General features: G+C 71.7%; 39 protein-coding genes and 1 pseudogene. 7 read left to right on the top strand and 33 right to left on the bottom strand.

Annotated features, from left to right (window positions below):
- Positions 1-294 (top strand): annotated as a pseudogene (locus tag QM638_RS07060) (ribonuclease D); the annotation flags it as partial.
- Between the two features lie 62 nt (positions 295-356).
- Here the strand turns inward: QM638_RS07060 and QM638_RS07065 are convergent.
- The 4 genes from QM638_RS07065 to hrpA form a co-directional block, all read right to left on the bottom strand.
- Entirely contained in the window at positions 357-1,769 is a 1,413-nt protein-coding gene (locus QM638_RS07065; RefSeq protein ID WP_415141247.1) for an ABC transporter substrate-binding protein, read from the bottom strand.
- Between the two features lie 170 nt (positions 1,770-1,939).
- Complete coding sequence (locus tag QM638_RS07070) at positions 1,940-2,461, bottom strand: type II toxin-antitoxin system PemK/MazF family toxin (RefSeq protein WP_415141248.1); 522 nt, start codon at positions 2,459-2,461, stop codon at positions 1,940-1,942.
- Between the two features lie 78 nt (positions 2,462-2,539).
- Positions 2,540-3,139: a hypothetical protein gene (locus tag QM638_RS07075; RefSeq protein WP_415141249.1), complete on the bottom strand. Its 600-nt coding sequence runs from the start codon at positions 3,137-3,139 to the stop codon at positions 2,540-2,542.
- An 84-nt stretch (positions 3,140-3,223) separates the two neighbouring features.
- Complete coding sequence (hrpA, locus tag QM638_RS07080) at positions 3,224-7,276, bottom strand: ATP-dependent RNA helicase HrpA (RefSeq protein WP_415141250.1); 4,053 nt, start codon at positions 7,274-7,276, stop codon at positions 3,224-3,226.
- A 121-nt stretch (positions 7,277-7,397) separates the two neighbouring features.
- Between hrpA and QM638_RS07085 the strand changes: the two genes are divergently transcribed.
- Entirely contained in the window at positions 7,398-8,702 is a 1,305-nt protein-coding gene (locus QM638_RS07085) for a citrate synthase (RefSeq protein WP_415141251.1), read from the top strand.
- Positions 8,699-9,373 (top strand): HAD family hydrolase, encoded by a 675-nt coding sequence (locus QM638_RS07090; protein WP_415141252.1) that lies wholly within the window; start codon positions 8,699-8,701, stop codon positions 9,371-9,373. The genes QM638_RS07085 and QM638_RS07090 overlap by 4 nt, the downstream gene beginning before the upstream one ends.
- Before the next feature lie 53 nt (positions 9,374-9,426).
- Here the strand turns inward: QM638_RS07090 and QM638_RS07095 are convergent, their stop codons facing one another.
- The 3 genes from QM638_RS07095 to QM638_RS07105 all read right to left on the bottom strand — a co-directional run bounded on the left by QM638_RS07095 (position 9,427) and on the right by QM638_RS07105 (position 15,963).
- Positions 9,427-10,734, bottom strand: coding sequence for a M1 family metallopeptidase (locus tag QM638_RS07095; RefSeq protein ID WP_415141253.1), 1,308 nt, complete (start codon positions 10,732-10,734; stop codon positions 9,427-9,429).
- Positions 10,735-10,800: 66 nt separating this feature from the next.
- A complete protein-coding gene (locus QM638_RS07100) occupies positions 10,801-14,634 on the bottom strand; it encodes a Pls/PosA family non-ribosomal peptide synthetase (protein WP_415141254.1) in 3,834 nt (1,277 codons plus the stop codon).
- Positions 14,635-14,736: 102 nt separating this feature from the next.
- A complete protein-coding gene (locus QM638_RS07105) occupies positions 14,737-15,963 on the bottom strand; it encodes an MFS transporter (RefSeq protein ID WP_415141255.1) in 1,227 nt (408 codons plus the stop codon).
- A 245-nt stretch (positions 15,964-16,208) separates the two neighbouring features.
- Between QM638_RS07105 and QM638_RS07110 the strand changes: the two genes are divergently transcribed.
- Entirely contained in the window at positions 16,209-17,744 is a 1,536-nt protein-coding gene (locus QM638_RS07110) for a S1C family serine protease (RefSeq protein WP_415141256.1), read from the top strand.
- A 92-nt stretch (positions 17,745-17,836) separates the two neighbouring features.
- Here QM638_RS07110 and QM638_RS07115 read toward each other — a convergent pair whose 3' ends face one another.
- On the bottom strand, positions 17,837-19,537 hold the full coding sequence (locus tag QM638_RS07115; RefSeq protein WP_415141257.1) for an ABC-F family ATP-binding cassette domain-containing protein: 1,701 nt from the start codon (positions 19,535-19,537) through the stop codon (positions 17,837-17,839).
- Between the two features lie 160 nt (positions 19,538-19,697).
- On the opposite strand from QM638_RS07115, the gene QM638_RS07120 reads away from it, so the two are divergent.
- Positions 19,698-21,005: a cytochrome P450 gene (locus QM638_RS07120; protein WP_415141258.1), complete on the top strand. Its 1,308-nt coding sequence runs from the start codon at positions 19,698-19,700 to the stop codon at positions 21,003-21,005.
- A gap of 118 nt (positions 21,006-21,123) precedes the next feature.
- On the opposite strand, the gene QM638_RS07125 is transcribed toward QM638_RS07120, so the two are convergent.
- The 22 genes from QM638_RS07125 to QM638_RS07230 form a co-directional block, all read right to left on the bottom strand.
- Complete coding sequence (locus tag QM638_RS07125; protein ID WP_415141259.1) at positions 21,124-21,732, bottom strand: class I SAM-dependent methyltransferase; 609 nt, start codon at positions 21,730-21,732, stop codon at positions 21,124-21,126.
- Between the two features lie 16 nt (positions 21,733-21,748).
- Positions 21,749-22,588: a tRNA pseudouridine(38-40) synthase TruA gene (truA, locus tag QM638_RS07130; RefSeq protein ID WP_415141260.1), complete on the bottom strand. Its 840-nt coding sequence runs from the start codon at positions 22,586-22,588 to the stop codon at positions 21,749-21,751.
- Between the two features lie 37 nt (positions 22,589-22,625).
- Positions 22,626-23,330 (bottom strand): hypothetical protein, encoded by a 705-nt coding sequence (locus QM638_RS07135; RefSeq protein WP_415141261.1) that lies wholly within the window; start codon positions 23,328-23,330, stop codon positions 22,626-22,628.
- A 73-nt stretch (positions 23,331-23,403) separates the two neighbouring features.
- Positions 23,404-24,291 (bottom strand): PfkB family carbohydrate kinase, encoded by an 888-nt coding sequence (locus tag QM638_RS07140; protein WP_415141282.1) that lies wholly within the window; start codon positions 24,289-24,291, stop codon positions 23,404-23,406.
- 188 nt (positions 24,292-24,479) lie between these two features.
- Positions 24,480-25,076: a 50S ribosomal protein L17 gene (gene rplQ, locus QM638_RS07145; RefSeq protein WP_415141262.1), complete on the bottom strand. Its 597-nt coding sequence runs from the start codon at positions 25,074-25,076 to the stop codon at positions 24,480-24,482.
- 338 nt (positions 25,077-25,414) lie between these two features.
- On the bottom strand, positions 25,415-26,431 hold the full coding sequence (locus QM638_RS07150; RefSeq protein WP_415141263.1) for a DNA-directed RNA polymerase subunit alpha: 1,017 nt from the start codon (positions 26,429-26,431) through the stop codon (positions 25,415-25,417).
- Between the two features lie 137 nt (positions 26,432-26,568).
- Entirely contained in the window at positions 26,569-27,177 is a 609-nt protein-coding gene (gene rpsD / locus QM638_RS07155) for a 30S ribosomal protein S4 (protein WP_415141264.1), read from the bottom strand.
- 35 nt (positions 27,178-27,212) lie between these two features.
- A complete protein-coding gene (rpsK, locus tag QM638_RS07160) occupies positions 27,213-27,620 on the bottom strand; it encodes a 30S ribosomal protein S11 (protein ID WP_325573739.1) in 408 nt (135 codons plus the stop codon).
- A gap of 178 nt (positions 27,621-27,798) precedes the next feature.
- Positions 27,799-28,176 carry a 30S ribosomal protein S13 gene (rpsM, locus tag QM638_RS07165; protein WP_415141265.1) on the bottom strand — a complete coding sequence of 126 codons (378 nt, stop codon included), beginning with the start codon at positions 28,174-28,176 and terminating at the stop codon, positions 27,799-27,801.
- A 203-nt stretch (positions 28,177-28,379) separates the two neighbouring features.
- Positions 28,380-28,493: a 50S ribosomal protein L36 gene (gene rpmJ / locus QM638_RS07170; RefSeq protein ID WP_004008316.1), complete on the bottom strand. Its 114-nt coding sequence runs from the start codon at positions 28,491-28,493 to the stop codon at positions 28,380-28,382.
- Between the two features lie 46 nt (positions 28,494-28,539).
- Complete coding sequence (gene infA, locus QM638_RS07175; RefSeq protein ID WP_011757309.1) at positions 28,540-28,761, bottom strand: translation initiation factor IF-1; 222 nt, start codon at positions 28,759-28,761, stop codon at positions 28,540-28,542.
- Between the two features lie 272 nt (positions 28,762-29,033).
- Positions 29,034-29,516, bottom strand: a complete 483-nt coding sequence (locus QM638_RS07180) for a hypothetical protein (RefSeq protein WP_415141266.1) — start codon at positions 29,514-29,516, stop codon at positions 29,034-29,036.
- Between the two features lie 10 nt (positions 29,517-29,526).
- Positions 29,527-30,456, bottom strand: a complete 930-nt coding sequence (locus QM638_RS07185; RefSeq protein ID WP_415141267.1) for a hypothetical protein — start codon at positions 30,454-30,456, stop codon at positions 29,527-29,529.
- Positions 30,456-30,770, bottom strand: coding sequence for a hypothetical protein (locus QM638_RS07190; RefSeq protein ID WP_415141268.1), 315 nt, complete (start codon positions 30,768-30,770; stop codon positions 30,456-30,458). Before QM638_RS07190 ends, QM638_RS07185 begins: the two co-directional genes overlap by 1 nt.
- Positions 30,771-30,850: 80 nt before the next feature.
- Positions 30,851-32,095 carry an enterochelin esterase domain-containing protein gene (locus tag QM638_RS07195; protein ID WP_415141269.1) on the bottom strand — a complete coding sequence of 415 codons (1,245 nt, stop codon included), beginning with the start codon at positions 32,093-32,095 and terminating at the stop codon, positions 30,851-30,853.
- Positions 32,092-32,937: an ABC transporter ATP-binding protein gene (locus QM638_RS07200; protein WP_415141270.1), complete on the bottom strand. Its 846-nt coding sequence runs from the start codon at positions 32,935-32,937 to the stop codon at positions 32,092-32,094. Before QM638_RS07200 ends, QM638_RS07195 begins: the two co-directional genes overlap by 4 nt.
- Complete coding sequence (locus QM638_RS07205) at positions 32,934-34,085, bottom strand: FecCD family ABC transporter permease (RefSeq protein WP_415141271.1); 1,152 nt, start codon at positions 34,083-34,085, stop codon at positions 32,934-32,936. Before QM638_RS07205 ends, QM638_RS07200 begins: the two co-directional genes overlap by 4 nt.
- Positions 34,082-35,161 (bottom strand): FecCD family ABC transporter permease, encoded by a 1,080-nt coding sequence (locus tag QM638_RS07210; RefSeq protein ID WP_415141272.1) that lies wholly within the window; start codon positions 35,159-35,161, stop codon positions 34,082-34,084. Before QM638_RS07210 ends, QM638_RS07205 begins: the two co-directional genes overlap by 4 nt.
- A 17-nt stretch (positions 35,162-35,178) precedes the next feature.
- Positions 35,179-36,036, bottom strand: coding sequence for a hypothetical protein (locus QM638_RS07215; RefSeq protein WP_415141273.1), 858 nt, complete (start codon positions 36,034-36,036; stop codon positions 35,179-35,181).
- A complete protein-coding gene (locus tag QM638_RS07220) occupies positions 36,033-37,982 on the bottom strand; it encodes a hypothetical protein (RefSeq protein ID WP_415141274.1) in 1,950 nt (649 codons plus the stop codon). Before QM638_RS07220 ends, QM638_RS07215 begins: the two co-directional genes overlap by 4 nt.
- On the bottom strand, positions 37,979-38,965 hold the full coding sequence (locus QM638_RS07225) for an ABC transporter substrate-binding protein (protein WP_415141275.1): 987 nt from the start codon (positions 38,963-38,965) through the stop codon (positions 37,979-37,981). Before QM638_RS07225 ends, QM638_RS07220 begins: the two co-directional genes overlap by 4 nt.
- Positions 38,966-39,107: 142 nt before the next feature.
- Complete coding sequence (locus QM638_RS07230; RefSeq protein WP_415141276.1) at positions 39,108-39,773, bottom strand: FadR/GntR family transcriptional regulator; 666 nt, start codon at positions 39,771-39,773, stop codon at positions 39,108-39,110.
- Positions 39,774-40,165: 392 nt separating this feature from the next.
- Between QM638_RS07230 and QM638_RS07235 the strand changes: the two genes are divergently transcribed.
- On the top strand, positions 40,166-41,173 hold the full coding sequence (locus tag QM638_RS07235; RefSeq protein ID WP_415141277.1) for a hypothetical protein: 1,008 nt from the start codon (positions 40,166-40,168) through the stop codon (positions 41,171-41,173).
- A 167-nt stretch (positions 41,174-41,340) separates the two neighbouring features.
- Positions 41,341-43,959 (top strand): hypothetical protein, encoded by a 2,619-nt coding sequence (locus QM638_RS07240; protein ID WP_415141278.1) that lies wholly within the window; start codon positions 41,341-41,343, stop codon positions 43,957-43,959.
- Between the two features lie 84 nt (positions 43,960-44,043).
- On the opposite strand, the gene QM638_RS07245 is transcribed toward QM638_RS07240, so the two are convergent.
- From QM638_RS07245 to QM638_RS07255, 3 genes are all read right to left on the bottom strand, one after another.
- Complete coding sequence (locus QM638_RS07245; protein WP_415141279.1) at positions 44,044-45,099, bottom strand: LLM class flavin-dependent oxidoreductase; 1,056 nt, start codon at positions 45,097-45,099, stop codon at positions 44,044-44,046.
- Between the two features lie 101 nt (positions 45,100-45,200).
- Positions 45,201-45,797, bottom strand: coding sequence for a 4'-phosphopantetheinyl transferase family protein (locus tag QM638_RS07250; protein ID WP_415141280.1), 597 nt, complete (start codon positions 45,795-45,797; stop codon positions 45,201-45,203).
- A gap of 7 nt (positions 45,798-45,804) precedes the next feature.
- Positions 45,805-47,023 (bottom strand): thioesterase domain-containing protein (locus tag QM638_RS07255; protein ID WP_415141281.1); only part of this gene is annotated, 1,219 nt, incomplete at its 5' end.

A 47,023-nucleotide genomic window follows, 5' to 3' on the forward strand; every position in this document is an offset into this window, starting at 1 on the left:
CCGCCGGCGCCACGCGCCTGGGCCGATCGCGACCCGGTGGCGGCCGACCGGCTCGGCCGGGCCCGCGAGTCGCTGAGCGCCCTCGCCGAGGACCGGCGGCTGCCGGTGGAGAACCTGCTCACCCCCGACTACCTGCGCCGGCTGATGTGGACCCCGCCGCCCGCCCGCGACCCGGCGGAGCTGTTGGACGAGGTCAGCGCCCAGCTGTCGGCGTACGGCGCGCGGGGCTGGCAGATCGCGTTGACCGCACCGCTGCTGGTCGACGCGATCCTCGCCGCCGAACGCCGAGGGTAGCTCCTCCCGCCGGGCCGTCGAGGCCCGTTCAGCCCCCCCTCGCTCGGCAGCCTCGTCGAGCGTCAGCCCTCGTCGCCCGTCGGCGGGAACGCGACGGCGCTACGCCGGTCGATGCGCGTCGCCAGCCGCTGTACGACGGACGGCGTGTCGTCCGAGCCCGACTGCGAGGCCGCCGGGAAGCTCAGCGCGAAGAGCCGGTCCACCTGGGTGCCGACCTCGCCACGGAGGGTGGCCAGCTCGCTCTGGGTGGGCAGCGGCTGCATGGAGCCGATCGAGCTGGTGTACGCCTTGGCGTTCGCCGGGCGCGCGTACGGCTGCAGGAAGATGTCGCCCAGCGCGACCTGCTGGTTGACCGGGACGAAGTAGCCGCTGCGGCTCAGGTCCTCGACCGAGCCGGTCGAGATCAGATAGGCGAGCAGGTCGGCGGCCGCCTCCGGGTGGTCGGTGGACTGGCTCAGGCACAGGCCGGTGTAGTCGCCGGCGGTGCCCTGTCCGCCCGGCATGGTGCGCACGTCCCAGTGCAGCCCGGCGGTGGCGCGCAGGGTGGGCACCAGCGACCGGTCGCCGACCAGCACCGCCAGCTTGCCGCGCTCGAACATCCGCAGCGCCGCCGCCGAGTCGGTGGTCTCGTCGGTGATCGTGGTGCGGCTCTCGTCCAGCACCGGCAGCACCTGGTCGAGCGCCTCGACGCTGTCGCCCAGCGCCGTCCGGGTGGGTGCGGTGGTGCTGTCCACCAGGGTGCCGCCGGCGCCGGCGAGCCACGGCGCGAGCCCGCTCAGGCTCCGGTCCACGTAGACGCCCGCGACGTCGGCGTGGTGCTGGGCGACGTAGTCCATCACCGAGCTGAACTGGTCCACGCTCCAACCGGTGTCGTCCTCGTCGGAGACGTCCATCCCGGCGGCCTTCATCGCCTTGTCGCCGACCAGGTCGGTGTTGACGTAGGTGACCTGGGGCGAGGCGACGTAGGGCATGCACTGCAGCTCCCGGTCGCGGGAGAACTCCTCCAGCGCCGCCCGCGAGTAGCCGTCACCGAGGTCCACGTTGCGCGCCTCGAGATAGTCGTCGACCGGGCGCACCACGCCGGCGCTCTCCAGGGTGGTCAGCTCGGCGCTGGGGGCGAGGAACAGATCGGGGGCATCGCCGCCCGAGGCGAGGTCGGTCGTCATCGCCTCCTCGTCGGACCACCGCGTGATCTTGATGGTGACCGACGGCTGCACGTCGTCGTAGTCCCGCGCGACCTTGGCGTAGGCGCGGACCAGCGGCTTCGATCCGACCAGGCCGATCGTCAGGGTGACCGGCTTCGGCGCGACGGTCGGGCTGCTCTCGACCGAGGACGTCCCCGAGGCCGACGGCGAGCTCGACCCGGAGGTCGACGCCGAGGCACTCGAGGACGAGGAGTCCTCGCCGCCACAGGCGGTCAGCGCACAGCTGAGGGCGAGTGCCCCGGCGGTCCAGACGAGTCTCCTGAACCTCACCGGTACCTCCGCATCCCTCGTGCCGATTCCTTCACGCCGCGCATCCACGATGGGGCGTGGTCACTCTACCGACCGGATCGGCCGCCGACGGCACCCTGGCCGACTCGTGTCCCGCCGTCGGCGCCCGACCGGACGGAGGCAGGGACAGCCCGCGGGAACGGCGGGAACGGTCAGCCGAGGGCGTGATGCGCCCGGGCGGCGGCGACCACCCGGTCGAACACCGCGCGCGGCAGCGCCGCCCCCTCGCGCCGTACGGCGTCCGGGGCGAGCTCGATCAGCCGGTCCAGCCGCACCTCGCTCGGCCGGCCCCGCGGGTCCCATGGCCCCGTGCCCACGTCCATCCAGTAGCGGCCCCAGTGTGCCTCCTGGGCCGCGTCCCGGTCGTGGTCCTTGCTGGTCAGCATCAGCGTCTGCAGGACGCCGTCACCGCGCCGGGCCAGCACCAGCACCGGCCGGTCCTTGCCACGACCGTCGTTCTCCTCGAACGGCACCCAGGCCCAGCACACCTCGCCGGGGTCGGCGACCCCGTCGGCCCGGGGCGCGTAGTCGACCCGGACGTCCCCGCGTGCAGCGGCCCTCGACGAGCGCGATGACGAGCGTGCCGAGGTCCTCGGCCGGCGGGCCAGTGCCTGCACCAGCCTGCCCAGTCCGTCCATCGACGTCTGGAGCACGCCGGACCGGGAGCGCCTCACGGCGCGTGGCCGCTCGTAGCGGCTAATTGTGGGACCCGGGGCTGCCGCGGCCCGGCGTGCTCGTTCATCATAACGAGATCATCCCAGGGGTTGTTCCAGTTCGGCGTGGCCGGCTGCCTCGAGTTGCTCCGAGACCCGCAACAGCGCGTCGACACCGCTGCCGGTCTGCTCGGGGTGCAGGGCGGCCCGGCCGAACGCGACCACCCGGGCGAAGGCGGCCGCACGCAACAGCACGTCGGCGAAGTCGCTGGTCGCGATCCCGCGGAGCACCTCGTCGACCATCGCCTTGAGCTCGTCGGGGCCGGGCGGCTCGGCGACGCCGGCGACCACCCGGGCCACCGGGGTCCGGCTCCGGCCGGCGTCGAACTCGCGAGCGGCCCCGGCCGGGTCGGCGTACACCCAGCTGCGCAGCGCGAACAGTCGCCACAGACAGCCGGCCAGGCTGTCGGCCGGGGAGCTCGACCAGAGCTCCGCGATGGCCTCGATGCCCTCCTCGCCGTCGGCGAGCCGCAGGATCCTGCCGGCCACCTCGGGGTCGTCGCTGCGCCGCGCGCCCCGGACCAGGACCACGGCGGCCCGATCGGCCGCCTCCCTGGCGAGCAGCGGGTCGGGGGCGGAGTCGACCTGCTCGAAGAAGCTCGCGCCGGGAGTCAGCGGGGAGTGGAACTGCCTGGTCACCCGAACCAGGCTAGCCACTGCCCCCGCGTCGACGGCGGCGGCACGGCGTACGACGCCGGCCCGGTGATCCTCCCCACCAGCGCCTCACCGGGTGCCGCTGTGGCTCGGGTGACCGGTCGCCTCCAGCGCCTTGCGGATCCGGGTGTCGCTGACCGGCTGCGCACGTGGGCGATACCGACCGGCCAGGCTCTGGGCCCACAGCTGCACCCGGTACTCCTCCAGCATCCATCGCACCTCGCGCAGGCGCTCGGTCGGCGGGCAGCCCTCCGCAAGGGCGGCGAGCTGATGCAGATAGGCGCTCTCCAGCTCGGCGACGCGGTCCTGCTGGGCGCGGTCGGCCGGGATCGAGGTCGCCAGCTTCTCCCGCCGCGCGACGATGGCCTCGAGATAGAGCGGATAGCGGCGCAGCTGGGCGGTCCCGGCGTCCCGGACGAAGCCGCCGCGGACGCCGGCGCTCGGCGCCATCAGCCGGGCCAGCTGATCGCGCATGTCGCTCAGTGCGGGCAACTGGTAGAGGTCCACCCGCCCGGACAGCGCCCGGTCGGCCTCCCGATGGGCCCGCAGCGCCGCCAGGACGTCGGCGAGCGTGGCCCGGACGGTCGCCATCAGCTCGGCCCGGGTACCCACCGCGGCACGCAGGGCGCCGTACTCGGCCTCGGTACGGACGGCGGGGCGCGCGTCGACGACCTGCTGCACCACCGCGGCACGGCAGTCCTCGACCAGCTCGCGGGCCGAGGGGTACGGCGACCCGGCGAGCCCGAGCTTGTCGGTGTTGCTCATCTGGGCGACGACCTCGCCGCCCACCTCGGGCAACTCGAGCAGGAGGAGTCGGGCCACGCCCAGCCGATGCCGCGCGGCCGCCTCCTCGGGATTCCCGACGACCAGCACCCCGACGCTGCCACCCTCGTCGACCAGGCAGGGATGGACGCTGACCTCGTGCCCGGCACGGGTGGTGGTGACCGTCTCCGGCAGCGCGGCGAAGACCCACGCGGTCTCGCCGGTGCGGGTCAGACCGGCGTCGTCGGCGGCCTGCGCGATGGCACGATCGAACTGTGGTCGGAGCGGAGCCTTGAGCGCGTCCAGGTCCTTGCCCCGGGCATGCTCGGTGCCGTCCTCGGCGACCACCCGGTAGGTGGGGCGCAGGTGTTCGGGCACCTTCGAGGTGTCCCACGCCTCCCGCGGCACGTGGACGCCGGCGGTGGCCCGCGCCCATCGCTCCAGTGCGTCCAGCAGCGGCTCCTCGCCCGGCGGGGTCTCGGCCAGGAATCGTCGCGCCTGGTCCGGCGCCGGCACGAAGTGGACCCGCAGGCGCTTCGGCAGGCTGCGGATCAGGCTGGTGACCAGTTCCTCGCGCAGTCCGGGGACGTTCCAGGAGAAGTCGTCGGCGTCGACCTGGTTGAGGGTGGCGACCGGGACGTCGACGGTGACGCCGTCCTGCTCGGAGCCCGGCTCGAAGTGGTAGCTCAGGTCGAAGGCGAGCGGCCGGGCCGCGTCCTCGGGGCCGAAGCGCCACTGCTCGGGATAGTCGTTCGCGCTCACCTCCTCGGCCGCGGCGTTGGTCAGCATCGTCAGGTCGAAGGCGAGCAGGTCCGGGTGGCTGCGGCGCTCCTGCTTCCACCACCTGTCGAAGTGGGCGCCGCTGACCACGCCCGCCGGGATCCGCGCGTCGTAGAAGGCGAACAGCGCCTCCTCGTCGACCACGATGTCGCGCCGCCGCGCCCGGTGCTCGAGCTCCTCGGCCTGCTCGAGCAGGGCCGCGTTGTCGGTCAGGAAGCGATGGTGGCTGCGCCATTCGCCGGCCACCAGGGCATGCCGGATGAACAGCTCGCGGGCCAGCTCGGGATCGACCCGGCCGTAGGGGACGAGCCGGTCGGCGACCAGCGGGACGCCGTACAGGGTGACCCGCTCGTGCGCCATCACGGCCGCACGCTTGATCGACCAGTGCGGCTCGGAGTAGGTGTGCTTGGCCAGGTCGCCGGCGAGCCGCTCGGCCCACTCCGGCTTGATCGCGGCGTTCTGCCGCGCCCACAGCCGCGAGGTCTCGACCAGCTCGCCGGCCATCACGTAGGCGGGATTCTTCCGGTGCAGCGCACTGCCCGGGAAGATGGCGAACCTGGTGCCGCGGGCCCCCAGATACTCCCGTGGCCCACGCCTGCGCCCACGTTCGCTCCGCTTGTCCGGCCTCGTGTCCCGCTCCTCGAGCATGCCGATCTGGGAGAGCAGCCCGGAGAGCAGCGCCTGATGGATGCCGTCCCCGTCCGGGACGTCGGCGAGCCGGGCGGGCGCGACTCCCGTCTCCTTGCAGATCTGCCGGATCTGGGAGACCAGCTCCTGCCATTCCCGCACCCGCAGGTAGTTCAGGAACTCCCGGCGACACATCCGCCGGAAGGCGCTGGAGGAGAGCTCGCGCTGCTGGGTGCGCAGGTAGCTCCACAGGTTGAGCCAGGTGAGGAAGTCCGAGGACTCGTCCTTGAACCGGGCATGCAGCTGGTCGGCCCGCGCCTGCTCGGTCGGGTGATCGGCGCCGGGTCGCTCCCGGGGGTCCTGCAGGCTGAGCGCCGCGACCACCACGACCACCTCGCCGGCACAGCCCAGCCGGTCGGCCTCCAGGATCATCCGGGCCAGCCGCGGGTCGAGCGGGAAGCGGGCGATCCGCCGACCGAGCCTGGTCAGCCGCGGCTCCTGCCGGCCACCCGCGCCCAGCGCGCCGAGCTCGGTCAGCAGCTGTACGCCGGCCTGGACGTGCCGCCGGTCGGGCGGATCGACGAAGCCGAACCGGTCGATGTCGCCGAGACCCAGCGACGCCATCTGCAGGATGACGCTGGCCAGGTTGGTGCGCAGGATCTCCGGGTCGGTGAACTCGGCGCGGCCGGCGAAGTCCTCCGCGGAGTAGAGCCGGATGGCGATGCCGGCCTCGACCCGGCCACAGCGGCCCGAGCGCTGGTGGGCGCTGGCCTGGCTGATCGGCTCGATCGGCAGCCGCTGCACCTTGGTGCGCGCGGAGTAGCGACTGATCCGGGCCACGCCGGTGTCGACCACGTATCTGATCCCCGGCACGGTCAGCGAGGTCTCCGCGACGTTGGTGGCCAGCACGATCCGGCGGCCGGTGTGCGCGGAGAAGACGCGGTGCTGCTCGGCCGCGGAGAGCCGGGAGTAAAGCGGCAGCAGCTCCACCAGGTCGGCCCGTCGATCACCGCCCAGGCCCAGTGCGTCCCTCAACGCGTCGGCGGCGTCGCGGATCTCGCGCTCGCCGGGCAGGAAGACCAGGATGTCGCCGGGCCCCTCCGCGGAGAGCTCCCTGACCGCGTCGACGATCGCCTCGGTCTGGTCGCGCACCACCGGCTCGCCGTCGGAGTCGACCTCGGGCAGGTCCGCCTCGCCGGGCTCGTCGTCGCCGAACCGCATCAGTGGGCGATAGCGGATCTCCACCGGATAGGTGCGGCCGGAGACCTCGACGATGGGTGCGGGCGTGGTCTCGATACGCTCGCTGGCGCTCGCTACTCGACCGACGTCCGACCCGCCGGGGCTCGCCACTCGACCGACATCCGACCCGGTCGCGCCCACCACCCGACCGGTCGCGTCGAGCGTGAAGTGGGCGGCGAACCGCTCGGGGTCGATGGTGGCGCTGGTGATGATCAGCTTCAGGTCCGGGCGCCGCGGCAGCAGCTGCCTGAGGTAGCCGAGCAGGAAGTCGATGTTGAGGCTGCGCTCGTGCGCCTCGTCGATGATGATCGTGTCGTAGCGGTCCAGTCGCCGGTCGCGCTGCAGCTCGGCGAGCAGGATGCCGTCGGTCATCAGCTTGATCCGCGAGCTCCGCGAGGTCCGGTCGGTGAAGCGGACCTGGTAGCCGACCAGGTCGCCGAGGGCGGTGCCGAGCTCGTCGGCGATCCGCTCGGCCACCGACCGCGCCGCGATCCGCCGCGGCTGGGTGTGGCCGATCATCCGGCCGTCCGCGCCCCGGCCGAGCTCCAGACAGATCTTGGGCAGCTGGGTGGTCTTGCCCGAGCCGGTCTCGCCGGCGACGATCACCACCTGGTGATCGCGGATCGCGGCGGCGATCTCCTCGCGGCGCTGGGTGACCGGAAGCTGCGCCGGATAGGTGATGACCGGATCGGTCGGCGACTCGGTGGAAGGCATGGCACAGCCATTGTCGGTCATCTCTGGTTCCGCTCTCGGTCCCCCTCCGAGGCGTGCCGATGGCCACTGGTCAAGACACCGGGTTTCGGCTGCAAAGCAGAGGAGGTTACCGTTTCCCACCGTGACTGAATCTCTTACCGTGCGTGACAACCGCACCGGGACGGAGTACGAGATCCCGATCGTCGACGGCACCATCAAGGCCGCCGAGCTCGGGCAGATCAAGGCTTCCGACCCCGTATCAGGGGAGGAGGGCGCAGGTCTGGCCGTCTACGACCCCGGCTTCGTCAACACCGCCTCGTGTCGGTCCTCGGTGACCTACATCGATGGCGACAAGGGCATCCTGGAGTACCGCGGGTACCCGATCGAGCAGTTGGCGGAGTCGTCGACCTTCCTCGAGGTGGCCTACCTGCTGGTCCACGGCGAGCTGCCGACCAAGGAGCAGTACGACGCCTGGGTGCACGAGGTCACCTTCCACACCTACGTGCACGAGAACATCAAGGAGTTCATGCAGGGGTTCCGGTACGACGCGCACCCGATGGGCATGCTGATGGCCTCCGTCGGTGCGATGTCGACCTTCTACCCCGACGCCCGCGACATCCACGACGCCGACAACCGGCATCTGCAGGTGGTCCGGATGATCGCGAAGATGCCGACCCTGGGCGCCTGGTCCTTCCGGCACGCCCAGGGCAAGCCGTACATCTACCCGGACAACGAGCTGTCCTACACCGCGAACTTCCTGTCCATGCTCTTCAAGATGAGCGAGCCGACGTACGCCGCCGACGAGCGGCTGGTCAAGGCGCTGGACACCCTGTTCATCCTGCACGCCGACCACGAGCAGAACGCCTCGGCGAACGCGGTCCGCTCGGTCGGCTCGACCCAGGTCGACCCGTACTCCGCCGTCGCGGCCGGTGTCGGCGCGCTGTTCGGCCCGTTGCACGGTGGCGCCAACGAGGCCGTGCTGCGGATGCTCAAGCGGATCGGCTCGATCGAGAACGTGCCCGCCTTCATCGAGGGCGTCAAGGCCGGCAACGAGCGGCTGATGGGCTTCGGTCACCGGGTCTACAAGAACTACGACCCCCGGGCGAAGATCATCAAGCGCACCTGCGACGAGGTCTTCGAGGTCACCGGGGTCAACCCGCTGCTCAAGATCGCCCAGGAGCTGGAGCGGATCGCGCTGGAGGACGAGTATTTCGTCAAGCGCCGCCTCTACCCGAACGTGGACTTCTACTCCGGGCTGATCTACGAGGCGCTGCAGTTCCCACCGGAGTTCTTCACCGTCCTGTTCGCCATCGGTCGCACCCCCGGCTGGCTGGCCCAGTGGCTGGAGCTGACCACCGACAAGGAGCAGAAGATCGCCCGCCCCAAGCAGATCTACACCGGCGCTCGCGGGCTGGACTTCGTCCCGTCGGCACAGCGCTGGGCGTGAGCGTGCCCGAGGCCTCCGCGACGCCCCGACTCGGGCCCGGGGCGTCACCCGTCCCCGCCGACGTCAGCGCCGTGGTGTGGGACTTCGGCAACGTCCTGCTCGAGTGGGACCCGGTGCCGCCGGTGGCCGCGGTCTTCGGCGAGCAGGAGGCCGCCCGGTTCTTCGCCGAGTTCGACTTCGGCGCCTGGAACGAGGCCTGCGACGCCGGCCGGAGCTGGCCGGACGCACTCGCCGAGCTCGAGCGCGAGCAGCCCGAGTGGCTGCCGTACGGACGGGCCTACGTGGAGAACTTCCCGCTGTCGCTGCGCGGCGAGATCCCCGGCTCGCACGCCCTCGTCCGAGAGCTGGCGGCCGCCGGCTTCCCCCAGTTCGGGCTGACCAACTGGTCCCATGAGCTCTATCCACACGCGCCGGCCACCTTCGAGGTGATCGGGCTGCTGGACGACGTCATCGTCTCCGGCACCGAGGGTCTGGCCAAGCCCGATCCCGCCATCTACCGGCTGCTCCCCGAACGCACCGGGTTCGACCTGGACCGGCTCGCCTTCGTCGACGATCGCGCCGACAACGTCGCCGCCGCGGCGGCGCTCGGCGTCCACGCCATCCGGTTCACCGACGCGGACGACGTACGGCGCCGGCTCCGCGACCTCGGCGTCCCGCTGGCGCAGGGCTGAGCGGCGCGACACCCCGGCAGGTCGACGGTCGTCGCGCACCTCGGGCGGCGGCCTCAGGCCGGTGGCAGCTCCGGCAGCGTCTTCTCCCGCAACCACGCGTCGAAGAGCGCCGACCGCTCGCCGCACACCTGCGCGGTCAGCTCCTCGAAGTCGGCGGTGGTCGCCGAGCCGCCGCGGTGGCGCTCCACCCAGGTCCGCAGCAGGGTGAAGAACGAGCGGTCGCCGACGGTGAGCCGGAGCGCGTGCAGGGTGAGCGCGCCGCGCTTGTAGACCCGGTCGTCGAACATCAGCTCCGGTCCGGGATCGGCGAGCACCAGGTCCCGGCGCTGCCGGGCCAGCTTGGCATGGTGCCGGCGCGCCTGGGCGTCGGCCGAGTCGCCGCCGGCGGCCTGCGACCAGAGCCACTCGGCGTAGCAGGCGAAGCCCTCGTGCAGCCAGATGTCCTGCAGCCGGCGCATGGTGACCGCGTTGCCGAACCACTGATGGGCCAGCTCGTGGGCGACCAGTCGCACCTGCTCCCAGCGGCCGGTGAGGAAGTTGCGGCCGAAGGTGGACAGCGACTGCGACTCCAGCGGGATCTCCAGGTCGTCGTCGGTCACCACCACCGTGTACGCCGGCAGCGGGTAGGGACCGAAGACCTCACTGAAGTAGGCGATCATCTCCCCCTGCCGCCCGAACGAGCGCCGGTAGTCGGCCAGTGCCCCGGCCGGGATCGCCGCGGTCACCGGGACCGGCGCCTCACCGGTGACGTCCACCAGGTCGTAGCGCCCGATCTGCACGGTGGCCAGGTACGGCGGCATCGGCTCGGTCTGCCGGTAGTGCCAGGTCTCCCCGGAGCCTCGCCTGGTGCGTCGTACCAGGGTGCCGTTGGCGACCACCGTGTAGTTCGTGGCGGCGGTCACCGCGATGTCGTAGGAGGCCTTGTCGTCGACCCGGTCGTTGCACGGATACCAGGTCGGCGCGCCGTGCGGCTGGCCGGCCACGATCACGCCGTCGGTGAGCTCCTCCCAGCCGGCGTCGCCGTGATGCCGGTCGATCAGCGGGCGCGGCTTGCCGGCGTACCTCACCACGATGGTGAACTGCTGCCCGGCGCGGAGCCGTTGCTTCGGGGTCAGGATCAGCCGATGCTCGCGATGCGCCCACTTCGGCGTCCTGCCGTCGAGGGTGACCTTCTTGACCGCCAGCCAGGCCAGGTCGAGCACCACCCGAGCGCTGTCGACGAGCGCCACGGCGGTGATCGTCGCGGTGCCGTCCAGCCGGTTGCCGGCCAGGTCGTAGTCGAGCTCGAGCTCATAGTGTCGCGCGCTCCATCCGGGATCGCCGTGGCCGGGAAGATACGGGTCAGCGGTGGGCAGCGACATGATGCCCGACCCTAACCCGTGGTTGTGTCGCGCCCGTTTCCACCTCGGGCGCCCCCGGCGCCACCCCTACCCCCACGGCCCGATCGGGTTCCCGATCCAGGCGGTCTTGTCCGGCACCGACTCACCGCGCATCACCAGCGAGACCGGTCCGACCAGCGCGTGCCGGCCGAGCGTGGCCGCCGGCAGGATGACCGAGTTCGGCCCCAGGGTGGCACCGCGCTTGAGTGTCACCACGTCCAGCGCCAGCATCCGGTCGTGGAACAGGTGGGTCTGCACCACGGTGCCGGCGTTCACGCACGCCCCCTCCCCGAGCCGCACCAGGTCGGTCTCGGGCAGCCAGTGGGTGTCGATCCACACCCCCTTGCCGATCGAGGCCCCCATCGCACGGAACCACCAGTTGAGCACCGGCGTACCCGAGACGGCGTGGGCGAACCAGGGCGCCGCCAACAGCTCGACGAAGTTGTCGGCCAGCTCGTTGCGCCACACGAAGCCGCTCCACAGCGGATGGGTGCCCGGCCGCATCCGGCCCAGCAACAGCCATTTGGCGGCCACCGTCAGCAGCGCCGCCAGCAGCCCGGCGACCGCGAGCACCGGGCCGGTGGCGACCAGCGCCACCACCCAGTCGGTCGCGTTCCAGATCGCCACCATCGCCAGCACCGCGGCCGCCGGCACCAGGTAGGAGAGGGTCAGCGGCACGATCCGGGCCAGCTCCAGCAGCCCGCGGAGCAGCCGCAACCGCACCGGCGGGGTGTAGGTCCGCCCGGAGTCGGTCTCGGCGACGGTGCGGCGCAGGGGGGCCGGCGGCGAGCCCAGCCAGGACTCCCCCGAGGACGCCTTCTTCCGGCGCGGTGCCGCGGAGAGTACGGCGACCAGCGACGCCTTCGGCACCTTCCGTCCCGGCGCGGCCATCCCGGAGTTGCCGACGAAGGCCCTCTTCCCGATCTTGACCCGCTCCACCCGGACCCAGCCGCCGCCGAGCTCGTAGCCACCGATCAGGGTGTCGTCGGCCAGGAACGCCTGGCTCCCGACCTGGGTCAGCCGCGGGATCATCAGCGCGGTGGAGGCCTCGACGTCGTGCCCGATCCGTGCCCCGAGCGCCCGCAGCCACAGCGGCGTCAGCATCGAGGAGTACAGCGGGAAGAGCCACGTCCTGGCGTCGTCGAGCACCCGCATGGTGGCCCAGATCGCGACCCCCGCTGCCGAACGCACCGGGTGCACCCCGGCGGTGACGGCCAGACCTGCCGCCCGCACCACCAGCCACACCAGCAGCGTCAGGGCGGCGAATCCGACCACCACCCCCAGCGGGCTCAGGGCCAGGTATCCCCAGCCGTCCGAGACCGTCTCGGGCGCGCCCAGGACGGCCGCCTCGGCGGCCACGCCGACGCCGATCGCCACCGCGGGCAGCAGCCCCAGCACGACCGCGACGGCACCGTAGGCGAGCAGCCAGAGCCGCGAGCGCGCCACCCGCGCCCGCCACGGGCCGCGGGCGTGTCTGCCCACCCGGGTCGCCGGCGACCCGGACCAGTGCTCACCCGCCGGGACCTCGCCGAAGACCGCCGACCCCGGCGCCACCTCGGCGTCGGCGCCGACCTCGGCGCCGGGCATCAGCATCGACCTGGCGCCGACCCGGGCGCGTGCGCCCACCCTCACCTGGCCGACGTGCAGCACGTCGCCGTCGATCCACGAGCCGGTCAGGTCGACCTCCGGCTCGATCGAGGCGCCCTTGCCCAATCGGAGGAACCCGGTGACCGGCGGCAGCGAGTGCAGGTCGACGTCGGTGCCGATCTTCGCACCGAGCAACCGGGCATACCAGGTCATCAGCGGCGCCCCGGCCAGCGCCCGGGCACCCAGCTGCTCGGCGGCCCGGGTGGCGAACCAGAGCCGCAGGTGCACCTTGCCGCCACGCGGGTACTCCCCCGGCGCGATCCCGTGCAGCACCGCCCGCGCGAGGCCGGCAGAGAGCAGCATCCGGCCGGGCGGCGTGCCGAAGACGATCAGCGCCGCCAGCACCGCCCACCAGGCCGGCTGCGGCAGCGCTCCGGCGTCGAGCACCGCCAGGCCGAGCGCGATCCAGGCCAGCCACCGCGGGGCGGCCAGGCAGCGCAGCGCCAGGGTGAGCAGCACCTGCCCGGTCTGGGTCTTGTACGGCACCGCCGGCACCTCACGGTCGAGGGTCGCGGCCGAGGAGCCCATCGAGTCGAGGTAGCCCGCCAGTGCGGCGACGGTGGGCTGCTCGTAGATGTCACCCATCGCCACCTCGGGGTGGCGGGCCCGCAGCCGGGAGACCATCTGGGCGGCCGTCAGCGACCCCCCGCCGAGGTCGAAGAAGTCGTCACGGCCCCCGCTCACCTCGGCACCGAGGACGTCGCGCCACAGCTCGGCCACCCACGACTCGGTCTCGGTCAACCCCTCGGCCTGGCGACCGGCGGTCGGCAGCGGCCACGGCAGCGCGTCCCGGTCGACCTTGCCGGAGGTCCTGGTCGGCAGGGTGTCGACCACCGCCAGCCGCGGCACCAGCGCCGCCGGCAGCTCCTCGCGCAGCCGGGCCAGGGCGACGGTCTGGTCGAAGGAGTCGTCGACGCTGACGTAGCCGACCAGCAGGGCGTTGCCGGCGTTGGTCTTGCGTACGGCGGCCGCGGCGCCCTGGACGCCGTCGAGCTGCAGCAGCGCGCTGTCGATCTCACCCAGCTCGATCCGGCGCCCGCCGAGCTTGACCTGATCGTCCGCGCGACCGCCGAAGAGCAGTCCGGCCGGGTCGTTGACCACCAGGTCGCCCGACCGGTAGGCGCGCTCCCAGCCCAGGGTGGGTATCGGCGCATACTTCTCGGCGTCCTTGGCCGGGTCGAGGTAGCGGGCCAGGCCGACCCCGCCGATGATCAGCTCGCCGGTCTCGCCGACCCCGACCGGCGTACCGGTGGCCTGCTCGACGACGGCGAGGTCCCAGCCGTCCAGCGGCAACCCGATCCGGACCGGTCCGTCACCGCCGAGCAGCGCGGCGCAGGCGACCACCGTCGCCTCGGTGGGGCCGTAGGTGTTCCACACCTCCCGGCCGGGCGCCTGCAGCCGGGCGGCCAGCTCGGGCGGGCAGGCCTCTCCGCCCATGATCAGCAGCCGGACGCCGGCCAGCGCCTCCTCCGGCCACAGCGAGACCAGCGTCGGGACCGTGGAGACCACGCTGATCCGGTTGGCCACCAGCCAGGGCCCGACATCGACCCCGCTGCGCACCAGCGCCCGCGGCGCCGGCACCAGCGCGGCGCCGTACCGCCAGGCCAGCCAGATCTCCTCACAGCTGGCGTCGAAGGCGACCGAGAGGCCGGCCATCACCCGGTCCCCCACCCCGATCGACTCGGCCTGGCAGAAGAGGCGCGACTCGGCGTCGACGAAGGCGGCCGCGTTGCGATGGGTGACGGCGACGCCCTTCGGCCTGCCGGTCGATCCGGAGGTGAAGATGACCCAGGCGTCGTCGTCCGGCGTCGGCTCCTCGGGCTCACGCGCCGGTCCCGCGCGCAGCACGGTGAGCTCGAGGTCGTCGCCGAGCACGGCGGCGACCTCGGCCTCGCCGAAGACCAGCCTGGCCCGCTCGTCTGGATCGTCGGCGTCGACCGGGACGTAGGCGGCCCCGGCGAGCAGCACGCCGAGGATGGCGGTGTACAGCTCGGTGGTGCCCGACCGGATGCGTACGCCGACCTTGTCGCCGCGGCCCACGCCGGCCGCGTTGAGCTCGGCCGCGACCGCCTCGGCGGCCTCGGCCAGCTCGGCGTAGGTAAGCATCCCGTTGCCGGCGTCCACGGCCGGGTCGTCGGCCGCCTGGGCGATGGTCGCGGTCACGATGTCGACGAGGGTCCGCGGCGCGGGCGCGAACGGGCCGCGCAGCAGCGGATCGGTGGGGGCGGCACTCACACGAGGAGCATTCCGGATCCAGATGAACGGAAGTTGTCGCGCACGCCGGCCGGACTCGCCCGCCGGACCTCCGGCCCTCGCCGGGCCACCGGCGGCCGGTGGTCAGCCGGTGGTCTGCAACCGTCGCACGTCGCCGGAGATCAGCGACAGGACCGCCGCACCGCTGATCACCGCGGCGACCACCACCAGCCAGCCGTGGAACCCGACCAGCGCGGCGACCGGCCCGGTGAGGGCCAGGCCGATCGGCCGGGTGAGGAAGGAGCCGGCGATGTCGATCGAGTAGACCCGGGCGAGCCTGTCCTGCGGCACGTTGAGGTTGATCGAGGTCTCCCAGAAGACCGTATAGATCTGCAGCCCGAACCCGTGCAGCAGCGCTCCGGCCAGCAGGACCGTCACCCGGTCGGTCAACGCCATCGCGAGCGGGAAGCATCCGGTGAGGGTGAGCAGGCACACCCCGACGAAGAGGCCGTGTCGTGGCCGCCACCGCAGACAGACCACGCTGCCCAGCACGAATCCACCCATCAGGAAGCCCAGCGCCAGTCCCCACACCGACCGACCGATCCCGTCGCCGACCACGATCGGCCCCAGCACGCTCTGTGCGCCGCCGTAGAAGAGGTGGTAGAGGGCGGCCATCAGGATCTGGCTCCACAGCCAGGTGTGGCGCAGCACCTCGCGCAGCCCCTCGCCGAAGTCGGTCAGCAGCGACTCCTGTCGGCCGGCCGGCACGTGCGGCACGTCCAGCCGGGTGAAGCAGACCGCGGCCACCGCGTAGGTGACCGCGTCGGTGGCGATCGCCCAGCCCGAGCCGATCACGACGACCAGGATGCCGGCGGTGGCGTACCCCACCGCGGCGGCACCGGTCTGCAGGAACGCGCGTACGGCGACCGCTCGGGCCAGTTCGTCCTCCGGCACCACCAACCGGACGATCGCCCGGGAGGAGGGTTGGCCGAGCGCACCGACGACCCCGCTCAGCGAGGAGAGGACGGCGATCAGCGGGATGGTGGCGACGCCGGTGACGACCAAGGCGGCGAGCGTGCCGACCACCACCGCGCTGACCGCCGAGGCGCCCTCGAGCATCAGCGTGCGCGAGACCCGGTCGCCGAGCACGCCACCGGCCAGGGTGGTGACGACCTGGCACAGGGCGTAGGCCGCCTCGACCAGACCCAGGTCGGTGGCGGAGCCGCCGAGATCGAGCACCGCGAACGCGATCGCCACCGGCGTCAACGACCCACCGAAGACGTTGACCGTGCTGCCGGCCAGCAGCCAGCGCAGGGCGCGGTGGCGCAGCACCGGCTTGCCGGGCTCGCCGGCTCCCGAGACGACCGTCACCGCCGCAACCTACCTCGGCATCCCGTCGAACCGGCGGAGTGAGGATCCTGGGAGCCCACCCGGCCGGCGCCGCCCCTCCGGTCCGCGGACCTCGCCGAGGCGGCACTCTCGCGCCGGCGACCTACGATGGTGAACGGTGGTCCGAGCCTCCGCACGAACGTCCGCGAACCTCGCCCGGCTGAGTTTTCGTCGCCACCCAGGGGTGTCTCAGCCCACGCACAGAGAGACTTACCAAGGTAGGAGCCATGGACGACTTCCCTCGTGACGGCGACGAACGCCGCCCCGATGAGACCACCTCCCAGACGGGCTCGGACGACACGTTGCCCGGCGAACAGACCGCACCGCTGTGGTCGCCGGGAGGTACGTCGGGCGGCAGTGGGTCGACGTACCCCGGTCCGTCCAGCCCACCGCCGACCGGCCAACCGGTCTCCTCCCAGCCGCCCCCCTACCAGCCCGCCCACTACCAATCGGCCCCCGGCCAGTCGGCTCCGGGACAGCCCCCGGCCGGCCCGCCGCCGGTCACCACGCCGCTGACGACCCAGGAGCCCGCCTCGGGCGGAGAGCCCGGTGCCTTCCCGCCGTTCTCGGCGTTCTCCCAGGGTGGCGGCACCGCGGGACCCTCCGGTCCCGTCGGCCAGGGCGGCTCGCCGCGGCCCAAGCGCCGCCGGCTCGGACTGGCCGCCGGCGTGATCGCCGCGGCGCTGGTGGTCGGTGGCGGCGCCGGGCTCGGCTCCGCAGCGCTCTACGTGAGCAACCACGACTCCAGCACCGACAGCGCCGGCTCGGGCGAGTCGTCCTCGTCGATCGTCAACGAGGACGCGCCCACCGGCAGCGTGGAGAAGGTCGCCGCCGACGTGCTCCCCTCGGTGGTGAAGATCGAGGTCTCCGGATCCACCGAGGCCGGCTCCGGGTCCGGGATCATCCTGAGCTCCGACGGCGAGATCCTGACCAACAACCACGTGGTCGAGGTGGCCGGCGATGACGGCACGATCAAGATCGACTTCAACGACGGATCCTCGGCCAGTGCCAAGGTCCTCGGCACCGACCCGCTGACCGACACCGCGCTGGTCAAGGCCGAGAACGTCTCGGGGCTGACCCCGGCCACGATCGGCAAGTCCAGCAAGCTGGTCGTCGGCCAGGAGGTGGTGGCGATCGGGTCGCCGTTCGGCCTGGACTCGACGGTGACCTCCGGCATCGTCAGCGCGCTCAACCGGCCGGTGAACGTGGGCCAGGACTCCGACGGCAACGCGACCGTCTACCCGGCCATCCAGACCGACGCCGCGATCAACCCGGGCAACAGCGGTGGCGCCCTGGTGGATCTCAACGGCAACGTGGTCGGCATCAACGCCTCGATCCAGTCCACCAGCTCCTCCAGCGACGACAGCAGCGAGTCCGGCTCGATCGGTCTCGGCTTCGCCATCCCGATGGACGAGGTCGTGCCGATCATCAAGCAGATGGAGGCCGGCGAGACGCCCACTCACGCCCGACTCGGCGTCAGCGTGCAGGACGCCAGCCAGGCCAGCGCGGAGAGCGACGGAATCTTCGACGGCGACGGCGCCAAGGTGAAGAGCGTGACCGACGGGTCGCCGGCGGCCACGGCCGGCATCGAGGTCGGCGACGTGATCACCAAGGTCGACAGCCAGCTGATCACCAGCTCCGACTCCCTGGTGGCCACCATTCGCAGCTACCGTCCGGACGACAAGGCCAAGGTGACCTGGACACACGACGGCAAGACCAAGTCGGCCACCATCACCCTGGAGTCCGACGGCGGGTCCGACTGACCCACCGAGCGCTCCTCAGCAGTGCGGAGGAGAACCAGCCAGGCCCCGCAGCCACGTCCACCGGCTGCGGGGCCTGACCATTCCCGCCGGCCTCATCGGGCCCGCGTCACCCTGGTCTCCTCCCAGACCGGCTCGGGCGACTCGTAGACGACGCCGTCGGCACCGTAGACCAGGAACCGGTCGAAGCCACGGGCGAACCAGCGGTCGTGCGTCACCGCGAGCACCGTTCCCTCGAACGTCTCGAGTCCCGCCTCCAGCGCCTCTGCCGAGGCGACGTCGAGGTTGTCGGTCGGCTCGTCGAGCAGCAGCAGCGTCGCCCCGGAGAGCTCCAACAACAGGATCTGGAACCGCGCCTGCTGACCACCGGAGAGCTGCTCGAAGCGCTGCTCCGCGCAGTGCGCGAGCTCGTACCGGTCGAGCACTCGCGAGGCCTCCTCACGCCCCATCCCGGCTCGGCCCCGGCCGTCCGGCTGCCGGTCGCCGCGGTGCAGGATCTCCACCAGGGTGCGGCCGGCCAGCTCCGGGTGCGCGTGCGTCTGGACGAACCAGCCGGGTCGCACCCGCGCACCCAACCGCGCCAGCCCGGTGTGCGCCACCGGCTCGACGACCTGATCCCCGACCGATTCGTGCTCCACGTCCGGACGGGTGCCACCCGCCGCGAGCAGCCGCAGGAAGTGCGACTTGCCGGAGCCGTTGGAGCCGAGCACCGCCACCCGCTCGCCGTACCAGATCTCCAGGTCGAAGGGGTGCATCAACCCGGTCAGGCCGACCTGCTCGCAGACCACCGCGCGCTTGCCGGTCCGGCCACCGCTGAGCCGCATCGTGACCTGCTGCTCGCGGGGTTGTTCGGTCGGTGGTCCGGCCTGTTCGAACCTGCGCAACCTGGTCACCGCCGCCTGGTAGCGCGACGCCATGTCGGCGTTGTAGGCGGCCTTCTGCTTGTAGCGCAGCATCAGGGCACGCAGCTTGGCGTGCTCCTCGTCCCAGCGCCTGCGCTGCTCCTCGAGGCGGGCGAACCGGTCCCGGCGCGCCTGGTGATAGCTGGCGAACCCACCGGGATGCGTCCACACCAGGTTGCCGTCGGCGCCGAGCTCGACGGTGACCACCCGGGTCGCGGTGCGGTCGAGCAGCTCCCGGTCGTGGCTGACGTAGAGGATCGTCTTGGCCGAGTCGTTGATCCGCTGCTCCAGCCAGATCTTGCCGGGCACGTCGAGGTAGTTGTCCGGCTCGTCGAGGAGGAGCACCTGGTCGGGGCCGCGCAACAGATACTCCAGCACCAGCCTCTTCTGCTCGCCGCCCGACAGCGTGTCCAGCGCACGGTACCGGGCCCGGTCGAAGCCGATCCCCAGCGCGGCCACGGTGCAGACGTCCCAGACCACCTCCACCTCGTAGCCGCCGGCGTCGGCGTACTCCGCGAGCGCCTCGGCATAGCGCAGCTGGGTGGGCTCGTCGTCGGTCTCCATCAGCGCCAGCTCGCCGGCGTGTACGGCGGCCGCGGCGGCGCGCACCCGGGGCGGCGCGACGCTGAGCAGCAGGTCCCCCACCGCGGCGTCCGCGGCCAGCCCGGCGCCGACGTGCTGGCGCATCACACCCAGGCCACCGGTGCGGGTGACCACCCCGCCGTGCGGGACGAGCTCACCGGTGACCAGTCGCAGCAGGGTGGTCTTGCCGGCACCGTTGGCACCGACCAGAGCCACCTTCGCGCCCTCGCCGGCCCGGAAGGAGACGTCGCGCAACAGCACCCGCCCATCGGGCAGCTCGAACCGGACGCCGGCGACCTCCACATGACCCACGAGGGGTCATCCTCCCAGGCCGAGGCGGCCCGATCACCCGGATTTCTCGCGGCCGGTGGGCGACCGCGATGGTCCCGATCGGTCCCGGTGCGGGTACTCAGGGTCCGACACGGGGCGTCCCCGATGGTGGGATCCAAGATCCACGAGTCAGACTAGAGACATGCCGATCACCTGGGTCAAGGAACGGGTCCGCAAGCTGGCCCTGCGCTGGGCGATGCGCGGGAAGTCCACACCGGTGCCCGACATCACCACCCTGCGCAAGATCCCCGAGCACCTCACCTACCCGCTGCGCCGCGATGGCATGGACCCGGTCCCCGAGCTCGCCCAGGCCCGGGCCGAGGAGCCGGTCACGGTGCTCGGCAGCGTGCTCGGCCTCGACATCTTCCTGGTCACCGGGCACGCGGAGGCCAAGCAGGTGCTGGCCGACCGCACCTCCTACAGCAACGACATGCGCCACCTGCTCGGCAGCCGACCGCGCTCCGACGCCGAGGGCATCGGCGGCCTGGGCATGACCGATCCGCCGGACCACACCCGGCTGCGCGGTCTGCTGACCCCGGAGTTCACCATGCGGCGGCTCGCCCGGCTCGAGGAGAGCATCGACCGGATCGTGACCGACGCGCTGGACGACATGGAGGCCAACGGCCCCGTCGTCGACGTGGTGCAGCGCTTCGGCTTCGAGATCCCGTTCCGGGTGATCTGCGAGCTCCTCGGCATGCCGGAGGAGGTGCGCGAGGAGTTCCACAAGCTCGGCACCGCGCGCTTCGACCTCGCCGAGGAGGGGGCAGCCGGCGCGTTCGGCGCCGCCGCCGACTCGCGCACGTTCCTGATCAACGCGGTCAAGGAGCAGCGCGCGAACCCCGGCGACGGGCTGATCGGCGAGATCATCCGGAACAAGGGCGACGAGTACGACGACGTCGAGCTGGGCGGCCTGGCCGACGGGGTGTTCCTGGGCGGCTACGAGACCTCGGCCTCGATGCTCTCGATGGGCACCTACGTCCTGACCCAGCAGCCGGCGGCGTACGAGATCCTGCGGACCGGGGACAAGGCGGCGGTCGACCAGGTGGTCGAGGAGCTGCTGCGCTACCTGTGCCCGGTGCAGATCGCCTTCCCGCGCTTCGCCAAGGAGGACCACGAGCTCTTCGGCCACCAGGTGAGCAAGGGCTCGGTGGTCATCGTCAGCCTCTCCGGCGCCAACCGCGACCCGGCGGCGGTGCCGCATCCCGAGCAGTTCGACCTGCGCAACGCCGACACCTCGCACTTCGCCTTCGGCCACGGACTGCATCGCTGTGTCGGCGCCGAGCTGGCCCGGATGGAGCTGCGCGCTGCCCTGACCGGGCTGGCCAGGCGGTTCCCGGAGCTCAGCCTGGCCACCGACGACCTAGGCGAGCTCGGCTTCCGGGACCTGTCCATCGTGTACAGCATCGACCGGCTGCCGGTGCGGCTGACCCGGGATCCGGTGCCGGCCTGAGTGCCCGGGGGGCAGTTTCACCGGTTCACCGGTGGTTCTGCCACTTCCTGCGTGTTGCAACCCACGAGAAGTTCCAGTTTCGCCGGTGAACCGGTGAAACTGCCAGCGGCCAGAGGACTCACCGCCGGGTCTCCAGCACCCGGAAGCCCTTCGCGCTGGCGAGTCGGGTGGTGGGGAAGCCCTGGTCGCCGAGCCAGCGCTGCAGTGAGTCGGCGCCCAGGTTCTTGCCCACCACCAGCACCGCGCGCCCGTCCGGCGCCAGCCGGGGCAGCCAGGTGAGCAGCAGGTCGTGCAGGGCCCGCTTGCCGATCCTGATCGGCGGATTGCTCCAGATCTCGTCGTACGACGCCCCGGCCGGTGCCCGGTCCGGGGTGCAGGCGTGGTAGCGATCGGCGACGCCCAGGGCGGCGGCGTTCTGCTGCGCGAGCAGGATCGCCCGCTCGTTGACGTCGACGGCGGTCACGACGGCGTCCGGGACCGCGTGTGCGATGGCGAGCCCGATCACGCCGTAGCCACAGCCGAGGTCCAGGATCGGGCCGGGCCGGGGCGGCGAGGTCTCCCGGAACAGCACTCCGGTGCCGACGTCGAGGCGACCCTGGGCGAAGACCCCGCTGCCGCTGGTCAGCGACAGCCGCATCCCCCACACCTCGGCCTCGACCGGGACCCGCTTGAACGGCACCGACGGGTCCGCGGAGAAGTAGTGCTCCTCCCGATTCGTCTGATTCATCGGAACCCCCGGTGACTCATCGGACCTCCCCGGGGTCCCGCTTGGCCCGGGTCACCAGCAGTCTCGCAGCCAGCTCCGCGGTGGGCGGATAGCCGACCTCCTCGAGGGTCAACCCCACCGCCGGGGCCACCGGCACCGCCGGCGACCGTGTCGCCGCGTCGAGCCGTTCACCCGCCCAGGACACGTCCTGCCGCCCCTCCCCGATCGTCATCAGGCACCCCATCAGGGCCCGGACCATGCTGTGACAGAACGCGTCGGCCACCACGTGGGCGACCGCGATCCCGGACGGCTCGCGCTCCCAGTGCAGCCGGGTGATGGTCCGGATCGTGGTCGCACCCTCACGCGGCTTGCAGAAGCTGGCGAAGTCGTGCAGCCCGAGCAGATCGGTCGCGGCGGCGTTCATCGCGGCGAGGTCGAGCGGCCGCGATCGGATCAGCACGTGCTGGCGCACCAGCGGGTCGGCGTATTCGGGACGATCGGCCACCCGGTAGGCGTAGCGCCGCCACAGCGCGGAGAAGCGGGCGTCGAACTCCGCGGGCACTTCGCTGGCGCGCCGTACCCTCAGATCGGCCGGCAGGATCCCGTTCAGTCGCCTGACCAGCGTGACCAGCGGCGGCTCCGGCGAACGCCCGGCCGAGGCGTCCAGGGCGGCGCGATCGAGGTCGAGATGGGCCACCTGCCCGCGGGCGTGGACACCGGTGTCGGTCCGGCCGGCCACCACCACCCGCGCCTCCGGCAGCCGCAGCACGGTGGCCAACGCCGCCTCGAACTCGCCCTGGACGGTGCGCAGGCCGGGCTGGCGCGCCCAGCCGTGGAAGTCACCGCCGTCGTAGGCCAGGTCGATCCGGATGCGCACCCGCAGACCCTAGCCTGGATCCGCGTCACCGCCGGGCTCAGGCCGTGGACACCGGGGAGGGGATCTTGGCCGAGCGGTATCCGCCACCGTCTCTCGTACGGCGCCACCGGCGCCAGTGCTTGGCCGAGAGGCGGAACGGCAGATGCTCCTGGACGTGCGCGGCCGCCCCCGGCAGCCGGTCGTCGCCGGGGAACGCCAGCCAGAGCGACAGGGAGGACGCGGTCGTGCCGATCGTCGCCCGCACCCCCGAGGCGCCGAGCATCCGCCCGTAGCCGTCCACGCAGAACCGGCCGAACGCGTCCGGAGTGATGTCCTCGTCCGGCGCGCCCGTCGCCGGATCGATCAGGCGTACGTCGGCGGTCACGACGAGCGAGGCGAGCGGGTTCCCGTGCTTCGTCACCGCCCCGGGACCGGCCGCGGCGAGGATCGCGAGGACGTCCGTGACGGCGTCGGCGTCGTCAGCGCGGACGCCCCACTCGGTGTGCGTGCTCGCGCGGGTGCGCGCGCCGCCGAGGCGCTCCGTCGCGGCCGACGCCACTCGCTCGGCGGCCGCGGCCGGGCCACCGGACCACACCTGGAACGCGAGGACGGGGCCTGCCGTCGGGCGGGTGCATGCGTCGAGGAACTCCCGCACCCGGCCCCACGCCGCGTCGGGCCGCTTGGTGCGAAGCGAGTGGGCGCCTCCGGCGGAGGCGGGCAGGCCGTCGTACGTCACGACCTCGGCGGCAGGGGCTTGCGTCACAGGAGCCATCCTCTCAGGATCCGGCGATCCGGTCGCGGCCTGGCGCCTCAGCCCCGCACCTCAGCCCCGCACCTCAGCCCCGCACCGCCGCCTCGAGCTCGGCGGCGTACGGCGGATCGGCACCCTCGCGGGAGACGGCGATCGCCGCCGCGGCGCCGGCACGCTCGAGCACGGCCTCGATCCGCGCCGTCGCGAGCGCGTCGAGGGCGCCCATCCCGTCGTCGAGCAACGCGTCGACCAGCGCCGCACCGAAGGTGTCACCGGCGCCGATGGTGTCCACCACCGCGACCGGACGCGCCGACACGTGCACGCTGCGGGCGCCGTACCAGCTGGCGCCCTCGGCACCCCGGGTGACGACCACGGCAGCGGGTCCCAGCGCCCGCACCCTCGCCGCCGCCTCCGCGGTGCCCAGCCCGGGATAGAGCACCTCCAGGTCCTCGTCGGAGGCCTTGACCAGCGTCGCATGCCGAGCGGTCCGCTCCACCGCCTCGCGCAGAACGGCGCCGACGCCGGTGACCGCCCCGCGAACGTTGACGTCGTAGCTGATCGGCACGGCACTCGAGGCCAGCAGCGCCTCGACCGCCCGCGCCCCCGGCGCCAGCACCGGCCCCCAGGAGCAGACGTGGACGGCGCGCACCCGCGCAAGGGCGTCGGCCGACAGCTCCGGCAGATCCCAGGACACGTCGAACCGATAGCTCGCCGCTCCGCCGACGCCGATGGTCGCGGTGGCGGTCGGGGTACGGTCCAGCACGCGCGGATCGGCCGCGAGCACCACCCCGGAGGCCGCCAGATGTGCATCGAGCAACGCCCCATGGGCATCGGCGCCGTACCCGGTCCAGAACTCCACCGCTCGCCCGAGCCGCGCCAACGCCACCGCCGCGTTGGCGGCACTTCCTCCGGGCAGATCGGTGACCGCGTCACCGGTGCGTACGACGTCGATCAGTGCCTCGCCGACCACCATCACATCCACCCGGGATGTCTACCAGAACCGACGCTCCGGTGCGTGTCCGCCCCGACCGGTCGACAGATGGATCGGGGCGACCCGAGATGTCGGTCGTCTGGTGCAACCGTCGCCCGAAGGCGCATCTCGGGCCGCCCCCAGGCGACTCGACAACCCGAGGCGCTCTCGCGCCGGGGTCGGTGAGTGGGTCACTCCGGCTTGGAGTCACCCTCCTCGGCGGTCTCCTCAGCCTCGGTCTCCTCGACAGCCTCGGTCTCCTCGGCCTGAGGCTCGTCGACGACGTCCTCGGCCACCTCGACCTCAGCCGCCTCGACCTCGGCAGGCTCGGCGACCTCGGCGACCTCGGCGACCTCGGCGACCGGCGCGGCAGCCGCCGGCGTCGACGCCGCGGACCGGGTCTTCGGCTCATATGCCTCGGTGACCAGCTCGATCACGGCCATCGGGGCGTTGTCGCCCTTGCGGGGACCGACCTTGGTGATCCGGGTGTAGCCCCCGGGGCGCTCGGCGAACTGTTCGGCGATCTCGGTGAAGAGCTCGTGCACGACCCCCTTGTCCCGGATGGTCTTGAGCACCTCACGACGGTTGTGCAGGCTCTCCACGGTGCCGAGCGGAGCCTTCTTCGCCTTGGTGATCAGCTTCTCCGCCAGCGGGCGGAGCTGCCGGGCCTTGGCCTCGGTGGTGGTGATCCGACCGTGCTCGAACAACGAGGTCGCGAGGTTGGCGAGGATCAGCTTCTGGTGGGCCGGGCTTCCGCCGAGGCGGGGGCCCTTCTTCGGAGTGGGCATCTGCCGCTTCCTTTCTCTCCGGCCGTGTCAGGTACCGGGGTAGACCCAGCGTCTGCTGGGATTTCTCGTACGTCGGTCACTCACGGTCGCCGCCTCACCGACCCGCGACCCCGCCAATCACGCAGGACCACAGACCACCTCGACGGCGAGCGCGGCAGCGTGGCGCCGCAGGCGACACGCTCGCGCCGTTCAATCCAGCGCCGCAGCGTGGCGCCCAAGGCGACACGCTCGCGCCATCCAACTCAGCGCGGCAGCGTGGCGCCGCAGGCGACACGCTCGCGCCGTTCAACTCAGCGCGGCAGCGTGGCACCCAGGGCGACACGCTCGCGCCATCTAACTCAGTACTGCTCGTCCTCCACGAAGGCGTCGTCGTCATCGTCGCCGTAGGCGGCGAGGGCGGCCGACGGGTCGAAGCCCGGCGCGCTGTCCTTGAGCGAGAGGCCCATCTCGTGCAGCTTGGCCTTGACCTCGTCGATGGACTTGGCACCGAAGTTGCGGATGTCGAGCAGGTCCTGCTCCGAGCGGCTGATGAGCTCACCCACGGTGTGGATGCCCTCGCGCTTGAGGCAGTTGTAGGACCGCACGGTGAGCTGCAGGTCCTCGACCGGCAGGGCGAGGTCGGCGGCGAGCTGCTCATCGACCGGCGACGGGCCGATGTCGATGCCCTCGGCGTCGACGTTGAGCTCACGAGCCAGACCGAACAGCTCGACCAGGGTCTTGCCCGCCGAGGCGAGCGCGTCCCGAGGCCGGATCGACGGCTTGGTCTCGACATCGATGATCAGCTTGTCGAAGTCCGTGCGCTGCTCGACACGGGTGGCCTCGACCTTGTAGCTGACCTTGAGCACCGGCGAGTAGATCGAGTCGACCGGGATGCGGCCGATCTCGTTGTCGGCGCCCTTGTTCTGCACCGCGGAGACGTAGCCACGGCCACGCTCCACGACCAGCTCGAGCTCGAGCTTGCCCTTGTCGGAGAGGGTCGCGATCTTCAGGTCGGGGTTGTGCACCTCGACGCCCGCCGGCGGGGCGATGTCGGCGGCGGTGACGTCACCGGCACCGGACTTGCGCAGGTACATGGTCACCGGCTCGTCGTGCTCGGAGGAGACGACGAGGCTCTTGAGGTTGAGGATGATCTCGGTGACATCCTCCTTGACCCCTTCGATGGTGGAGAACTCGTGCAGCACGCCGTCGAACTTCAGGCTGGTGACCGAGGCACCGGGGATCGACGACAGCAGGGTACGGCGCAGCGAGTTGCCCAGCGTGTAGCCGAAGCCCGGCTCCAGCGGCTCGATGACGAAGCGGGAGCGGAACTCGTCGACTGTCTCTTCCGACAGGGTGGGGCGTTGTGCGATGAGCACTGATCTTGTCCTTTCCGGGCCCGACCGCTATATGAGGGACCCGAACGTCGCAGGGTGTGACGGAAGTGGGTAGCGATTCACTTGTCTGCGATCGGGTTGGCTACCAGTCCGATAGCCGACACGCTCGCGCCATTCAACTAGAGCTTCGAGTAGTACTCGACGATGAGCTGCTCCTGGACCGGGATGTCGATCTGGGCCCGGACCGGGAGCTGGTGGACGAGGATCCGCATCCGGTTCGGAACGGCCTCGAGCCACGCCGGGACGATGCGCTCGCCGTGGGTCTCACGAGCCACGATGAACGGGGTCAGCTCCAGCGACTTCTCCCGCACGTCGATGACGTCGTGCGCGGTGACCTGGTAGGAGGGCACGTTGACCTTCTTGCCGTTGACCAGGAAGTGGCCGTGGACGACGAGCTGGCGGGCGTGCCGGCGGGTGCGGGCGAAGCCCGCGCGGTAGACGACGTTGTCCAGCCGCGTCTCGAGCAGCTGGAGCAGGTTGTCGCCGGTCTTGCCGGGGCGGCGGTGCGCCTCGGCGTAGTAGGAGGCGAACTGCTTCTCCATCACGCCGTAGGTGAAGCGGGCCTTCTGCTTCTCCCGCAGCTGGAGCAGGTACTCGCTCTCCTTGACGCGACCGCGGCCGTGCTGGCCGGGAGGGTAGGGGCGCTTCTCGAATGCGGCGTCGCCGCCGACCAGGTCGACACCGAGACGGCGCGACTTGCGGGTCATGGGGCCGGTGTAACGGGCCATTACTCTTCAGTCTCCTTACTTGTCTCGGGTCGGGATCAAACGCGACGGCGCTTGGGCGGGCGGCAACCGTTGTGCGGCGTGGGGGTCACGTCCTGGATGGTGCCGACCTCGAGGCCGATCGCACCGAGCGAACGGATCGCGGTCTCGCGACCCGAGCCCGGACCCTTGACGAAGACGTCGATCTTCTTCATGCCGTGGTCCATCGCCCGACGGCCGGCTGCCTCGGCCGCCATCTGGGCGGCGAACGGGGTGGACTTGCGCGAGCCCTTGAAGCCGACGGTGCCGGCCGAGGCCCACGAGATCACCGCACCGGTCGGGTCGGTGATGGTCACGATGGTGTTGTTGAACGTGCTCTTGATGTGAGCCTCGCCCTGGGCGACGTTCTTCTTCTCCTTGCGGCGGACCTTGGTCTTCGCCGCAGCCTGACGGCTCTTCGGAGGCATGCATTAACTCCTGTGTTGGCTGGTCTGGATGAGATCGGGGAGCCGGATCGGTGGTCGACTAGCCGCTCATGAGGTACGAGCGAGCGGCTACTCGAGACCTACTCGGCCTCTGGGCGCTTCGCGCCGTGGCCTGCGCTCGCTCGAGACGAGGACGAGCGAACTCGCCTCGTCGCCTGGCTCACTTGGCCTTCTTCTTGCCGGCGACGGTCCGCTTCGGGCCCTTGCGGGTCCGGGCGTTGGTCTTGGTGCGCTGGCCGCGGACCGGGAGGCCCATGCGGTGACGGCGACCCTGGTAGCTGCCGATCTCGATCTTGCGGCGGATGTCGGCCTGGACTTCGCGGCGGAGGTCACCCTCGGTGCGAATGCCTTGGCTCTCGATCGCGTCGCGGAGCTTGACCAGCTCGTCCTCGGTGAGCGCGTGGACGCGCGTGTCCGGGCTGATGCCGGTCGCGGCCAGGAGCTGGGCCGAGGTGGTACGGCCGATGCCGTAGATGTAGGTGAGAGCGATCTCCACACGCTTGTCGCGCGGGAGGTCGACACCTTCGAGGCGTGCCATGGTGTTCCTTCTGGGTTCTCACAGAGGTGTCGGTCGAGACGCATCCCCGGGTGGCTGCCCAGGGCTCCGGCCTCTGCTCCGGAGGTGGTTCAGACGTCGTACGACGCCCTAGCGACTCGATGAGAGGTATTCAGTTGTGGGTCTCGATACGCCCTCGCCGGACGGCTCGGGCCACTCGACCGACCTGAGGTCAGTGGTGCGACCTAACCCTGGCGCTGCTTGTGGCGCGGGTTCTCGCAGATGACCATGACGCGGCCGTGGCGACGAATCACCTTGCACTTGTCACAGATCGGCTTGACGCTGGGGTTGACCTTCATGTCAGCCCTCCTCTATCGGCTAGGTGACGAGAGCCCGCGAGCGGGCTCACTTGTACCGGTAGACGATCCGACCGCGGGTCAGATCGTAGGGAGACAGCTCCACCACCACGCGGTCCTCGGGGAGGATCCGGATGTAGTGCTGGCGCATCTTGCCGCTGATGTGGGCGAGAACCTTGTGTCCGTTGCTCAGTTCGACGCGGAACATCGCATTGGGGAGGGCCTCCACCACGGTGCCCTCGATCTCGATCACGCCTTCTTTCTTCGGCATGTCCTCCACAATCTGTTGGTCGTCTCGTTCACTCGGGTGGCCCGGGAACCTCCGCCGCGCGGACGCGACGGTGGACCTCGCGAAGCCGCCCGTCCGTCTCACCCGGGCGACCACGAGGGTCCCACCAGGCAGCCGCGAGACATGACGGAGCAGACCCACGTTGGGCCGACACACCAGTGTAGGTCGGCGCGGAGACCTTTCCCTAATCGACGGCGGGCCCGCATCCGGGCGGAGCCGGCGCAGATCCAACTCGGATCCGGCTCGGATCCGGCTCAGCGGGTGTCGCGGTGACGACGGCGCAGCTCGGCGTCGAGGTCGCGATCCAGCCGGGCGCTCTCCTCGCCGTGCGCGTCGAGGTCGTCGAGAGCCGCCTGCAGCCGAGCGGTCTGGTGGGCCAGGACGTCCCGGACGACGTAGGTTCCGTCCGGCTCACGCCGCGGGTCCAGCCAGAAGTCGTGCCAGCTCAGCGTGCCCTCGGCGACCCGGCGCGCCAGGGAGCGGTAGCTCAGTGGCGCCCCCGGGGCACCGGTGACCGCCTCGAGCGCGGCCACGACGCCGGGCTCCAGCGGCTCGTGCTCCTCCTCGGCCCGCCACCGCGCCAGCAGATCGCGTACGTCGTCCAGGGCGCGCCGCAGGTCCCGGTCGGCGTCCTCGTGCTGCAGTCGGCGCAGCAGCGCCCCGAAGGACTCCTGCCCGCCGGTGCCACCGGCGCCGCCGGCGTCGAAGCGGTCGAAGCGGTCGAAGCGGTCGGTCATCGACGGACTCTCAGTGCTGGGCGGCGGTGGTGGCGCCGACCCGGCCGACCGTCTCTTGACCGTCGGCCTCCGGATCGCCGTAGACGACCTCGATGTCGTTCACCGTCTGCTGGATCTGGGCGATGCTCACCGGCGGCAGGGTGTCCAGGGAGGCGTTGGCGGCGATGTGTGGCAGCTCGGAGATGAAGGTGACGAACTGCTTGAGTCCGTCGAGATCCGCCTTGACCTGCTCCACCCACCCCTCGACGGTGCTCTTGAGGTCGATCAGCGCCTCGATGCCGTGGATGACATCGGTGATGTCGTCGATGATGTCGGTCACCACGTGCCAGCCGTGGTCGAGGATGTCCCAGGCCAGGGCGAGCCATCCGATCCAGCTGGAGACCCGGCCGAGGATCTTCGAGACCACCCTCGCCAGCTTCCTGCCGAGCGTCACCAGCAGGTCCTCGATCTCGACCGCCAGCTCCTCCGACACCGTCGCCACCCCGTCGAAGGCGGCACTGGCCAGCGAGATCGCCCCGCCGGCCGCCTCGACGACCAGCGCGAAGGCCTCCATCTGCACCGCGAGCGCGGTCGCCGCCTCGCCCCGGAAGGTGCCGAGCGCGAGCTTGGCGCTGACCTGGGTGATGTTGAAGGAGAACTCGCGGGTGCCATGGCTCTCGAACTGGAGGCAGCTGTTCGCGTTGGCCTGGATCCGCTGGTAGTTCCCGGAGAGCGGGAAGACGATCGTCTGCTCCAGATCCGTCCAGGGGATCTTGCCGATCTGCGGTCCGCCGACCTTGTCCAGCAGCCCGTTGAGCTTGTCGATCATGCCGTTGATGGTCTTGACCGTGCTGTTCCAGCCGTGCGCGACCGCCATGAAGTCGCTGTTGTGCTTCAGCCGTGCGGAGCCGTCCTCCCCGGGCGGGATGTCCAGGGCGGGGACGTCGAAGGTGATGCTCATCAGTTCATCCCTCCGCGACGGGTCGGGCCGGGACCGAGCTCGGCGTCCAGCTTCTTGAGGTAGTCGGTGGACTGCTCGGTCGCGGAGAGCAGCGCCAGCCAGCGCTCGTGGAACGTCTCGCCGGCCTGGTCGAAGAGACCGCGGACCTCGCCGAAGAACGCCGCCAGCGGCTGCAGCGCCCCGATCAGGCCGCTGGTGTCGAGGACGTGGTCCTTGGCGTAGCCGGTCAGGTCGTCCATCTGGAGGTCGATGGTGTACATCGCTCCGATCAGGTTCTTGACGCTGCCGAACTCCCAGTCGATGGCATCGGTCATCGCGCAGTCTCCCCCGAGATCGGCCGGCCCGGATGGCCGGCGGCACGCAGGATGTGCCCGCTGCGCCGGGCGGGCAAACCTCAGCGAGACCGTACGGCGTCCCGATCGGTCGCGTCGCCGGCCGGGTCACCGAGCAGGGTGATGAGCCCGTCGGCGACGTCGCCTCGCCACCAGGCGTAGTCGTGGCCGCCGTTGTGGCTGCACGCGTGAACCTCGATGCCCGCCGCGCGCAGCCGCCGCTCCAGATCGGCATGGAGCGGCGCCAGCACCCACTCCTGCCGGCCGTGGGCGAGATGGATGCGCACGGCGCTCCCCGGCACGATCAGGTCGGCGAGGTCGTCCATCCACAGCGAGGCGGACTGGGAGACCACGCCGGTCACCGTCCTCGGATCGCTCAGCCCGGCGCGCAGTGCGGTGAGCCCACCGAGGCTCTGCCCCACCGCCACCACCTCGCGGCCGATGCCGCGCCGCTCCCGGACCCAGCCGACGAGGCTGCCGGTCAGATACCCGGCTCCGGCCGAGCCGCCGAGCTCGGTCCAGCGCGACTCCCGACCGCCGGAGGCGACCAGCACCGCCCGCACCGGCGGGATCGCGCGGTCGGCGATCAGGTTGTCCACGATGGCCGGCAGGGACTGGTGGCTGGTCCACACCTCGCCGTCGAGCGCGACCACCAGGGGCAGCGGATCGGTCGGGTCGGGCCCCGGCGGATCGTAGAGCCAGACCTCGTGTCCCGCCGGCGCGACCTCGCGGTGCAGCGTCCCTCGCGGCACCCCGGCCCGCGGCGCCAGCCACGGTTGAGCGGGAGCGTCCGGCAACGCGACCACCGACTGCACCACCCCGGCGCGGTTGGTGCAGGTGGCGGGGTTGCGGGGATCGCGCCGACCTCGGTCGAGCGCCTGCCGCAGCGCGGCCTGTCCCTCGACGATCCACGGCGCCTGCTCGCCCGGATGCTGGACCAGGAACGAGTACGACGCCCGCCAGTCGGCCGCCATCCGGAACGAGGCGTGCCACAGGTCGCTCTCCCCCAGCCGCTCCAGCAGGGTGGCCTCGAGATTGCGCTCGTCGGTGAGCCGGTTGGCGAAGAGCAGCACCTGCTCGGCATCGCGGTCGCGCCAGCAGAAGGTCACCACCACCTCCCCCGGCGTCTCGGTCTCCTCGACCAGTGGGAGCGTGCGGGCCACACGCTCCCAGAACATCTCCACGTCGCCGGCCGCGAGTGCGTCGAGCAGGGCGCTACGGGTGCGCGGGATCGGGGTGGGCCGTCGGACCTTGGGCGGCCTGAGCACGGGGCTCGTCTGGTCGGAGCTCGTCTGGTCGGGGCTCACCTGGTCGGCTCCTCGACGGCTCCGTGGTCGTGCCGGCCCTCGGCGGGCTCCCCCGGGTCGGCCTGGGTGCCGACCAGTGGCAGCACCAGCGGCGTCCCGGTCAGCGGATCGTCGATCAGCCGGCACGGCAGCTCATAGACCTGTTCGATCAGCTCCTCGGTGACGATCTCCCGAGGCCGGCCGGCCGCCACCACGCGGCCGGCCGCCACCACGATCAGCTGGTCGGCGTACCGGAAGGCCAGGTGGAGGTCGTGCAGCACTGCCACCACCGTGCGGCCCTGCCGGGCGAGCCGGCGGGCGAGCTCGAGCACCTCCAACTGGTGGGCGATGTCGAGGTAGGTGGTGGGCTCGTCGAGCAGCAGCAACGGCGTCTGCTGGGCGAGCGCCATCGCGAGCCACACCCGCTGTCGCTGGCCGCCGGAGAGCTCGTCGGTCGACCGGTCGGCCAGCTCGGCGACATCGGCCGCCGCCATCGCGTCCTGCACCGCCTGCTCGTCGGCTCGGGACCACTGCCGCAGCAGGCTCTGGTGCGGGTAGCGACCCTTGGCGACCAGATCCGCCACGCTCATCCCGTCCGGGGCCTGGGGCGACTGCGGGAGCAGGCCCAGCACCCGGGCCAGCTCCTTGCCGCGGTAGTCGCCGACCGGACGCCCGTCGACCAGGACGGTGCCGCCGGCGGCCGGAACCATCCGGGCCAGCGCGCGCAGCAGCGTGGACTTCCCGCAGGCGTTCGGGCCGACGATCACCGTCATCACCCCATCGGGGATCTCGACGTCGAGCCCGTGCAGCACCTCCCGGCCGGCGTACGCCACCTCGAGCCCGGCGGCCTTCAACCGGCTCATCCCCGTCTCCCTTCCACCAGTCTCCACTCCACCACCAGCAGTCCGATCAGGTAGACGCCGCCGAGCGCACCGGTGACGACGCCGACGGCGAGGTGGGTCGGGGCGACATGCTGACCCAGCAGGTCGCTGCCCATCACCAGGAACGCTCCGGTCGCGGCCGAGCCGGCAAGGCCGGGCACCGGCAGCGCGGAGAGTCGGCGGGAGACCTGCGGGGCCGCCAGCGCGACGAACGCCACCGGTCCGGCGGCGGCGGTGGCGACGCTGACCAGCGCCACCCCCACCAGCACGGCGGCGGTGCGCACCCACTGGGCCCGGATCCCCACGCCGCGCGCGACGTCGTCGCCGAGGGTGAGCAGCTGCAGCGGACGCGCGAGTGCGAGTGCCGCCGCCAGCAGGACCAGCACCGAGACCAGCACCACCGTCGCCCGAGGCCAGAGCACCGTGTCGAAGGAGCCCGCCAGCCACTGCGCGGCGTCCTGGGCGTCGCCGAGGTCGGCGCGCGCGACCAGTAACGTGTTGATGGCGCTCAACGTGGCGCCGACGCCGATGCCGACCAGCACCAGGCGCTGCCCGGTCAGCCCGTGCGGCCGGGTCAGCAGCCATACCACCGCCGCCGTCCCGATCCCACCGAGCGCGGCGCCGAGCGCCACCGCGTTCGTGTCACCGCCGACCACGACGATCTGGACGAGCGCGCCGGTGGCGGCACCGGTGGTGAAGCCGATGATGTCCGGGCTGCCCAACGGATTGCCGGTGACGTTCTGGAAGATGGCCCCCGAGGCACCCAACGCGCTGCCGACGGTGAGCGCGGTGACGATCCGCGGCAGCCGGATCTCGGTGACGAAGTAGGACGCCAGCGGATCTCGACCGCCTCCGCCCAGGGCCGCGACCACCTGGCGAGGCGAGACGTCGTAGTCGCCGAGCATCAGCGCCAGCACCGCGAAGGCGAGAGTGAGCACAGTCGTGCCCAGCAGCACCCAGACGGTACGACGGCGCAGCCGGATCGATCGCCCGCGACCGCGCAGCAGCCAGGTCCGCGGCCGTCGCGGCGCACGCGCGCCGATCGCTCGACCGCTCACGGGGCCGGTCGCCGGGCGGATCCCCGGGCCGGTCACCGGGCCGGTCACCGGGCCGGTCACAGGGCCGGTCACAGGGCCGGCACCTTCCGGCGTCGTACCACCGCGACGAAGACCGGCGCCCCGATGACCGCCGCGACCACGCCGACCTGGATCTCCTGGTGCGGCACGATCCGACGACCCAGGGTGTCGGCCAGCAGCACCCAGGTGGGCCCGAGGATCAGCGACACCGCCGCCACCCAGCGCTGGTCGTGGCCGACGAGGGCGCGAGCGAGCATCGGTACGGCGAGCCCGACGAAGCCGATCGGCCCGACCGCGGCGGTGGCACCGCCGCACAGCAGGGTGACCGACGCCATCGCCAGGCCGCGCGCGGTGGTCAGGCGGACGCCCAGCGCCCGGCCGGTCTCGTCGCCGAGACTGAGCGCGTTCAGTGCCGGTCCGATCGCCAGCGCGATCACCGCTCCGGCGCCGAGGAACGGCAACACCGCCCACAGCACCGACCAGCCGCGACCCTCCAACGACCCCGCCACCCAGTAGCGGAACTCGTTGTACGCCTCCTGGTCGGCCAGGATGACGGTCTGGGTCAGCGCGGCGAGGGCGGCGCTCACCGCCACCCCGGCCAACGCGAGCCGGGCGGGGGTGGCCGTCTGACGACCGGTGCCGGCCAACAGATAGACGCCCACCGCCGCCGCTCCCGCGCCCAGGAACGCGAACCAGAGATAGAACCACAGGCCGCTGGTGCCGGCGATCGCCACCGCCAGCACCACCGCCAGCGAGGCACCCGCGTTGATGCCCAGGATCCCCGGGTCGGCGAGCGGGTTGCGGGTCAGGCTCTGCATCACCGAGCCGGCCAGGGCCAGCGCGGCGCCGACCGCCACCGCCACCGCCGTTCGGGGCAGGCGCTGCTCGCGCAGCACCGTGGAGGCGAAGCTGTCGTCCCCGGACAGCAGCAGGTGCCAGGCCCGGCCGATCGGAATCGGATTGCTGCCCAGCGACAGGCTCAGCGCCACCGCGACCAGCAACAACCCCAGCCCGATCAGCACGACCGCCGTACGACGTGCGGTGCGGGCCACGACCGACGCCTCGGTGCGGGCGGACGGCTCGGCCCGAGGGTCGCCGGGCTCGGCGGACAGCTGGTCGGCCACGGGCATCCGATCACCTCGTCTGATCAGCTGCGGGCACGGCGGGCCCGGAGCGCGAGCCCGAGCGCGATCGCCGCCAGCACCACCACGCCGATCGTGCCGGCGACCGGGAAGTGGCTCGCCGAGTCGTCGGCCGCGGAGGACTCGCTCACGGCGGTCGCGTCGGTCGCGGTGGCGGTCTCACTGGCGGACGCGCCACCGGCACTCGCCGTCGCGGACGCGCCCGCGCTCGAGGTGTCGGCGGAGGACGAGCCGGACGGCGCCGGTGCCTCGAGCACCGAGCCGGCCGCGGCGACGCTCGGCGCGGCCGAGCCGGCGCCGGTCGAGTCGGTCGAATCGGTCACGGTGCTGGTCGCCGAGCTGGACGCGGTGCTGGTCTCCGTGCTGGTCGCCGAGTCGGTGTCGGTCGAGCCGGTGTCGGAGCCCGCGTCGTCGCTCCCCCCGGCGACCGTGGTGAAGTCGCTGTTCCCCCGTGCGGTGTAGCCCTTGGTGCCGCCACCGGCGCCACTGATCGGCTCACTCGCCAAGAACCGCAACCAGTGCTTGCCAGGCTTGAGGTCGGAGGGCAGCACGAACGATCCGCTGACCGACCCACCCGAGCCGATCACCTGCTGATGGACGACGCAGGCTCCGTGCGTGGCGGCGGCGGCACAGAACTTGCCGTCGTCGATCTTCACGTAGACGACCTGTCCGGCCGGGAACCCGGTGACACGGAAGCTGATCGTGTCCCCGGCATGCAGCGTCTTCGGACTCGAGCTGGCCGAGGTGCCGGGGGTGTCGTTGGAGGCTCCGCCGGGCGGGATCGCCGCGGCCGGCATCATCAGCGCGGCGAGGACCGTCGCCGCCGCACCCAGGGCGGCGCCGAGCCGCAAGGCGACCCTCATGCCGCACCTCCCCGACGAGCGCCCAGGCCGACACCCGCGAGCAGCGCCGCGCCGATGCCGAGCATCCAGCCGTCGGTGGAGCCGAACCAACCCGCCGAGGTGGCGGCGGCGAGCTTGGTCGGCGTCTCCTCGATGTCCGGGATGGCGGTGGAGGTCGGCTCCTCCTCGTCCGTCCCGGTGTCGGCATTGGCCCAGCCGATCAGTCGGCCGCTGCTGTCCTGCACGGTCACCCGGTACGCCGCGGCGGGAAGCGCCGCCAGCGAGACCCGGATCTGCCTCTTCGCATCGGCGCTGATCCAGCCCGCCGGGATCGCCTGGGTCTGGTCGTAGACGTAGACGAAGACCGGTGCCGACTGCGCCGCCGGCAGGGTGAGGGTCAGCACGGAGTCCGTGAGCCGCGCGGCGATCCGGTCCGCGAGCAGCAGGTCGGTGAAGCCCTGCACCGGCGGGGCGGGGGTGGTGAGGCCGGTGGACGTCGTCGAGGTGGTCCCGGTCGAGTCGCTGGTCGTCGTGGAGGTGTTCGTGCTGGTGGTGTTCGTACTCGTATCCGTGTCGGTGTCATCGGCGTCGTCGGCGTCATCGGCGTCATCGGCGTCGTCATCGGCGTCGGTGTCATCGCTGTCCGGGAACGGCACCGACGACCAGCCCAGCAGCTCCCCGACCTCGCCCAGCTCGCCGCTCTGCACGACCAGCCGATTGCGTCCCACCGCGGAGCCGTCCCCGGCGGTCGTCGTCAGCCGTCCCCCGGCGCCGAGCCTGAACCACTTCTCACCCCACGGGTAGCGCGGCGAGCCGTCGTCGGCGTACGCCGACAGATATACCCACTCGCCGGCATGGCCGGGCGCCCGCAGGGTGAGCTCGGTGCCGGTGATGTGCGCCGTGACACCGTGCCGGTTGCCGCTCGTCAGCGTGGTCGCGTCGATCGGGTCGGGCATGCCGTTGGGCTGGTAGGTGCCGATGACGAAGGTCGGCGATGCGATCGTTCGCGGGGTCGAGCTGTCGAAGGTGCCGGCCAGCACCCGCAGGGTGTGCCCGCCGGAGGTGAGCGCCGGGGTGGAGGTCTTCGTCGTCCCGTCCGGGATCGGCACCGTGCCGGAGAAGGTGCCGTCGGCCTTCGCGGTGAAGACCGCGAAGACATCCGGTTTGTCGGGGAGCAGCTCCTTGCCGATGCGCTGGTAGGCGCCGTCGTCGATCTTGACCGCGACGATCTGGCCGGTCGTCGTGTTGCGGCAGAAGCCGGCGCCGGAGATCTTCAGCTTCTCGCCGAACGCGGCGGTGGCGGCACCGATGGTGACGCTGGCGCCGTTGCTCACCGAGGTGGTGCTGCTGGCGGTCGCGGTGGTCTGCTGGCACGAGGTGGTGCCGGTGCCCCCATCGTCGTCACCGTCATCGCCATCACCGTCATCGTCGCCGCAGTCGATCGGGGCGGCATCGGTGCCCGAGGTGGTCACGCTGCCGCCGCCGCTCGCGCCGTCGGCCACGGTGAACGTCCCCGACTCGAGCGTGCGGATCGGATCTCCGTCCTTGAGGCTGCCGGTGAGGAGCCGCAGGGTGTGCGTGCCGGCGGAGAACGCCGGCGTGGAGTCGTCCGTGGTGCCGTCGGGGAGCGTGATGGTGGTCGAGAAGCTGCCGTCGGTCGCGGCGTCGACGATCGCCCAGATGGTCTTGTTGCTGCTCACCGAGGTGTCGGTGCGGCTGTACTTCCCGTCGTCGAGCTTGATGCCGATCTCCGAGCCGCCGGCCGTGGAGTTGAGCCAACCGCTGCCGGTGATACGGAGCTTCTCGCCGAGCCCCACCGTCGAGTCGGCGATGGTGAGGCTGTACTCGTTGGCGACACAGGTGTCCGCGTCGTCGGCATGTGCGGCGCCGCCGTGCAGGGCGAGCAGCGCCGGCCCGAGCCCGACCGCCACCGTCGCCAGAGCGGACAGGATCCGCTTGGCCCTCATGTCAGTGCCTCCACGACGGACGCCACGATGCCCTCCATCAGCAACGGCCCCCCGGTCGAGGTCCACAGCGAGCCGTCGACCAGCAGGATCTGGTGGTTCTGGTAGGCGGTCAGATCGGTGAAGCCGGGCACCTTCTCCGCCTGGGCGAGCGCCTTCCTCGCCGCCGCGACCCCGGTGCCTCCGCCGGCGTTGCGGTTCGTCTCCGAGGAGCCTCCGATGGTGCCGAAGAACATGTGATCGGCATCGATGTCGGTGAGGTTCTCGTTCGAGACCGGCTCGCTGTGCCCGCTGCCGTCCCGGTCCTGGCTGGCCGGGCGGGAGAGGCCCAGATCGGTCAACGCCTCTCCGGCGGGGAGCTCCTCGAGGATCAGCGAGGCGCTGCTGCCCTGCCATCGGACGATGGAGAAGGTGTCCTGCCGATAGCGAGTGAGCTTCTTCTTCGCCGCGCTCACCGCGTCGTCGTAGTGCTGCTCCACCTGCTTGCCCTCGGCGGTCATGTTCAGCGCCGCGGCCACGTAGCCGAAGTTGGTGCGCCAGTCACCACCGGCGTACCCGGTGTAGAAGGTCGGCGCGATCTTGCGCAGCACCGTCAGCATGTCGGGGTTGTTGTTGATGCTGGTGCCGTCGGTCAGGATCAGGTCCGGCTTGAGCTTGCCGATCGCCTCGTAGTCGGGCGCCGCCACCTGTCCGACGATCTCGATGCCGGCGGCCTTCTTCCCGAGGTACGACCCGGCACCGCTCTGCCCCCGCCCGGCGCTGGTGCCGACCGGCGTGACCCCGAGCGCGAGCACCGCGTCGAGGGTCGGCTCGCTGAGGGTGACGATCCGGGTGGGATGGGCCGGCACCTCCATCGTGGTGCCCTCGACATCGGTCACCGTCCGGGTCTGACCGGACGAGGCGGAGGCGGTGTCCTCGCTGCCACACCCGGTCAGCGCGTACGGCGCGAGCAGGAGCAGCGCGCCGACGAGCGCGACACGGGTCATCGCACGAGTGAGGGCAGGCAACAGGGGGCGAGCGGGGAATGACATCGGCAGCACAATCAGATCGAGCGAAGAAAGGTAAGGCGAGCCTAACAGTCATCTGATCTTTTGCTCCAGTCGGTCCCCCGCCCGGGACATCGCGGTGCTACTCCTGCGCCAGCACGAAGTCATGGTCCGCGTGCCGGGCCGCGATCGCCGCCGCAGCCGCCGGGTTGCCGGCCGCGATCGCCGCCAGCAGCGCGGCGTGCTCGGCGCGACGATCGGCAGCGGACTCCCCCGACGCCAGCCGACCCCGCCGCACCCCTTCACGCAGCGTGGCCATCAGCACGGCGTACAGCTCCGAGAGCAGCCTGTTGCCGGCGGCCTCCACGATCAGCGCGTGGAACTGGCCGGGCGTACGCCCGCGCTCGACCCCGTCGGGATGCGTGGAGCCCTCGACATCGGCCTGCTGAGCGGCCCCCAACCGGGCCAGCGCCTCCGCGTCGACACGCCGGGCGGCGAGCTCGGCGGCCTGCACCTCCAGTCCGCGGCGGACCGCCAGTACGTCGGCCCAGGAATGTCCGGCGACGAAGTCGGAGAGCACGCCGCGGACGGGATTGAGCGAGCGGACGAAGGTGCCGCGGCCCGGGGCGGGCTCCAGCATCCCGAGGTGCGCGAGACTGCGGACCGCCTCACGGACCGTGCTTCGGCCCACGCCGAGCTCGACGGCCAGCTCGGCCTCGTTGGGGATCCGGCTGTTGATCGGCCAGCGGCCGCTCATGATGTCACCCTGCAGGCGACGCACGGTCTCGCGCGCACGCTCACTGCCCATCGCCGACACAGCAGTGACTCCTTCCGACCCCCGTGTCTTCCAACCCCGTGCCTTCCCGCCTGCGTTCGCTCCGCCATCGGCGGCCGCCGCGCGGTGAGTCTACGAGCCCCGCGGCGCCGAGCGAGCACACCGCGCCACGCCGCACGAGGCCGAGTCGACGCGGCCCTCCCAGGGGCACCCGCCGAGCCGGCGAGCCGGGCACCGCCACCGGAGCGTGACACCACACCGCGACAGTAGATCTGACCAAGGTAAGGTTTGCCTAAGAGACACCCGGGGGCGGGTGCCGTAGCGAGCGGCCGCCGCGCGGCCCCGCGCCGGCACCCCGGCGCGCAGCAGGCGATCGCCTACCCGCGGAGTCTCTGACCTCATCGCTGCGATCAGAAAGCTCCGACATGCCCCTTCGTTCCCGTCTCACCACCGTCGGCGCCGCCGGCGTGCTCGTCCTGGCCGCGGGCGCCACCGCGCTCGGCGCCTCCCCGGCAACCGCCGCGACCTGCGATCCGACCTCGTCGGCGTACACCGTCGCCATCGCGAACACCACCGTGGCGCCCGGCGCGAGGCTGCAGATCTCCGGCACCGGCTGGTGCGCCAGCTCCACCACCGGCTCGAGGATCGGGCTGAAGATCGACGACGGCGCCTACAGCCGCACCGACACCTCGCTGAGCACCAACAAGACCATCTGGGCGATCATCGACGCCGAGGCCGACGGGACGTTCGAGACCGCCATCACGCTCCCCGACGGCACGACCGCGACCTCCGACCCGGCGTTCCCCGACGGGAGTCACACCCTCCGGCTGCTCAGCGGCAGCCTCCAGGACGGCGACGCCATCCGCACGCTGGAGTCCGATGCCTTCACCGTCACCAGCACCGCGGTCATCGCCGGCAAGCCGTCGATCGCCGGCACCGCGAAGGTGGGCAAGAAGCTCACCGCCAAGCCGGGCAGCTGGACCAACGGCACCACGCTCGCCTACCGGTGGAAGCGCAACGGCACCGCCGTCAAGGGTGCGACCAAGGCGACCTACGCGCTGACCGCGGCCGACGCCGGCAAGAGGATCTCGGTCACGGTCACCGGCACCAAGTCCGGGCTCAGCCCGGCACGGGCCACCTCGGCGGCGAAGACCATCGCCAAGGGCACGTTGAGCGGCACCAAGCCCACCATCAAGGGCACCACCAAGGTCGGCAAGAAGCTCGTCGCCAAGCACGGCACCTGGACCACCGGCACCAAGCTGACCTACCAGTGGCTGGCCAACGGCAAGAAGATCAAGGGCGCCACCAAGGCCAAGCTCAAGCTCAAGGCCGCCCAGAAGGGCAAGAAGATCTCGGTCAAGATCACCGGCACCAAGACCGGCTACACCACCCTGGCCAAGACCTCCGCCACGACCGCGAAGGTCACGGGCTGAGCTGTGAGCCCGCACGAGAGGTCACGAGCTGGCGCTGCGTGACGGTCGTCACCACCGAAGATCCGATCCGATTCCTCCTATTCATCAGATCTATATTAGGATTGCCTCACCTTATCTTAAGGTCCGCGGCTCGGCGCGATGTCACCCCTCAATCCAGGAGCACTTCCGTGAGCAGAACCCCCACGCGATCCCGGCGGACCCGGATCGTCCACCTCGGCCTGGCGGCCACCGCGGTGGCCGTCGGCCTCGGCGGCCTCACCGTCGCACCGGCCTCAGCCGCTACCCCGAAGTCCGAGCTCGGAGACGGCGAGGTCCACCTCACCTCGGCGACCGAGACCGCGCTCGGCACCACGCTCTCCTACGCCGGCACCGGCTTCGGCCTCAACGACGGCGCCGGGCAGACCATCAGCGTCAAGATCGACGACGGCGGCTACACCCCGGCGAGCGGCGAGGACGTGGTCGGCACCGCCAACGTCCAGGGCGACGGCACCATCTCCGGCAACGTCACCGTCCCGGACGACCTCACCGCCGACAGCGGCACCGACGACGGCGAGCACTGGCTGCGCTACCTCGGCAGCACTCCGGTCGTCTCCAAGATCAGCGACTACTTCACCGTCTCCGACGACGCCTCGGCCGCTCCGACGGTGACGGCCAGCGCGGTCACCTCCACCGGCCGCAGCTCGGGAGTCACCGTGACGCTCACCGGCTCCGGCTTCACCGCCGGCGACTCGATCGCCGTCACCGACGGCGCGACCGGCGACGCCTACACCTGGACCACCGGCGGCACCGTCGACGACGACGGGAACCTGACCGGCACCATCAAGTTCGCGATCGGCGACTACCCGGCCGGTGAGCACCAGCTGGTCCTCACCGGCAGCGACGCCGACAACCCGGGCGTCGCCCAGGTCACCGTCGACCCGGCCATCTCCTTCACCGGCCTCGCCGTCAGCTCCACCGGGACCGTCACGGTCTCCAACCTGCAGCCGGGCGCGACCTTCGACTCGGTCACCCTCGACCCCGACTCGACCGTGGACGACGACGAGATCGAGATCCTCGACGCCGACTTCACCGCCGACGACACCGGCACCGCCACCGGCAGTGTGACGGTCCCGGCCGGTGAGTACCTCGGCACCAAGACCTTCACCGTGACGCAGTCGCTCCCCTACGGTGCGACCTACACCGCCAGCGCCAAGGTGTCGCCGAGCACCGCCACCTCGGGCGAGTCTGGCTACGCCCGGGTCGCCAGCGCGACGGGTGCGGTGGCGCAGGGCCTCTACCAGTCGGCGTACAGCTCACAGAGCGACGCACTGTTCGCCACCGCGGCGTTCAGCGGCACCAACGGCTGGGACGGCTACCTCTACAAGCTCGACCCCGACACGCTGAAGGTCGAGTCGTCGGTCGAGGCCAGCGAGGTCACCGCCGGCGGCGCCCGCTACGCGCCGTACGGCGTCGGCGTCGACGACACCAACGGGACGGTCTGGGTCACCAACACCCGGCAGAACACCGTCGCGGTCTACTCCCAGGACGACCTGAGCCTGCTCCAGCAGTGGACCGGCACCGACAGCACCGACGCGAACGGCTACGTCAACCATCCTCGTGACGTGGTCGCCGACCCCGCCGACGGCTACGTGTTCGTCAGCTCGGCCAGCGAGGGCTCCAGCGGCGACGGCTACATCTCGGTCTTCGAGTCCGACGACCAGGACGGCGACGGCGTCAAGTACGAGAAGATCGAGGACATCGCCGTCCACGCTCGCACCGAGTTCTCCCCGATGAGCCTGGAGCTCGACGCCGAGGACGGGAAGCTCTTCACGGTCAGCTCGACCACCGCCGCGGCGATGGTGATCGACACCAAGACCCTCGAGGACACCATCATCGATGTCGACGGACTGGTGGTCGACGGCAGTCGCGGTGCCTCCGGCGTCGCCTACGACGCCGACTCCAACCGGCTCTTCATTGCCAGCCAGAACACCGACGAGGTGGTGGTCGCCCAGCTCAACGACGACCTGACCGAGAGCACCACCATCAAGGAGCTCGCCGCCGGCGCGGGGTCCCTCAACGTCGCCTTCGATCCGGTCCACGAGCTCGCCTACGTCGCCAACTTCAGCGGCACGACGATCACCGTCCTCGACACCGACGGCAACCGGGTGGCCAACCTCGGCCTCAGCAAGCCGAACCACCTGGCCGAGGACGGCCAGGGCTCGGTCTACGCGGTGAACAAGGACACCGACAACCAGGTCGTCAAGCTCACCCCGAAGGTCACCTCGGCCAAGCCGACGGTGACCGGCACCGCGAAGGTGGGCAAGAAGCTCACCGCCAAGCCGGGCAGCTGGACCAGCGGCACCACGCTCGCCTACCAGTGGAAGCGCAACGGCACCGCCATCAAGGGTGCGACCAAGGCGACCTACACCGCCGTCGCCGCCGACGCCGGCAAGAAGATCACCGTCACGGTCACCGGTGCCGCCTCCGGCTACGCCTCGGCCTCGGCCACCTCGGCGGCCAAGAAGGTGGCCAAGGGCACGTTGAGCGGCACCAAGCCCAAGGTCAAGGGCAAGGCCAAGGTCGGCAAGAAGCTCGTCGCCAAGCACGGCACCTGGACCACCGGCACCAAGCTGACCTACCAGTGGCTGGCCAACGGAAAGAAGATCAAGGGCGCCACCAAGGCCAAGCTGAAGCTCACCAAGAAGCTGTCCGGTAAGCGGATCTCGGTCAAGGTCACCGGTACCAAGACCGGCTACACCACCCTGGCCAAGACCTCCGCCACGACCGCGAAGGTCAAGAAGAAGTAACTCCTCCCGCAGCGGAGCCGAGTCGGCGCATCTTGTACCGCGAGGTGTGCCGACTCGGCATGGGGGACGCGGCCCCGATCGGCGTCACCGGGCCGACTCGGCGAGCAGCCGGAGGGTGTCCTCGCGGGCCGGCGCGGTGGCGGGGTCGGTGTCGGCGTACGCGCCGCCGACCGGGTTGATCATCACCTCGTCGACACCGTACGTCGCCGCCAGCCCGGCCACCTCGGCGCGTGCCTGCGCCGGGGCGCCGATCACCCAACGCTCCCGCATCGCGTCGAGCAGCGCCCGATGCGCCTCCGGGACCGGGGTGGCCTCGGCCGCCTCGATGGTGTCCTGGGCCGCCAGCGGTTGACCGGTCCGCAGCCGGAGCATGGTGAGCAGCTGCGGCAGCGCCCGTCGGTCCGCCTCCTCGGCCGTCTCGGCCACACTGGCGTTGAGGGTGAGGAAGGTGCGCGGCTCGGCGAGGGTCGGCGACGGGACGAACTCGCTGCGGTAGAGCTCCAGCGCCTCGGCCGTGCCGTTGCCGGAGAAGTGGTGGGCGAAGACGTAGGGCAGACCCTTGCTCGCGGCCAGCCGAGCCGAGTAGTCCGAGGAGCCGAGGAGCCAGATCTCGGGCACGCTGCCGGCCGCGGGAGTGGCGCGCAGCTCGTGGGTGCGGCCACCCACCCGGATCCCGACGCCGGCGGTGTCCATCATGGCGATCACGTTGCCGACGTAGTCGGCGAAGTGGGTGACGCCGTCGTCGTCGACGCCCCCGGCGCCGTGCCGCAACGCCCAGCTGGTGACCGGGTCGGTGCCGGGGGCGCGGCCGATGCCGAGGTCGATCCTTCCCGGGAACGCCGCCTCCAGCAGGGCGAACTGCTCCGCCACCACCAACGGCGCGTGGTTGGGCAGCATCACTCCCCCGCTGCCGACCCGGATCCGATCGGTGGCGCCGGCGACCAGGCTGATCAGCACCGGCGGGTTGGTCGAGCCGACCGCCGGCATGTTGTGGTGCTCGGCCAGCCAGTAGCGCCGGTAGCCCAGCGCATCGGCGACCCGTGCCAGCGACAGTGTCGCCGCGACCGCTCCGGCGCTGCTCTGACCGGTCCGCACCGGGACCAGGTCGAGAACGGACAGGGCAGGCGTCGTCGCGGTCACGATGCCATCAACCGGATGGGCCCTCCTGTTGTTCCGCCGGGAAGAAGGTCATCGACCCGCCGGGCGGGACCGGGCATCGTTCCTGGTGTGGTCGAGCAGCGTCAGGCCTCGATCGGGCGCACCACCCAGGCGCCCATCGCGGCCGCGCCGACCCAGTCGTGCACATCGCCCACCCCGGCGCCCGGCTCGAGCACCTCGAGCGCACCGACCTCGCCCAGGTGACCCACGCCCGCCTTGATCAGCGCCTCCTTGCGCACCCACAGTCCGGTGAAGGCACGAGCCGGATCCGGCTGGCGCTCGACCCAGCTCGTCTCGCGCGGGGTGAGCACGCCGGCCGGAGGCGCACCGGCGCGGACCAGCTCGACGTCGATGCCGCACGGCGTCGGGGCCGCGATCGCGGCGACATGGCCCCGGGTGTGACTCAGGCTGACTCGCACGCCCCCCTCGACGTACGGCGCCCCGTGGTCGACGTCGCCGCAGGACGCACAACGCTGGCCGAATCCCACCTCGCCGGGCGGTGTGCCCACCAGCGCCGCCGCGCACTCGCGCACCAGGGTGTGCGCCGCCAGGTACGCCGCGCGGTCCGCGACCCGGACCAGCCGTCGGTGGCGCGCCAGCTCCGGCGCGGTCAGCCACTCGGGACGCGGCCGCACGTCGGCGACCGGCCTGATCGCCCACTCGACGAGACCCGTGTTCACCGGGCCATCATCTCCTGACGCCGGCGGCCACCCTCGACTCGGCGATCAGCCCCGCCAGCATCTCCCCGACCAGGTCGACCACCGGTCGGCGTACCAGCTCGCCATGACCGGCAGCCAGCTCGACCCGGTGCACCTCGCCGGTCACATAGGGCCGCCAACCGTCTGCGTCCAGCCAGGTCTCCGCTCGCGGCGCCGTGGCGACCAGCACCGTCAGATCACCCGGCAGGACCGTATGGCTGGACAGGCGGACGATCCGGGCCGCCTCGACCACCGAGGCCAGACAGCCGGAGAGGACCAGCTCGGGGAGCTGGCCGATGGCGCTTCCGCTCTCCCGCAGCAGGTGGACCGCGGTGGCCCGGTCGAGCGTCCCTTCGGGCGGTTCGACTCCCCCCAGGCGCAGGATCCCGACCAGCGCCTCGGCCTCGGTCGGCTCCGCCAGGTGCTGCCACTGGTCGGAGGGGTAGGCGTCCAACAGCGCCACCGCACCGACCTCCTGCCCGTCGCGCCGGGCCAGTGCGGCGACCTCATGCGCGGCCATCCCGCCCAGCGACCAGCCCGCGACGTGGAATCCGCCCTCGCCGACCACGCTCCGGATCGCGCCCAGCTGCCGCCGGGCGAGGGCGGCCAGGTCGGCGACCGGTTCGGGTCGGCCGGCGGCCAACCCCGGTGCCTGGACCGCATGCACCGGCTGCTCGGGCGGCAGCCGGCGCAGCAGCCCGGCATAGCACCAGCCCAGGCCGCCGGCCGGTGGCAACAGGAAGAGGGGATCCCGATCCGCCTCGCCCCGGCGCAGGGTGAGGATCTCCTCGATCTCCGCGGTCCCACCACCATCGGCGAGCAGCCCCGCCAGCTGGGCGGCCTGTGGGTGGGCGAAGACATCGGCCAGGGAGAGCCTGACCGCGAACTCGTCCTCGATCGCCGCCAGCAGGCGCAGGACGGCGAGCGAGTCGCCGCCGGCGTCGAAGAAGTCGGTGTCCTCCTCGACGCGGGCCACTGCGAGCACGTCGCCGATCAGCGCACACAGGCGCTGGGCGAGCAGGGTGCGGGGAGTCCGGTCGCCGCGATCGACGGTGGGCGGAGCGACCTCGGCCAACCGGCGACGATCGGTCTTGCCACTGGTCCCGAGCGGGATCTGCTCGGTCGCCACCAGGTGATGCGGCAGCCAGGCCGCCGGCAGCCGGTCGGCGGCGTGAGCGCGCAGCGCGGCCGCGGCCTCGGCGGCCGAG

Origin of the sequence: Nocardioides sp., assembly GCF_047606145.1 — a bacterium.
Classification (GTDB): Bacteria; Actinomycetota; Actinomycetes; order Propionibacteriales; family Nocardioidaceae; genus Nocardioides.

Coding starts and splice junctions, on each gene's coding strand:
- hrpA (WP_415141250.1), bottom strand. CDS start 7,276: ATGCCTTCCACCGAGTCGCCGACCGATCCGGTCATCACCTATCCGGCG.
- QM638_RS07095 (WP_415141253.1), bottom strand. CDS start 10,734: ATGTCGCTGCCCACCGCTGACCCGTATCTTCCCGGCCACGGCGATCCC.
- QM638_RS07110 (WP_415141256.1), top strand. CDS start 16,209: ATGGACGACTTCCCTCGTGACGGCGACGAACGCCGCCCCGATGAGACC.
- QM638_RS07120 (WP_415141258.1), top strand. CDS start 19,698: ATGCCGATCACCTGGGTCAAGGAACGGGTCCGCAAGCTGGCCCTGCGC.
- QM638_RS07125 (WP_415141259.1), bottom strand. CDS start 21,732: ATGAATCAGACGAATCGGGAGGAGCACTACTTCTCCGCGGACCCGTCG.
- QM638_RS07140 (WP_415141282.1), bottom strand. CDS start 24,291: ATGGTGGTCGGCGAGGCACTGATCGACGTCGTACGCACCGGTGACGCG.
- rplQ (WP_415141262.1), bottom strand. CDS start 25,076: ATGCCCACTCCGAAGAAGGGCCCCCGCCTCGGCGGAAGCCCGGCCCAC.
- rpsD (WP_415141264.1), bottom strand. CDS start 27,177: ATGGCCCGTTACACCGGCCCCATGACCCGCAAGTCGCGCCGTCTCGGT.
- rpsK (WP_325573739.1), bottom strand. CDS start 27,620: ATGCCTCCGAAGAGCCGTCAGGCTGCGGCGAAGACCAAGGTCCGCCGC.
- rpsM (WP_415141265.1), bottom strand. CDS start 28,176: ATGGCACGCCTCGAAGGTGTCGACCTCCCGCGCGACAAGCGTGTGGAG.
- rpmJ (WP_004008316.1), bottom strand. CDS start 28,493: ATGAAGGTCAACCCCAGCGTCAAGCCGATCTGTGACAAGTGCAAGGTG.
- infA (WP_011757309.1), bottom strand. CDS start 28,761: ATGCCGAAGAAAGAAGGCGTGATCGAGATCGAGGGCACCGTGGTGGAG.
- QM638_RS07180 (WP_415141266.1), bottom strand. CDS start 29,516: ATGACCGACCGCTTCGACCGCTTCGACCGCTTCGACGCCGGCGGCGCC.
- QM638_RS07185 (WP_415141267.1), bottom strand. CDS start 30,456: ATGAGCATCACCTTCGACGTCCCCGCCCTGGACATCCCGCCCGGGGAG.
- QM638_RS07190 (WP_415141268.1), bottom strand. CDS start 30,770: ATGACCGATGCCATCGACTGGGAGTTCGGCAGCGTCAAGAACCTGATC.
- QM638_RS07200 (WP_415141270.1), bottom strand. CDS start 32,937: ATGAGCCGGTTGAAGGCCGCCGGGCTCGAGGTGGCGTACGCCGGCCGG.
- QM638_RS07210 (WP_415141272.1), bottom strand. CDS start 35,161: ATGCCCGTGGCCGACCAGCTGTCCGCCGAGCCCGGCGACCCTCGGGCC.
- QM638_RS07215 (WP_415141273.1), bottom strand. CDS start 36,036: ATGAGGGTCGCCTTGCGGCTCGGCGCCGCCCTGGGTGCGGCGGCGACG.
- QM638_RS07220 (WP_415141274.1), bottom strand. CDS start 37,982: ATGAGGGCCAAGCGGATCCTGTCCGCTCTGGCGACGGTGGCGGTCGGG.
- QM638_RS07225 (WP_415141275.1), bottom strand. CDS start 38,965: ATGACCCGTGTCGCGCTCGTCGGCGCGCTGCTCCTGCTCGCGCCGTAC.
- QM638_RS07230 (WP_415141276.1), bottom strand. CDS start 39,773: ATGGGCAGTGAGCGTGCGCGCGAGACCGTGCGTCGCCTGCAGGGTGAC.
- QM638_RS07235 (WP_415141277.1), top strand. CDS start 40,166: ATGCCCCTTCGTTCCCGTCTCACCACCGTCGGCGCCGCCGGCGTGCTC.